The organism is Pantoea sp. WMus005, assembly GCF_013415305.1.
Classification (GTDB): Bacteria; Pseudomonadota; Gammaproteobacteria; order Enterobacterales; family Enterobacteriaceae; genus Pantoea; species Pantoea rara.
The window spans coordinates 115,343-172,132 of record NZ_JACBXU010000002.1 but is presented as its reverse complement, the minus strand read 5'-3'; the positions used below and the strand labels follow the sequence as shown (position 1 = coordinate 172,132).

Annotated in this window: 54 protein-coding genes and 1 tRNA gene (1 of these 55 running past the window's edge); 29 read left to right on the top strand and 26 right to left on the bottom strand. The window is 54.8% G+C overall.

The window, feature by feature from the left end:
- Both mlaF and HZZ01_RS11150 read right to left on the bottom strand, forming a co-directional pair.
- Positions 1–676 carry the 5' portion of a phospholipid ABC transporter ATP-binding protein MlaF gene (gene mlaF / locus HZZ01_RS11155; protein WP_179897359.1) on the bottom strand. Its footprint begins 140 nt before the window's first position, so 676 of the gene's 816 nt are visible here — the first part of the coding sequence; its start codon is at positions 674–676; its stop codon lies off the left edge, out of view.
- The gene (locus HZZ01_RS11150) at positions 648–905 is read right to left on the bottom strand and encodes a hypothetical protein (RefSeq protein ID WP_179897357.1); all 258 of its coding nucleotides are present in this window, start codon (positions 903–905) and stop codon (positions 648–650) included. Before HZZ01_RS11150 ends, mlaF begins: the two co-directional genes overlap by 29 nt.
- Here HZZ01_RS11150 and HZZ01_RS11145 point away from each other — a divergent pair.
- From HZZ01_RS11145 to npr, 11 genes are all read left to right on the top strand, one after another.
- Positions 904–1,884, top strand: a complete 981-nt coding sequence (locus HZZ01_RS11145; protein WP_090963890.1) for a calcium/sodium antiporter — start codon at positions 904–906, stop codon at positions 1,882–1,884. The genes HZZ01_RS11150 and HZZ01_RS11145 overlap by 2 nt on opposite strands.
- A gap of 16 nt (positions 1,885–1,900) precedes the next feature.
- Positions 1,901–2,884 (top strand): arabinose-5-phosphate isomerase KdsD, encoded by a 984-nt coding sequence (gene kdsD / locus HZZ01_RS11140; RefSeq protein WP_179897355.1) that lies wholly within the window; start codon positions 1,901–1,903, stop codon positions 2,882–2,884.
- Between the two features lie 13 nt (positions 2,885–2,897).
- Positions 2,898–3,464, top strand: a complete 567-nt coding sequence (kdsC, locus tag HZZ01_RS11135) for a 3-deoxy-manno-octulosonate-8-phosphatase KdsC (protein ID WP_179897353.1) — start codon at positions 2,898–2,900, stop codon at positions 3,462–3,464.
- Positions 3,461–4,033: an LPS export ABC transporter periplasmic protein LptC gene (gene lptC / locus HZZ01_RS11130; RefSeq protein ID WP_090963885.1), complete on the top strand. Its 573-nt coding sequence runs from the start codon at positions 3,461–3,463 to the stop codon at positions 4,031–4,033. The genes kdsC and lptC overlap by 4 nt, the downstream gene beginning before the upstream one ends.
- Positions 4,008–4,559, top strand: a complete 552-nt coding sequence (lptA, locus tag HZZ01_RS11125; RefSeq protein WP_179897350.1) for a lipopolysaccharide ABC transporter substrate-binding protein LptA — start codon at positions 4,008–4,010, stop codon at positions 4,557–4,559. The genes lptC and lptA overlap by 26 nt, the downstream gene beginning before the upstream one ends.
- Before the next feature lie 5 nt (positions 4,560–4,564).
- The gene (gene lptB, locus HZZ01_RS11120) at positions 4,565–5,290 is read left to right on the top strand and encodes an LPS export ABC transporter ATP-binding protein (RefSeq protein ID WP_090963883.1); all 726 of its coding nucleotides are present in this window, start codon (positions 4,565–4,567) and stop codon (positions 5,288–5,290) included.
- 48 nt (positions 5,291–5,338) lie between these two features.
- Positions 5,339–6,772 (top strand): RNA polymerase factor sigma-54, encoded by a 1,434-nt coding sequence (gene rpoN, locus HZZ01_RS11115; RefSeq protein WP_179897349.1) that lies wholly within the window; start codon positions 5,339–5,341, stop codon positions 6,770–6,772.
- A gap of 21 nt (positions 6,773–6,793) precedes the next feature.
- Positions 6,794–7,081: a ribosome hibernation promoting factor gene (hpf, locus tag HZZ01_RS11110; protein WP_090963879.1), complete on the top strand. Its 288-nt coding sequence runs from the start codon at positions 6,794–6,796 to the stop codon at positions 7,079–7,081.
- Positions 7,082–7,233: 152 nt separating this feature from the next.
- Complete coding sequence (gene ptsN / locus HZZ01_RS11105) at positions 7,234–7,713, top strand: PTS IIA-like nitrogen regulatory protein PtsN (protein ID WP_013359876.1); 480 nt, start codon at positions 7,234–7,236, stop codon at positions 7,711–7,713.
- 47 nt (positions 7,714–7,760) lie between these two features.
- On the top strand, positions 7,761–8,615 hold the full coding sequence (gene rapZ / locus HZZ01_RS11100; RefSeq protein WP_010251920.1) for an RNase adapter RapZ: 855 nt from the start codon (positions 7,761–7,763) through the stop codon (positions 8,613–8,615).
- Complete coding sequence (gene npr, locus HZZ01_RS11095; RefSeq protein ID WP_179897347.1) at positions 8,612–8,884, top strand: PTS phosphocarrier protein NPr; 273 nt, start codon at positions 8,612–8,614, stop codon at positions 8,882–8,884. The genes rapZ and npr overlap by 4 nt, the downstream gene beginning before the upstream one ends.
- A gap of 3 nt (positions 8,885–8,887) precedes the next feature.
- Here npr and mtgA read toward each other — a convergent pair whose 3' ends face one another.
- Together mtgA and arcB are read right to left on the bottom strand one after the other, a co-directional pair.
- The gene (mtgA, locus tag HZZ01_RS11090; protein WP_179897345.1) at positions 8,888–9,607 is read right to left on the bottom strand and encodes a monofunctional biosynthetic peptidoglycan transglycosylase; all 720 of its coding nucleotides are present in this window, start codon (positions 9,605–9,607) and stop codon (positions 8,888–8,890) included.
- Positions 9,608–10,494: 887 nt separating this feature from the next.
- Entirely contained in the window at positions 10,495–12,828 is a 2,334-nt protein-coding gene (gene arcB / locus HZZ01_RS11085) for an aerobic respiration two-component sensor histidine kinase ArcB (RefSeq protein ID WP_179897343.1), read from the bottom strand.
- Between the two features lie 898 nt (positions 12,829–13,726).
- Here arcB and HZZ01_RS11080 point away from each other — a divergent pair.
- Both HZZ01_RS11080 and HZZ01_RS11075 read left to right on the top strand, forming a co-directional pair.
- Positions 13,727–19,258, top strand: coding sequence for a glutamate synthase-related protein (locus tag HZZ01_RS11080; protein WP_179897341.1), 5,532 nt, complete (start codon positions 13,727–13,729; stop codon positions 19,256–19,258).
- Positions 19,259–19,443: 185 nt separating this feature from the next.
- On the top strand, positions 19,444–21,201 hold the full coding sequence (locus tag HZZ01_RS11075; protein ID WP_090963866.1) for a sulfite reductase subunit alpha: 1,758 nt from the start codon (positions 19,444–19,446) through the stop codon (positions 21,199–21,201).
- A 111-nt stretch (positions 21,202–21,312) separates the two neighbouring features.
- Here HZZ01_RS11075 and sspB read toward each other — a convergent pair whose 3' ends face one another.
- From sspB to zapE, 5 genes are all read right to left on the bottom strand, one after another.
- A complete protein-coding gene (sspB, locus tag HZZ01_RS11070; protein WP_136197752.1) occupies positions 21,313–21,798 on the bottom strand; it encodes a ClpXP protease specificity-enhancing factor in 486 nt (161 codons plus the stop codon).
- A gap of 3 nt (positions 21,799–21,801) precedes the next feature.
- Positions 21,802–22,443 (bottom strand): stringent starvation protein SspA, encoded by a 642-nt coding sequence (sspA, locus tag HZZ01_RS11065; RefSeq protein ID WP_003851135.1) that lies wholly within the window; start codon positions 22,441–22,443, stop codon positions 21,802–21,804.
- Positions 22,444–22,773: 330 nt separating this feature from the next.
- A complete protein-coding gene (gene rpsI / locus HZZ01_RS11060) occupies positions 22,774–23,166 on the bottom strand; it encodes a 30S ribosomal protein S9 (RefSeq protein ID WP_090963862.1) in 393 nt (130 codons plus the stop codon).
- Positions 23,167–23,181: 15 nt separating this feature from the next.
- Positions 23,182–23,610 (bottom strand): 50S ribosomal protein L13, encoded by a 429-nt coding sequence (gene rplM, locus HZZ01_RS11055; RefSeq protein ID WP_008925400.1) that lies wholly within the window; start codon positions 23,608–23,610, stop codon positions 23,182–23,184.
- A 227-nt stretch (positions 23,611–23,837) separates the two neighbouring features.
- Positions 23,838–24,965, bottom strand: coding sequence for a cell division protein ZapE (gene zapE / locus HZZ01_RS11050; protein WP_179897338.1), 1,128 nt, complete (start codon positions 24,963–24,965; stop codon positions 23,838–23,840).
- A gap of 178 nt (positions 24,966–25,143) precedes the next feature.
- Between zapE and zapG the strand changes: the two genes are divergently transcribed.
- The 3 genes from zapG (at position 25,144) to degS (ending at position 28,180) form a co-directional block, all read left to right on the top strand.
- Positions 25,144–25,545, top strand: coding sequence for a Z-ring associated protein ZapG (gene zapG / locus HZZ01_RS11045; RefSeq protein ID WP_003848291.1), 402 nt, complete (start codon positions 25,144–25,146; stop codon positions 25,543–25,545).
- Positions 25,546–25,655: 110 nt separating this feature from the next.
- On the top strand, positions 25,656–27,029 hold the full coding sequence (degQ, locus tag HZZ01_RS11040; RefSeq protein ID WP_179897336.1) for a serine endoprotease DegQ: 1,374 nt from the start codon (positions 25,656–25,658) through the stop codon (positions 27,027–27,029).
- An 89-nt stretch (positions 27,030–27,118) separates the two neighbouring features.
- Positions 27,119–28,180, top strand: a complete 1,062-nt coding sequence (gene degS, locus HZZ01_RS11035; protein WP_179897334.1) for an outer membrane-stress sensor serine endopeptidase DegS — start codon at positions 27,119–27,121, stop codon at positions 28,178–28,180.
- A 150-nt stretch (positions 28,181–28,330) separates the two neighbouring features.
- Here degS and epmA read toward each other — a convergent pair whose 3' ends face one another.
- Positions 28,331–29,308 carry an elongation factor P--(R)-beta-lysine ligase gene (gene epmA, locus HZZ01_RS11030; protein WP_179897332.1) on the bottom strand — a complete coding sequence of 326 codons (978 nt, stop codon included), beginning with the start codon at positions 29,306–29,308 and terminating at the stop codon, positions 28,331–28,333.
- Positions 29,309–29,443: 135 nt separating this feature from the next.
- On the opposite strand from epmA, the gene HZZ01_RS11025 reads away from it, so the two are divergent.
- Positions 29,444–29,968: a lipocalin family protein gene (locus HZZ01_RS11025; RefSeq protein WP_179897330.1), complete on the top strand. Its 525-nt coding sequence runs from the start codon at positions 29,444–29,446 to the stop codon at positions 29,966–29,968.
- Positions 29,969–30,023: 55 nt separating this feature from the next.
- Here HZZ01_RS11025 and HZZ01_RS11020 read toward each other — a convergent pair whose 3' ends face one another.
- The 3 genes from HZZ01_RS11020 to efp all read right to left on the bottom strand — a co-directional run bounded on the left by HZZ01_RS11020 (position 30,024) and on the right by efp (position 31,009).
- Positions 30,024–30,158 carry an entericidin A/B family lipoprotein gene (locus HZZ01_RS11020; RefSeq protein ID WP_003848302.1) on the bottom strand — a complete coding sequence of 45 codons (135 nt, stop codon included), beginning with the start codon at positions 30,156–30,158 and terminating at the stop codon, positions 30,024–30,026.
- A 102-nt stretch (positions 30,159–30,260) separates the two neighbouring features.
- Positions 30,261–30,392 (bottom strand): entericidin A/B family lipoprotein, encoded by a 132-nt coding sequence (locus HZZ01_RS11015; protein WP_003848306.1) that lies wholly within the window; start codon positions 30,390–30,392, stop codon positions 30,261–30,263.
- Positions 30,393–30,442: 50 nt separating this feature from the next.
- On the bottom strand, positions 30,443–31,009 hold the full coding sequence (gene efp, locus HZZ01_RS11010) for an elongation factor P (RefSeq protein ID WP_008925396.1): 567 nt from the start codon (positions 31,007–31,009) through the stop codon (positions 30,443–30,445).
- Between the two features lie 43 nt (positions 31,010–31,052).
- Between efp and epmB the strand changes: the two genes are divergently transcribed.
- The gene (gene epmB / locus HZZ01_RS11005) at positions 31,053–32,081 is read left to right on the top strand and encodes an EF-P beta-lysylation protein EpmB (protein WP_179897329.1); all 1,029 of its coding nucleotides are present in this window, start codon (positions 31,053–31,055) and stop codon (positions 32,079–32,081) included.
- A gap of 53 nt (positions 32,082–32,134) precedes the next feature.
- Here epmB and HZZ01_RS11000 read toward each other — a convergent pair whose 3' ends face one another.
- From HZZ01_RS11000 to HZZ01_RS10985, 4 genes are all read right to left on the bottom strand, one after another.
- Entirely contained in the window at positions 32,135–32,482 is a 348-nt protein-coding gene (locus tag HZZ01_RS11000; RefSeq protein WP_008925394.1) for a DUF4156 domain-containing protein, read from the bottom strand.
- 324 nt (positions 32,483–32,806) lie between these two features.
- On the bottom strand, positions 32,807–34,456 hold the full coding sequence (gene groL, locus HZZ01_RS10995) for a chaperonin GroEL (protein ID WP_090963845.1): 1,650 nt from the start codon (positions 34,454–34,456) through the stop codon (positions 32,807–32,809).
- Between the two features lie 49 nt (positions 34,457–34,505).
- Positions 34,506–34,799: a co-chaperone GroES gene (locus HZZ01_RS10990; protein WP_179897327.1), complete on the bottom strand. Its 294-nt coding sequence runs from the start codon at positions 34,797–34,799 to the stop codon at positions 34,506–34,508.
- A 229-nt stretch (positions 34,800–35,028) separates the two neighbouring features.
- Complete coding sequence (locus HZZ01_RS10985) at positions 35,029–35,490, bottom strand: FxsA family protein (protein ID WP_179897832.1); 462 nt, start codon at positions 35,488–35,490, stop codon at positions 35,029–35,031.
- 328 nt (positions 35,491–35,818) lie between these two features.
- Here HZZ01_RS10985 and aspA point away from each other — a divergent pair, with 328 nt between their 5' ends.
- The 6 genes from aspA to HZZ01_RS10955 all read left to right on the top strand — a co-directional run bounded on the left by aspA (position 35,819) and on the right by HZZ01_RS10955 (position 41,543).
- Entirely contained in the window at positions 35,819–37,255 is a 1,437-nt protein-coding gene (gene aspA, locus HZZ01_RS10980) for an aspartate ammonia-lyase (protein WP_033731988.1), read from the top strand.
- Between the two features lie 111 nt (positions 37,256–37,366).
- Entirely contained in the window at positions 37,367–38,668 is a 1,302-nt protein-coding gene (locus tag HZZ01_RS10975) for an anaerobic C4-dicarboxylate transporter (RefSeq protein ID WP_179897325.1), read from the top strand.
- A 64-nt stretch (positions 38,669–38,732) separates the two neighbouring features.
- Positions 38,733–39,047: a divalent cation tolerance protein CutA gene (cutA, locus tag HZZ01_RS10970; protein WP_179897323.1), complete on the top strand. Its 315-nt coding sequence runs from the start codon at positions 38,733–38,735 to the stop codon at positions 39,045–39,047.
- Positions 39,023–40,723 carry a protein-disulfide reductase DsbD gene (locus HZZ01_RS10965; protein ID WP_179897321.1) on the top strand — a complete coding sequence of 567 codons (1,701 nt, stop codon included), beginning with the start codon at positions 39,023–39,025 and terminating at the stop codon, positions 40,721–40,723. Before cutA ends, HZZ01_RS10965 begins: the two co-directional genes overlap by 25 nt.
- Positions 40,724–40,785: 62 nt before the next feature.
- Positions 40,786–41,361, top strand: coding sequence for a transcriptional regulator (locus HZZ01_RS10960; protein ID WP_179897319.1), 576 nt, complete (start codon positions 40,786–40,788; stop codon positions 41,359–41,361).
- A gap of 106 nt (positions 41,362–41,467) precedes the next feature.
- A tRNA-Phe gene (locus tag HZZ01_RS10955) sits at positions 41,468–41,543 on the top strand.
- A gap of 83 nt (positions 41,544–41,626) precedes the next feature.
- Here the strand turns inward: HZZ01_RS10955 and HZZ01_RS10950 are convergent.
- From HZZ01_RS10950 to HZZ01_RS10940, 3 genes are all read right to left on the bottom strand, one after another.
- Positions 41,627–42,796: a Gfo/Idh/MocA family protein gene (locus HZZ01_RS10950; protein ID WP_179897316.1), complete on the bottom strand. Its 1,170-nt coding sequence runs from the start codon at positions 42,794–42,796 to the stop codon at positions 41,627–41,629.
- Positions 42,797–42,806: 10 nt separating this feature from the next.
- Positions 42,807–43,724, bottom strand: a complete 918-nt coding sequence (locus HZZ01_RS10945) for a TIM barrel protein (RefSeq protein ID WP_179897314.1) — start codon at positions 43,722–43,724, stop codon at positions 42,807–42,809.
- Positions 43,725–43,875: 151 nt separating this feature from the next.
- On the bottom strand, positions 43,876–44,901 hold the full coding sequence (locus HZZ01_RS10940) for a LacI family DNA-binding transcriptional regulator (protein WP_179897831.1): 1,026 nt from the start codon (positions 44,899–44,901) through the stop codon (positions 43,876–43,878).
- A 328-nt stretch (positions 44,902–45,229) separates the two neighbouring features.
- Here HZZ01_RS10940 and HZZ01_RS10935 point away from each other — a divergent pair, with 328 nt between their 5' ends.
- From HZZ01_RS10935 to HZZ01_RS10920, 4 genes are all read left to right on the top strand, one after another.
- Positions 45,230–46,273 (top strand): Gfo/Idh/MocA family protein, encoded by a 1,044-nt coding sequence (locus tag HZZ01_RS10935; protein WP_179897312.1) that lies wholly within the window; start codon positions 45,230–45,232, stop codon positions 46,271–46,273.
- Between the two features lie 18 nt (positions 46,274–46,291).
- Complete coding sequence (locus HZZ01_RS10930) at positions 46,292–47,170, top strand: sugar phosphate isomerase/epimerase family protein (protein ID WP_003855643.1); 879 nt, start codon at positions 46,292–46,294, stop codon at positions 47,168–47,170.
- 218 nt (positions 47,171–47,388) lie between these two features.
- Positions 47,389–48,252 (top strand): glutathione-dependent disulfide-bond oxidoreductase, encoded by an 864-nt coding sequence (yghU, locus tag HZZ01_RS10925; RefSeq protein ID WP_136196127.1) that lies wholly within the window; start codon positions 47,389–47,391, stop codon positions 48,250–48,252.
- Positions 48,253–48,262: 10 nt separating this feature from the next.
- A complete protein-coding gene (locus tag HZZ01_RS10920; RefSeq protein ID WP_033734972.1) occupies positions 48,263–48,556 on the top strand; it encodes a DUF1330 domain-containing protein in 294 nt (97 codons plus the stop codon).
- Between the two features lie 30 nt (positions 48,557–48,586).
- Here HZZ01_RS10920 and HZZ01_RS10915 read toward each other — a convergent pair whose 3' ends face one another.
- Positions 48,587–49,681 carry a YncE family protein gene (locus HZZ01_RS10915; RefSeq protein ID WP_179897310.1) on the bottom strand — a complete coding sequence of 365 codons (1,095 nt, stop codon included), beginning with the start codon at positions 49,679–49,681 and terminating at the stop codon, positions 48,587–48,589.
- 199 nt (positions 49,682–49,880) lie between these two features.
- The gene (locus tag HZZ01_RS10910; protein ID WP_179897308.1) at positions 49,881–50,819 is read right to left on the bottom strand and encodes a LysR family transcriptional regulator; all 939 of its coding nucleotides are present in this window, start codon (positions 50,817–50,819) and stop codon (positions 49,881–49,883) included.
- 64 nt (positions 50,820–50,883) lie between these two features.
- Between HZZ01_RS10910 and HZZ01_RS10905 the strand changes: the two genes are divergently transcribed.
- Positions 50,884–51,954, top strand: a complete 1,071-nt coding sequence (locus HZZ01_RS10905) for a tartrate dehydrogenase (RefSeq protein ID WP_179897306.1) — start codon at positions 50,884–50,886, stop codon at positions 51,952–51,954.
- Between the two features lies 1 nt (position 51,955).
- Here HZZ01_RS10905 and HZZ01_RS10900 read toward each other — a convergent pair whose 3' ends face one another.
- The 4 genes from HZZ01_RS10900 to HZZ01_RS10885 all read right to left on the bottom strand — a co-directional run bounded on the left by HZZ01_RS10900 (position 51,956) and on the right by HZZ01_RS10885 (position 56,467).
- On the bottom strand, positions 51,956–53,287 hold the full coding sequence (locus HZZ01_RS10900; protein ID WP_179897829.1) for a glycoside hydrolase family 28 protein: 1,332 nt from the start codon (positions 53,285–53,287) through the stop codon (positions 51,956–51,958).
- A 103-nt stretch (positions 53,288–53,390) separates the two neighbouring features.
- Entirely contained in the window at positions 53,391–54,206 is an 816-nt protein-coding gene (locus HZZ01_RS10895; RefSeq protein WP_136196132.1) for a carbohydrate ABC transporter permease, read from the bottom strand.
- Entirely contained in the window at positions 54,206–55,078 is an 873-nt protein-coding gene (locus HZZ01_RS10890; protein WP_003855659.1) for a carbohydrate ABC transporter permease, read from the bottom strand. Before HZZ01_RS10890 ends, HZZ01_RS10895 begins: the two co-directional genes overlap by 1 nt.
- Positions 55,079–55,135: 57 nt before the next feature.
- A complete protein-coding gene (locus HZZ01_RS10885; protein WP_136196133.1) occupies positions 55,136–56,467 on the bottom strand; it encodes an extracellular solute-binding protein in 1,332 nt (443 codons plus the stop codon).
- Positions 56,468–56,790: the final 323 nt, after the last annotated feature.

Here is a 56,790-nt window from a genome sequence, read left to right as displayed (position 1 = left end):
GTGCGATAATTTTTTGTCCGGCCACGATATAGGCATAGTCCGCAATACTCAGTACTTCCGGTACGTCGTGCGAGACCACAATACAGGTCAGGCCCAGAGCATGGTTAAGTTCGTCGATTAATTTTACCAGCACGCCCATGGTAATGGGATCCTGTCCGACAAAGGGTTCATCGAACATGATCAGTTCCGGCTCAAGCGCAATCGCGCGCGCCAGGGCCACACGGCGTGCCATACCGCCCGACAGCTCAGCGGGTTTCAGTTGCGCCGCGCCGCGCAGTCCCACCGCTTCCAGCTTCATTAATACGGTGCTGTGCAGAATCGGTGCAGGCAGACGAGTGTGTTCACGCAGCGGCCAGGCGACATTTTCATAGACCGTTAAGTCAGTAAACAGGGCGCCAGACTGGAACAGCATGCTCATTTTCTTGCGCACTTCGTAAAGTTTAGCGCGCGACAATGACGGAATGTTTTCGCCACGAAAAAAGATTTCACCGCTGGTTGGCTGAAGTTGCCCCCCAATCAAGCGTAGCAGAGTGGTTTTTCCTATCCCCGACGGTCCCATTATCGCCGTCACTTTGCCTTTCGGTACGGTCAGCGAAATGTCGTCGAAGATGGTGCGATCTCCGCGCGAAAAACTCACGCCACGAACCTCAACCAGATTCGTATGCTGCTGGATCATTATTACCTCTTGTAAGGATCGGGCGTAAACATGGGGTACGATGGTAGCCTGTTCGGTCCTGATTCACGATAGCTTTACAGAAACTTACCGCTAAGATTTGGCGAAAATGGTCATTAAATTTACTTTTGCCGTTCAGACGGTCAAAATCAGCGCCTGTCTCGCCAAACAGAACCTCAAACCGGTCGGAAATGGCATCGCCGGCCTGGGTTTTTATGCAAGGATTTTTCATGTTCGTAGCTTCTGCACTGCTGATTATCGGTTTGCTTTTACTGGCATATGGTGCCGATCGTCTGGTGTTTAGCGCCTCTATATTGTGCCGATCATTTGGCATCCCGCCACTGATTATTGGCATGACCGTTGTCAGCATCGGCACCTCGTTGCCCGAAATGATCCTCTCCTTTTCTGCGGCGCAACATGGCCAGATGGATCTTGCTGTTGGCACTGCGCTCGGCTCGAATATTACCAACATTTTACTCATCCTGGGTGCCGCTGCGCTCATGCACCCGCTCAGCGTCCATTCTAATCTGATACGCCGTGAGCTGCCGTTGATGTTGCTGGTTACTCTGCTCAGCGGATTCATGCTGTTTGACAATCAGCTTAGTCGACTGGATGGAATTGGCCTGATCGCCATTGCCGCTATTTATCTGATGGTAGTGATTCGCATTGCGCGTAAAGCAGAACAGGACAACAACGACACCCTGACTCGCGAGCAACTGGCCGAGCTGCCTCGTGAAGAGAGCGGAAATACGGTGGCCTTTCTCTGGCTGGCCGTTGCGCTAATCATCCTGCCAATGTCGACCCGCATGGTAATCGACAATGCCACCGCCTTTGCCGACTATTTTGGCGTCAGCGAACTGGTGATGGGCCTGACGCTGATCGCCGTGGGCACCAGCCTGCCCGAGCTGGCAACGGTCATTGCCGGTGCGCTGAAAGGTGAAGATGATATCGCGATCGGCAATCTGATCGGCGCCAACATTTATAATATTGCCATCGTGCTGGGCCTGCCGGCGTTGATCCACCCCGGCAGCGTCGACTATCACGCTTTCGCTCGCGATTACTGGGTGATGCTGGGCGTCAGCGTGTTGTTTGCCCTGCTCTGCCTGCTCCGTCGCCGTCGCGTTGGCCGTACGGCAGGCTTATTTTTACTCTGTGGTTTCTTCGTCTGGGTGACGCTGCTGTGGATGCAGCCGGCATTCATGGACGGCTAACAAGGACAGACTCACTATGTCATATCAGCAACCAACAGCATTTGATTTCCAGCAGGCGGGAAAAACCGTACTGCGTATTGAACGTGAAGGACTGGAACAGCTCGATCAATACATCAACGATGATTTCGCCCGCGCCTGCGCCCTTATCTACGCCTGCCAGGGGAAAGTGGTGGTGATGGGCATGGGCAAGTCTGGCCATATTGGCAAAAAAATGGCGGCGACCTTTGCCAGTACCGGCACGCCCGCCTTTTTTGTGCATCCGGCTGAAGCCAGCCACGGCGATCTGGGCATGGTGAGCAAAAATGATGTGGTCATCGCTATCTCCAATAGCGGTGAGTCAAACGAAATACTCGCGCTGGTTCCGGTATTAAAACGTCAGCATATTACGCTGATCTGCATCACCGGACGGCCTGACAGTGCGATGGGCCGGGTTGCCGATGTGCATCTGTGTGTTCATGTTCCGCAGGAAGCCTGCCCGCTGGGTCTGGCACCGACCACCAGCACCACGGCCACGCTGGTGATGGGCGATGCGCTGGCAGTTTCGCTGCTGGAAGCGCGCGGATTTACGGCGGAGGACTTTGCCCTCTCCCACCCCGGCGGTGCGCTGGGCCGTAAACTACTGCTACATGTGGCTGATATCATGCACAGCGGCGAAGAACTGCCGCACGTCACGCGTGACGCCTCACTCCGCGATGCGCTGCTGGAGATCACCCGCAAAAATCTGGGGCTCACGGTAATCGTCGACGGTCTGATGAAAATTGAAGGTATCTTTACTGATGGTGACCTGCGCCGCATCTTTGATATGGGCATCGATTTCCAGCGCGCCACCATCGGGGAAGTGATGACGCCAGGTGGCATCCGCGTCCGGCCAAACATGCTGGCGGTTGAAGCTCTGAACCTGATGCAGACCAAAAACATCACCTCGATTCTGGTGGCCGATGACGACCGTCTGCTCGGTGTGGTACATATGCATGACATGCTGCGCGCTGGCGTAGTCTGAACAGGAAGAGAAAATGCAACAGGCAACTCCCCCGATTGAAACCTGCTACGGCCCGGTTAACGCTGACTTTATGGCGCGCGCCAGCAAGATTCGTTTGCTGATCTGCGACGTCGATGGCGTGATGTCCGACGGCGTGATCTACATGGGGAATAATGGCGAAGAGCTGAAAGCATTCAATGTGCGGGACGGTTACGGCGTACGCTGTTTGCTGACCTCCGATGTGGAAGTGGCTATTATTACCGGCCGCAATGCCCGTCTGATGGAAGATCGCTGCAAAACGCTCGGCATCCGTCATCTTTATCAGGGACAATCCGATAAGCTTTTGGCCTATCGTGAACTTCTGGATAAACTGTCTCTTTCTGACGATCAGGTCGCCTACATCGGTGACGACCTGATCGACTGGCCGGTTATGGCGAAAGTGGGATTAAGTGTGGCGGTGGCGGATGCACATCCAATCCTGTTGCCACGTGCGCATTATGTCACGCGGATCGCCGGTGGACGCGGTGCGGTGCGTGAGGTATGTGACCTGATCTTAATGGCGCAGAACAAATTTGAGGATGCCAAAGGGCAATCAGTATGAGTAAAAGCAGGCGTTGGATAACGCTGATTCTGACCTTGATTGCACTGGTTTTGATCGGCTGGAATCTTACTAATCAGGATGACGATGGTACGCCAGTCGGGACAGGCAGCCAGTCGCCGACCTATACCAGTGCGGATTCACACACTGTGGTTTATAACCCGCAGGGCGCGCTGTCATATAAACTGGTCTCTGACAAAGTGACCTATTTCTCGGATGATGAGCTGAGCTGGTTCGAAAATCCGGTAATGACCACTTATGATGAGAACAAAATCCCTACCTGGACGTTACGCGCGGATAAAGCAAAGCTCACCAAAGATCGTATGCTTTATCTTTATGGCCATGTTGAGCTGAATACGCTGACGCAGGATTCTCAGCTTGAGCGTATCAAGACGGATAACGCGCAGATCAATCTTGTCACTCAGGACGTTACCTCTGATGACCAGGTGACATTGTATGGCCGTAGTTTTAACTCTACCGGCATGAAAATGCGCGGCAATTTACGGACAAAAAACGCCGAGTTAATCGAGAAGGTCAAAACCTCATATGAAATTCAAAATGAACAAAAATAGCCTGAAGCTTTTACTGGCCAGCATATTGCTGGCAACCAGCGTTCCGGCGCTTGCCCTGACCGGTGACTCGGATAAGCCCGTCAATATTGACTCGCAGAATCAGGCGCTGGATTTGCAGGGCAATGTCGCGACCTTTACCGGCAATGTCATCGTGACGCAGGGTTCAATCAAAATCACGGCAGATAAAGTCGTGGTGACCCGTCCTGGCGGCGATAGCAAGAAAACCATCGTTGATGCTTACGGTAATCCCGCTACCTTCTATCAGATGCAGGACAGCGGTAAGCCGGTTCAGGGCCATGCCTCAAAACTGCACTACGAACTGGCTAATGACTTCGTTGAACTGACCGGCAATGCTTTCATTGAGCAGCAGGACAGCAACATCAAAGGCGATCGTATTACTTATCTGGTAAAAGAGCAGAAAATGCAGGCTTACAGCCAGGGCCAGAACAAGCGCGTCACCACCGTCCTGGTGCCGTCGCAACTTCAGGATAAAGGTTCGTCCAACAGCGGAAAGAAGAGTAACTGATAGCTATGGCCACATTAATCGCAGAAAACCTGGCGAAGGCATATAAAGGCCGTCGCGTGGTAGAAGATGTCAGTCTGCAGGTAAAGTCCGGTGAGATTGTCGGCCTGCTGGGCCCGAACGGAGCCGGTAAGACCACCACCTTTTACATGGTGGTGGGCATTGTCCCGCGTGACGCTGGCCGCATTGTCATTGATGATGAAGATATCAGTATCCTGCCGCTGCATGCGCGTGCACGTCGTGGCATCGGCTATCTGCCGCAGGAGGCGTCGATCTTCCGTCGCCTCAGCGTCTACGATAACCTGATGGCAGTACTGCAGATTCGTGATGATCTGACCGAAGAGCAACGCCAGGATCGCGCCCGTGAGCTGATGGAAGAGTTTCACATCGAACACCTGCGCGATAGCATGGGTCAGGCACTTTCGGGTGGTGAGCGACGTCGTGTTGAGATCGCACGCGCACTGGCCGCTAATCCTAAATTTATCCTGCTGGATGAGCCTTTTGCCGGTGTTGACCCGATCTCCGTTATCGACATCAAGAAAATCATTGAGCATCTGCGTGACAGCGGCCTCGGTGTGCTGATTACCGACCATAACGTGCGTGAAACCTTAGCGGTCTGCGAACGGGCTTATATCGTCAGCCAGGGACGCCTGATTGCGCATGGCACGCCCAATGAAATTCTTGCGGATGAGCAGGTTAAGCGGGTTTATTTGGGTGAAGAGTTCAGACTCTGATAAGGTGTCCTTAATACCGATGTTTACCTGGGAACTACCATCCTGTCTATGAAGCAAGGTCTACAACTCAGGTTCAGCCAACAGCTGGCAATGACTCCACAGTTGCAGCAGGCGATTCGTCTGCTGCAACTCTCTACGCTTGAACTCCAGCAGGAGTTACAGCTTGCACTCGAAAGCAATCCGCTACTTGAGCAGACTGACCTGCATGAAGAGATCGACGCCAGGGAATCGTCGGAACCTGAGGCGCTGGATACACGCGAAGCGCTTGAGCAGAAAGAGATGCCCGATGAGCTGCCGCTGGATGCTACCTGGGATGAGATGTACACCGCGGGCACGCCTTCCGGCACTGGCACCGATTATCAGGATGATGAGTTACCGGTTTATCAGGGCGAAACCACGCAGTCACTTCAGGACTATCTGATGTGGCAGGTCGGACTGACGCCTTTCAGTGACACCGATCGCGCTATTGCCACCTCTATCGTCGATGCTATCGATGACACCGGATATCTCACCGTTTCGCTTGAAGAGATCCTCGACAGTATCGGCAACGATGATCTTGAAGCGGATGAAGTTGAAGCCGTGCTTAAACGCATTCAGCGCTTTGATCCTATTGGTGTTGGCGCGCGCGATCTGCGTGACTGTCTGATGGTTCAGCTATCGCAATATGCGCCCGAAACACCGATGCTGACAGAAGCACGCTTGATCGTCAGCGAACATCTTGACCTGCTGGCCAATCACGATTTCCGCAGTCTGATGCGAGTGACGCGCCTCAAAGAGGATGTGTTGAAAGAGGCGATGCTGCTGATTCAGTCGCTGGATCCGCGTCCCGGTCAGTCGATTAATACCAGCGAGCCGGAATATGTCATTCCCGATGTGCTGGTGCGTAAAGTCGGCAGCCGCTGGACGGTTGAACTCAACGCCGACAGCCTGCCGCGCCTCAAGATTAATCAGCACTATGCGGCAATGAGCGGCGCAACGCGCAACGACAGCGACAGTCAGTTCATTCGCAGTAACCTGCAGGAAGCACGCTGGCTAATTAAGAGTCTGGAAAGCCGCAATGATACGCTGCTGAAGGTGACGCGCTGCATTGTTGAGCAACAGCAGGCGTTTTTCGAGCAAGGTGAAGAATTTATGCGTCCGATGGTGCTGGCGGATATTGCCCAGGCCGTTGAAATGCACGAGTCGACAATTTCCCGCGTGACCACGCAAAAGTACCTGCACAGCCCGCGTGGCATTTTTGAACTGAAGTACTTTTTCTCCAGTCACGTCAATACTGAAGGTGGCGGCGAAGCCTCCTCCACGGCGATTCGTGCCCTGGTGAAGAAATTAATTTCGGCGGAAAATCCAGCCAAACCCTTGAGCGACAGTAAACTGACCTCCATGTTATCTGATCAGGGGATTATGGTGGCACGGCGTACCGTCGCCAAATATCGTGAGTCTTTATCCATCCCGCCATCGAACCAGCGTAAGCAGCTGGTTTGAAAGAAATGAGAAGGAAGACCTATGCAGCTGAACCTGACCGGGCAACACGTTGAAATCACTGCGCCTCTGCGTGAATTCGTTAACGGTAAATTTGCCAAACTGGAACACTATTTTGAACATATCAATCAGGTCTATATTGTTCTGAAGGTTGAGAAAGTCACTCAGGTGGCGGACGCAACACTCCACGTGAATGGTGGCGAGCTGCACGCCACATCCGAAGCGGAAGATATGTATGCGGCAATTGATGGGCTGATCGATAAGCTTGCCCGTCAGCTGACCAAACACAAAGATAAACTGAAAAAACACTAACCTTCACGCTCGCGAAGCGCGCATGGCGCGCAGAGCCGACAGGATGGGGCGGATAATCCGCCCCGTTTTGTCATCTGAGCAAGCGCCGTTTGTCTCAGGCGTTAAGACGCGCTGGCGGTGAATGGCCTGGTGAACACGCAAGTGAAACGATAATGAACAACGATCTCACACTGGAATTGAGCACAGTGCTTTCGCCAGACTGCACCCGCAGCGGCGTACACTGCCAAAGCAAAAAACGTGCGCTGGAAATCATCAGCGAACTGGCCGCTAAGCAGCTCAACCTGCCGCACCAGACGCTTTTCGAAGCGATCCTGACCCGCGAACGCATGGGCAGTACCGGTATTGGTAACGGGATTGCTATCCCTCACGGCAAGCTGGAAGAGGATACGCTGCGCGCGGTTGGGGTATTTATCAGCCTCGAACAGCCGATTGCGTTTGATGCCGTTGATAACCAGCCGGTCGATCTGTTGTTTGCTTTACTGGTCCCGGCTGACCAGTGCAAAACACACCTGCACACCCTGTCACTGGTGGCGAAGCGTCTGGCAGATAAAACAGTCTGCCGTCGTCTGCGTGCTGCGCAGAGTGATGAAGAGCTCTACGCCATTATTACGGAAGTCCAGACAGAGCAGTAACGCGTCTTTACCGGCCGCGCGCCGGTTTTAAAACGGGAGAGAAGGTCATGGTGCTGATGATCGTTAGCGGTCGTTCAGGCTCGGGGAAATCAGTAGCGCTCCGTGCGCTGGAAGATATGGGGTTCTACTGCGTTGATAACCTGCCGGTCGTGCTGCTGCCTGAGTTAGCTAACTCGCTGGCTGAGCGCAATATTTCGGCAGCGGTGAGTATTGACGTGCGTAACATGCCTGAATCCCCGGAAATTTTTGAAACCGCACTGAATAATCTGCCTGACACATTTTCACCTCAGTTGCTGTTCCTCGATGCCGATCGTAACACCCTGATTCGTCGTTACAGCGATACACGCCGTCTGCATCCCCTCTCCAGCAAAAACCTGTCGCTGGAGAGCGCAATTGATGAAGAGAGCGATTTGCTTGAGCCGCTGCGTTCACGTGCCGATCTGATCATTGATACCTCAGAGATGTCGGTGCATGAGCTGGCCGAGATGCTGCGTACCCGCCTGCTCGGCAAGCGTGAACGTGAACTGACCATGGTGTTTGAATCCTTTGGCTTTAAACATGGCATCCCGATTGATGCTGACTATGTGTTTGACGTACGCTTTCTGCCTAACCCCCACTGGGATCCGAAACTACGCCCGATGACCGGCCTCGATCGCCCTGTGGCGGCCTTCCTTGATCGCCACACTGAAGTGCATAACTTTATCTACCAGACACGCAGCTACCTTGAACTCTGGCTGCCGATGCTGGAAACCAATAACCGTAGCTATCTTACTGTGGCGATTGGCTGCACCGGCGGCAAGCACCGCTCAGTCTATATCGCTGAACAGCTGGCGGATTACTTCCGTTCGCGCGGTAAGAATGTTCAGTCACGCCATCGCACGCTGGAAAAGCGCAAATCATGACCGTCCGACAAACCGTAGAAATCAAAAATAAGCTGGGCATGCACGCTCGTCCGGCGATGAAGTTGTTTGAGCTGGTGCAGAGCTTTGATGCCGAAGTCTTACTGCGCAATGAAGCGGGCACGGAAGCCGAAGCCAGCAGCGTGATTGCGCTGCTGATGCTCGACTCAGCCAAGGGCCGGCATATTGAGATTGAAGCCAGCGGCCCGGAGGAAATTCCGGCGCTGGCAGCGGTCATTGAGCTATTTGAAGCGGGCTTCGATGAAGATTAAGGCTTAGTCGAGCTTATTACGCTGCAGGAAGCCCTCGCCGCCCAGCTGGCGCATCTGACGCAGTATCCACTGCTGCCGCTCTCTGACATAACCTGATGGCGCAGCAGCACGATAACGAATCGGATTAGGCAGTACTGCCGCCAGCAACGCAGCATCGGCTGCGGTCAGCCGGCTGGCTGGCTTATGGAAGTAGCGCTGTGAAGCCGCCTCAACGCCGAAGATGCCCGGGCCAAACTCTGCAATATTGAGATAGACGGTCAGAATGCGTCGCTTTGTCCAGACCGTCTCAATCCCTACCGTCAGACCCGCCTCCAGACCTTTACGGACCCAGCTGCGGCCATCCCAGAGAAACAGATTCTTCGCCGTCTGTTGTGACAGCGTGGACGCCCCGCGCATCCGGCTATCGTTGTTATCCAGTACAGATTCAATCGCCGCCACATCAAAGCCCCAGTGAGTAGGAAACTTTTGATCTTCTGAGGCGATAACCGCCAGTCCCATCCAGGGCGAAATATCGTCATGGCCGACCCAGTCTGAATGGGCGATATAACTAAAATCACCGCGTAACCAGGCGCCGATCTGTCGTTCAGCCATCACCGCTGAGAAGGGCACAGGTAAAAATGAAAAGAGTAAAATTCCCGCCAGCCATACGCCCAGCCAGACCAACAGTACGCGACCAACAATACGTCTGATACGCTGTCCGACGCTTCCTTTATACTTGTTCATGCAATCTTCCCATGCTTGTTTCAGACGTTAATTAATCACTCATGTAATCACTGCCAGAAAAGCGGCCTTTTTACGATTATCGCTGAAAACGACGGGGGGGTTTCCAGACTTTATTCAATCATTTTGCATCAAAATGCTGCAACAGTTCGAAATAGTTCAAGGACTTCCGAAAAAAAGGAATCGGTTCCATTGGTTTATCCTGTTTAGCTTGTTTCCAGATAAACAGTTAATAATAGGTAATAAGCGACTTAACAAATCATTCGATATGCTTAACTGTTATTTTTTTATTAATTCAGGCCTGTCCAAAGATTAATCAAAATTGCCCCTGTAATGTATAAATAAACGGCGCTTAACGCACTGACCTGTGGCTGGTATGGCACGCTTTCCTTCCAGCAGGAACGTTCATGTCATAAGGAGACAAGGACAAACTTTTAGATTCTTTTTTATCATTCCAAATCGTTTTGGATAATTCGTATCATCTCAGGCCTCACACTTGCAATATCAGCGATTTAGCCACGCTGAAGAGGTCAGTGTTAACGATAGCTCAATTTACTGCGGCTCAGTCATCGCTTCGCTGAAGAGCAGCCTTAAAAGTACACGAAAACAGGCAAATCTGATTAAAATAGCAGCAATACGGCATAGAAATTGATTCCTTGCTTGACTGTGTTGCCAAATTAATGTTTTCTGTATTTAAACGCTGCTCAATATCACAAATTTTAATGAATCTTGTCACATGAGAAGATGAATTTGCTAAGGTAATGACAGTGTTATCCAATACCCTGCGGCTGCATTAATTATTCATATCACAGCGGCCGCAATGATTTCCCTGGTGTTGGCGCAGTATTCGCGCACCCCGGCCTCGGCTGGGGTCATTTTTTTCTGGGATATCACTTATCCTGCTCTGACACCCAGTCGCGTAATACCTGCACATCATGTCGCCACTCATGCTTCAGCTCATCAATCCATTCAACGACATTGTCCCACCATGCCGGTAACTCCGGACTCTGAATCTGTTTCGCCAGCATCTGTAAACGCTGCAGCCCGACCGAACCCGCCGCCCCTTTGATTTTGTGCCCCTCTTCAGCAATGCCTTTTTGATCGCGCGCCATCAGATTCGATTCCAGCACAGCAAGATAGTCCGGCATCATCTTTTCGAACATCGTCAGGCTTTGGGTAATCAGACCCGGACCTACTAGTTCGATGTACTGCTCCAGCATTGCGACATCCAGCAGCATCCGGGTTTTATCATCGCTCACATCTGAGTTCTCTTCTTCCGGCTCTGCCTGATAATCCCAGTACTTTTTGATCATTGCGGTCAGTGCCGGTACCGCCAGCGGTTTACTCAGCACGTCATCCATTCCCGCGTCGAAATACTCTTTTTTGTCTTTAAGCACATTCGCGGTGAGCGCAACCAGTGGGGGCAGATGGGCACCCTGATACTGCTGCCGAATCGCCCGTGAGACATCCAGTCCGGTCATATCAGGCAGCTGGATATCCAGCAGCACCAGATCAAACTCCAGCGGATCAAACATCGCCAGCGCCTCACTGCCGGTCATGGCAACCTCGACGCTGCAGCCCAGCTTCTCCAGTACCGAGCGTGCCACAATCACGTTAAGCTCAATATCTTCCACCAGCAGCACATGCAGCGCAGGGAGTGGCAGGCTGTCGTCCACCCCTTCATCTTCCACTTCTTCAGCGATGCGCGGCGCTTTAATCTCCACGGTGAAGCATGAGCCCTGTCCTGGTGCGCTGTGTACGCGGATATCTCCGCCCATTGCCTGCGCCAGACGGCGTGATACCGCCAGCCCGATGCCGGTCCCGGTCGCCGGTTTGCCGCCATGCTGGTCTTTGACCTGATAGTACATCGCAAAGATCTTATCCTGCTCGTCCTGACGGATACCCATGCCAGAGTCCTGTACCTCAAAGCGCAGCGTTTCGTCCTGCTCATACGTCACGCGCACCACGATTTCGCCCTGCTGGGTGAACTTCACGGCGTTACCAATCAGGTTCCACAGAATCTGGCGCAGGCGTGTCCCATCAGTGGAAATCAGGTGCGGGAGCGGCAGTTGCGGCGCGAGCACAAACTTCAGCCCTTTTGGCTGGGCCAGCAGACCGGAAAGGTTTTCCAGATCGGCAAGGAAGCCGGTGAAATCGAGCGGCTGATTATCCAGCTGCACTTTACGGCGTTCGATTTTGTCCACCTCAATCACATCATTAAAGATGTTGCCCAGCGTGATAGCGGAGACGTGGATGGTTTTCAGGTATTTCAGCTGTTCCTGATTGAGATCGGTATCCAGCAAAATACGACTCAGGCCGACAATGCCATTAAGCGGCGTACGAAGCTCGTGGCTGATTGTAGAGATGAAGGTGGTCTTCTCCCGGCTGGCGTTCTCTAACGCGTCCTGATAGCGCTTACGTTCCGTTATATCGCGGCCAAAGCCCATCAGCCCGCTGCGCTTACCGACGCGGTCGTAATAAGGCACTTTACGGATCTCGAAACAGGCTTTGCGCCCGTCAGGATATTGCAGCCATTGTTCATAGGTCAGGGAGACGTTATGGCGGAATACCTTCTCGTCCGTTTCCAGCACCTTTGTTGCCGCTTCTTCATCATAGATATCGCGCGGTGTCAGGCCAATAAGCTGCTTTTCGCTTTTGCCTGTCAGCAGTTCCATCGCCCGGTTACAGCCGGAAAACTGTTTGTCGATGTTGCGATAGAAAACCAGGTCTGGCGAAGCATCAAGGAATGAGCGCAGGAAGGAGGATTGCTGCTCCAGCTCAATCTGTGCCTGCTCGCGGCGGGTTACCTCTTCACGCAGCTTGTCCATCACCTGTTCGCGTGCCAGCTCCGCCTTTTTACGATCGCTGATCTCCTGATTCAGCTGCGTGATGGTCTCTTTCATCTGCTGATTGAGTTCCAGATCGCGGGTACGCATCTCTTCCAGCTTATCCACCAGCCGTGCCAGCCGTTGCCGGGACTCTTCCAGCTGATCGACCACCACCGACAGAAAATAGACCGCCCAGGGCGTAATCAGTAGCCCAAAGAAGACCGAACGCACCATGTCAATGCTCTCGACATGGCCCCGCAGTACCATCGTAACCGCCATCTGGACGATCATTGCCAGGACTACCAGCGCAGACGCCAGTAACAGTGAGAACCTCACCAGTCCAAGCTTGACCATTAAATCAACGTAGTACTGCGCCAACAGACGAATTTGTTTCATAACAACTCCCTGGAAGAGAAACAGCCTCATAATAGCGCAGTTACCCTGCTAACGTCGCAGCACGTCGCAGCACGTCGCAGGGAGATGCAGGATCAAATGCCCTGTTATGGTGCATCCGCAGAACCGATCGGCGACGTTAAGGACAAAGCGGTTAAAACCCTTGACTGACTGTGCCAAATGAATAATCTGTAAGGCCGACAGCAAATCGCCGATTTCTCTGTACGGCCTTTTTTCAATATCCTGGCAACGTCCTGTTGCACATGCACATCCCTTTATATGCATACCCATTCATCTTAAGTGATGTTTTAAGCACGACTATGCTGATTAATTTTTCTTATAACCAACCGCTGTTTCATTCAAATAGCCGGACATAAGAAAAACAGATACATGCTATGCATCAATGGTGCTGAACAGCATTTAATGCTGTCTAACACCCCATCACCAGCATGGTGCAGAGATCTGATGCCTGCACTACAGTGAGTCAGTTCACATTTATCGGCCGATCGCCAGGCACCAGAGTGGTACATTTTAAACCAAAAAATTCATTTAATTCATAAAGTTAATCAGATAAAACGGCTGATAACCCTGTCTGACCACCCTATTTGACCTGATTACGCTTTCCCGATAAGTTGGAAATCCGCTGAAAGCTTTCCAGACGGGCCATTGTCTCGGCATATCTATGCAACAAGAAGACTCCCGCGTGGTTTAAGTCATCTCCTTTTAGAGACCGGAAATCAGAGAGCAGCTCAATTAAGGACGTTTTACCGATGTCTGGAGAGAAATGCTCAGGGCTATGACGCGCGCTCGACAGAGCATGGCAATGAAAATGATAGCGCCCCAGTGCGCCCAGACCCTGAATCAGTGCAGGTAATGTCAAAGCAGTATAAGGAGACCCTCAATGTCCACTAAAAAACCTCAATCCTATGGCTTGTATGATCCGACAGCAGGCAGTGACAGCTGTGGTGTAGGTTTCATTACGCGCAAGGACGGCGAGCAGACCCACGAGATTCTGCAGATGGCGCACAGCGCCCTGTGTACGGTGCCTCATCGCGGCGGTATGTCAGCGGAAGGCGTCGGGGATGGCGCAGGAGTCAATGTTGATCTTTCACTGCACTTCTTCCGAAAAATTACCGGCCAGCCGCTGGAAGCGGGCCGTTTTGGCGTCGGCAACTTCTTTGTGCCGAAAGATGCCGAACTGCGTGCTAACGCCGAACGTCTGGTAGATGAGACTCTCAGCAGCTTTGGTCTGCCGGTGATCATGAAACGTGACATGCCGCTCGATAGCAGCGTGACGCGCCCGGCAGCCATACAATTCCAGTTACCGATTCTGCAGTGGATTTTCACTGCACCACAGGACGTGGCCGACCAGAACGACTTCGAACAACGCATCTACCGCGCCCTGTTAACCATTGAAGCCCTTGCCTTTACCGAAAGCGAATTTGGCGGTCTCTATCCTCTGTCGCTGTCATCGCGCACGCAGGTGTTTAAAGCCCGTCTGAACTCCAATGAAGTAATCCCTTACTTCAAAGATCTGACCGATCCGGATCATCAGGTGCGCGGGCTGTTCTTCCATACCCGCTTCTCCACCAATACCGATCCGCATACCACCATGGCGCAACCGTTCCGCCTGATGGCGCATAACGGTGAGCTGAATACTGACCGTAAAAACCGCATCGCAGAGTCCGCGCTGGCCCTGGCTCGTGGGAAGAAAATCGTGCGGCCGAAAGGCCAGTCCGACAGCTCGCGTCTGGATCAGAGCATCCATAGCCGTCTGATGGAAGATAACCTCGATCTGATCACCGCGGTTGTCTCGATGATGCCGCCGGCCTGGGAAAACGACAGTTCGCTGCCGACAGAAGTGCGCGACATGCTGGAGTATTTCTCACTGTATGAAGAGAAGAATGACGGCCCGGCAGCCTTAATCTTCGGCAACGGCGAAGTGATTGGCGCCCGTCTTGACCGTCTTGGCCTGCGTCCACTGCGTTCAGTCGAAACGGCGGAGTACATCGGTGCGATGTCAGAAGCCGGCCAGATCGCTTTCCCACCTGAAAGCGTGCTGCGTCGTGGCCGTATCGAAGCGGGTGGCATGCTCTATTTCGATCATCGTGAAAAGCGCAGCTACACCACGCTGCAGGCGCTGGAAAAACTGGCAGCAGAGAAAGATTACCCGGCGTTGCTGCGTGAAGCCCGCGTTGGTCTTAACGATCTGCCGGAGATTCCGGCAGAACAACAGGGTTCACCGCTGCGCTATCGCGGTGATCTGAAAACCTATCAGCGCTTTGTTGCTTACTACTACAACCAGGAAAGCTTCAAGTTCATGATGGACCCGATGCTGAACACCGGTGCAGAGAAGATCTCTGCGATGGGTTACGGTAACGCCATCAACGGCTTGTCCGACCATGAAGGCGGCATGGCGCACTATTTCTCTCAGCGCTTTGCTCAGGTCACCAACCCGCCGCTGGATTCTATCCGTGAAGTGGATGGCATGACGCTGCGTGTCGCGCTGGGTGCGAAACCGCATCTGGGCCGCAGTAAAGGCCGTCAGATTGTGGTGCCGACACCGATTCTCAGCCACCTTGATATGCTGCGTTTACGCGAGCAGACCATCGCCCCTTATGCGCGCTTTGAGATGCTCTATGAGCCGGTGATTGGCAAAGATCTGCTGAGCACCACCGCGAACGCAACAGCGCTGGAAAAAGCGATTGATGACCTGGCGCAGCAGGTGGTGGATTTTGCCCGTACGCAGGGTGGCATTGCCGTACTTACCGATCGCCACATCTCTTCTAAGCACGCTGCGATCCCGATGCTGCTGGTGGTTTCCGCCATCAACCAACGCCTGATACAGGAAGGCCTGCGTCTTGATGTTTCTCTGGTTGTAGAAAGCGGCCAGAGCATCTCATCACACCACATTGCCGCCACACTCGGCTTTGGTGCTTCCGCTATCTATCCTCTGGGCGTACAGATGCGCGCAGAAGAGAAATTTGGTGAAGGTGAAGAAGGCAACAAAGCTTTTAAACGCTATGCCAAAGCGGCTGAAAAAGCCCTGATGAAAACCATGGGTAAAGTGGGCCTCTGCACCGTTGAGAGCTACAGCAGCGGTGAATTCTTTGAGCCGAATTTCCTCAACACCGATGACCCGGTGCTGAAAAAGTATTTCCCGAATATCAGAACGCCGGTTGGCGGTGCAGGCTTCGCCGCTATCGCACAGATGGCTGTTGACTGGCACCAGAGCGCACTGAAGATTCAGGGCGAATCTGAAGTGCCATTGCTGGGCCTGTTTAAAGAGCGTGCAGAAGGCGCGGGTCACTCGTACGGTACCATCGCTGTGCGTACGTTCATCGACATGACCGAAGAGCCGATTCGCTTTGCCGATAAGGCGCGTGAAGAGGACAACTTCATCCGCCTGATGACGCTGGCAAAACTGGATAATGCCTTCGGCATCAAGCCAGAGACCTTTAAAGACAGCAGCTTCGAGCGCATCCCGGATGACGTGATCAACAATTTTGCGATTACTGCCGATTATCGTCAGTTCTCAAGCCTGATGTACGAAGAGCGTAAACGTCGTCCGGCTGCCCTGCGCGACATCCTGACCTTCCCGGCTGACCTGACCCACATCGACAGCGAAGCGGAGTTCCGCCGCAAGTTGGGACGCTACTCGCTGACCAATAACGGGTTTGCTATTCGTGGCATGGAGTGTGAGGCGGTGGATGGCAGCCTGAATCACTTTATGCTGCGTCTGACAGATGCGATTGAAGGTCTGAAGCCTGAGAGTGAGCGCCTGCAGAACCTGTCCCGCGCCCTGAAATTCCGCTTTGGCGACGATATTGAGAGCAGCGAAGTGGTCACGGGCGGTCTTAAAGTGACCGCATATGGTAAAGCGGCAGATTATCTGTCACGTATCTTCACCACCCTCCCCTCACTGCCGCTGAGCGAAGTGCAACCAGCCTGTGAAATTACCCGTACTTTTGCTTCCGGGGCGATGAGCCACGGTGCGCTGGTCGCGCCTGCTCATGAAGCGGTCGCACACGGCACAAATATGGTCGGCGGCATGAGTAACTGCGGTGAGGGCGGCGAACATTACTCCCGTCATGGCACCATCCGTGCCTCCCGTATCAAACAGCTGGCTTCCGGTCGTTTCGGCGTCTGGGCTGCTTATCTGGCAGACCCGATGCTGGAAGAGCTGGAGATTAAAATTGGTCAGGGTGCGAAGCCTGGCGAAGGCGGACAGTTGCCGGCAGCCAAAGTCACTGTCGAGATTGCGGCTGCACGTGGCGGTACGCCTGGCGTTGAGCTGGTCTCTCCGCCGCCGCACCATGACACCTACTCCATCGAAGATCTGGCGCAGTTAATCCACGACTGTAAAGCAGCGCGGGTGCGCGTGATCGTCAAACTGGTCTCGTCTGAAGGCATCGGTACCATCGCGGTTGGTGTGGCTAAAGCCGGTGCAGATGTGATTAACGTGGCGGGTAACACCGGCGGTACAGGCGCTGCGTCGGTCACCAGCCTGAAATATACCGGACGTGTGGCCGAGATTGGCATCGCTGAAGTCCATCAGGCACTGTGCGCCAACGGCCTGCGCGAGAAAGTCCTGCTGCGCTGCTCTGGCGCTCAGCAGACCGGTAGCGACGTGGTGAAATCTGCCCTGTTGGGCGGCGACAGCTTCGAGTTCGGCACTACCGCGCTGATGATGCTGAAATGCGTGATGGCGAAGAACTGTAACGTGAAGTGCCCGGCTGGCTTAACCACCAACGCCGAAGCCTTTGATGGCGATCCACGTCAGCTGGCGCAGTACTTCCTCAACGTGGCGCATGAAGTGCGTGAGATTCTGGCACGTATGGGCCTGCGTTCCCTGCGTGAAGCGCGCGGTCGCTCTGACCTGCTGCACCTGATGGATCACCCGCTGGAAGTGGGCAAACTCGACTTACGCGCCATGCTCACCGTGGTGCCTGAGTTGAAAATCGACAAGCCTGTTTATCTGGAAAAAGATTTTGAACTGGATGATGGCTGGATTGAGCAGCTGAAGCTGTCGCTGGTGGAGCAGGGAAATCCTGACGTCGCCCTGGGCAATAGCATTGTCCTGAACAACCGAAACAAAAGCGTTGGCGGTCAGCTCGCAATCGATATTGAGCGGATGCTGAACCACGAGCTGAGCGCGGAGCAGTTGCAGGCGATGCCAGCAGTAATGACCGACGATCGTGGTCGCAGTTATCTGGCCCCTGAGAGCGTAAAAATTTCCACTACCGGCTCTGCTGGTCAGTCATTTGGCGCATTCTGTAACGATGGCATGCAGCTGACTCATTACGGCACCTGTAACGACGGTGTTGGCAAAGGACAGTGTGGCGGTGAAGTGATCGTGATGTCGCCTGGCGGCGGCGCGCAGGATGCCGATGGCAACGTGCTGATTGGTAACTTTGCGCTGTTCGGCGCGACCGGCGGACGTCTGTTCGTACAGGGGCAGGCCGGTGATCGTTTTGCGGTGCGTAACTCAGGTGCAACCGCCGTTGTCGAAGGCGTCGGTGACTTCTGCTGTGAATATATGACTAATGGCGCCATCCTTAACCTGGGCACCTTTGGTAAAGGATTTGGCAACGGCATGAGCGGCGGCTTTGCCTACCAGTACGACCCGTATGGATCGCTGGCCAGCCACGCTGCCGGTGATTCCGTGCGGTTCGGCTCCATCGCCGATCAGGATGAAATGGCGCAGGTGCATAAGCAGGCTGTGCTGACCATGCTGAACTGGCATCTGGAGGCAACGAAATCGCCACGGGCCGCCTGGCTGCTGGAGAACTGGGAAACAGAGTGTCACCACTTTGTTTACGTGATGCCGCGTTCGCTGCTGCTCTATCAGGATGGCGGCGAAATTCTGAAAGCCAAGAGCCGCAAAGATCTGCTCGAAGAGCTGTCAACGGCGCTGGCAGGCCATCAGGTTGCCAAGTTTAAAGCTGCGTGGCGTCAGGGTAAAACCATCGCCAACGGTGCCGTACCGGCCTATGGCGCGACCGATACGCAGGAGATGTTTGTCCTGCTGAACAACTACACCGTGCTGAGCTTTGCCCAGCAACTGGCACTGGCAAAATTGCCGAAAGGCACGCCGGTTGAAGATGCTGCGGTGGAAAAAGCGGTGCGTAATCTGCTGATGACTGAAGACTTTTCGCTGGTCAGTAAGCTACAGCGTCATGCCCGTTCCGCCATCGAGAGTTACAGCGATGATGAACTGGCGAGTCTGATCGGTACCAAACGCATGTCAGATTACAAAGCGGCGCTGACGCAACGTAACATCCGCTCCATGGACAGCCTGGCAACCTACGGCTGGATCATGTATCAGGATGCCTGTAACCGGGAAGTGCTGGGCCATCTGCCTGACTTTGAAGAGCTGTTTGCACGTGCGGCATTGCCGGAAATCGCCGCTGCGGTGGGTAAACTCTCCTGACAGTGATACTGCTCAGGCTGAACTGAATATTATTAATTGATCATTGCCCGGATTAATCGTTGTACCGGACAGATGCAGAACCGCTCTCCCCTGCTGCAAAAACTGCGGCGTGGGAAAGCGGAACGGCTTTCACACCGGACAATGCCACTGATATCGGGCGAGAACGGGATTGAGTAAAAGTACCCATGAAAATTCCTTATATTCCAGAAGATGCACCTTTTAATGGCGATCAGAAGTACTGGCTGGCTGGCTTTCTTGCGGGGCTTCACTCCCGTTTGCTGGTACTGGAAGACAAACAGCAACCCGCCGCAGGTACGGGCGCAGCCGCCACTACGCAACTTCATATTCTTTACGGCTCACAGACCGGCAATGCCGAAGCACTGGCGCAGACCGCAGCGAAATCTGCCCGGGCCAAAGGGCTGGTGCCCGTGGTTCAGGCGCTGGGCGATGTCGATGTCGACGTATTTGCCACCATGCGCCATGTGCTGATCGTTACCTCGACCTATGGCGAAGGTGAAATGCCGGACAACGCGCAGCTGTTCTGGGATGCGATCTCTGCCAGTACCGCTCCGCGTCTGGAGCAGATGCATTTTGCCGTGCTGGCGATCGGTGATACCGGCTACGATGGCTTCTGTCAGGCGGGCAAGTTCATTGATATGCGCCTTGAGCAGCTGGGTGCGAAACGTGTGGTTGATCGTATCGATTGTGATATCGACTATGAAGAGCCTTCCAGCGAATGGCTGAACAGCTCAATGCCACAGTTTGCTGCCAGCGCCGGCAGCAGCGGCACCGTGCTGGAGAGCGCGCCTGAAGCGCCAGTCATTCCGGGTAGCAATAAATCGAATCCCTATGCCGCCGCGCTGATCACCAACAAGCGTTTATCAGGCGAACAGTCAGCCAAAGATATTCGTCATTTCGAATTCGACCTGTCTGACAGTGGCCTGAAGTATGAAGCGGGCGATGCGCTGGGCGTGATTCCGGTCAACGAACCCTCACTGGTGAGCCTGCTGCTGACGCAGCTTAATGCTGATTACCAGACGCCGGTGCCTGGCTTTGACCGCAGCCTCGGCGACCTGCTGACCTATCAGTTTGAGATTTCTGAGCCGTCGCGCAAATTGATTGAATGGGTCGGACAGAACACCACCAACCAGGAATTGCGTCATGTGTTACAGCATGATGATAAAGATGCGCTGGGCGTGTGGCTGTGGGGCAAAGATACCCTCGACCTGCTGCAGCTTGAGCTGACGCGCACGCTGGCAGTGCCTGAGTTTGTCGCTCTGCTGCGTCCGCTGCAGCATCGTGCTTACTCCATTTCATCCAGTTCTAAGGCCCATCCTAACCAGGTGCATCTGACTGTTGCCTCAGTGCGTTATCACAGTGGCGGCCGTAATCGCGGTGGCGTCTGCTCGACCTACCTGGCCGAGCGTGTGCGTCGTGGCGAGAAGCCCGCCATCTTTATCTCACCTAATAAATCGTTCCGCGTGCCGGCTAATAACAGCGCACCGCTAATCATGGTGGGGCCGGGCACCGGTATCGCGCCATTCCGTGCCTTCCTGCAGGAGCGCCAGGCAACTGGCGCGCAGGGGAAAAACTGGCTCTTCTTCGGCGATCAGCATCAGGAACATGACTTCATCTATCAGGATGAGTTACTTGCCTGGCGGGATAACGGCTTGCTGACGCGTCTGGATCTTGCATTTTCACGCGATCAGGAGAAGAAAATCTACGTACAGAGCCGGATGCTGGAACAGGGCGCTGAGCTTTACGCCTGGCTGCAGGAAGGCGCTTACTTCTACGTCTGTGGCGATGCCTCACGTATGGCGAAGGATGTGGATAACGCGTTGTATGAAGTGGTTCGCCAGTTTGGTGGTCTCTCCACCGAGCGCGCTGCGGACTACGTCGATCAGCTGAAGAAAGAGAAACGCTACCTGCGCGACGTCTATTAACCGCGAAGGTCTGCTGAAAAAATCCGGCTTGCGCAGGCAGCCGGATTTTTTTATGGATGACAGGCAAAAAAATACCCGTCGCATGGACGGGTATTCACTGTTACATCACGGCTATTTCACTACGCGCAGTGAAGGTCGTCCACCACGTGGCGGTGGATCGTCATCAGGCGGCGTCTCGTCATCGCTGGCATCGTCAGGACGATCACCATCAATCACCGACATCATGGTCTCTTCCTGACCCTCTGACGTCTCCTGCATACCCAGCTCGTAAGCCGGTTCCGGTTCAAACATTGTCCCGGCACCATTTTCACGTGCATAGATTGCCAGAATCGCCGCCATCGGCACGTTAACCTGGCGCGGAACGCCACCAAAACGGGCGTTGAACGACACCTGATCATTTGCCAGATCGAGGTTACCGACAGCACGTGGCGCAATGTTCAGAACAATCTGGCCATCACGCGCATACTCCAGCGGCACCTGCACACCCGGCAGATTAATATCGACCACCAGATGCGGCGTCAGCTGATTGTCGAGCAACCAGTCATAGAAGGCGCGCAGCAGATAGGGACGACGTGCAGTAAGTTGCGACATTTCCATACGTTAAGCCCGGGCTTGCAGGCGCATTTCACGTTCAGCTTCAGTTAATGAAGCGAGGAAAGAGTCACGCTCAAATACGCGATTCATATAGCCTTTCAGCTCTTTTGAACCTGAGCCAATTAAATCGATGCCCATTGACGGCAAACGCCATAACAGCGGAGCCAAATAGCAATCGACCAGACTGAACTCTTCGCTCATGAAGTAAGGCGTACGACCAAACAGTGGGGCGATAGCCAGGAGCTCTTCACGCAGTTGCTTGCGTGCTGCTTCAGCTTCCTGACCCGTGCTGTTCTCGACTTTCCTCATCAGGCTGTACCAGTCCTGCTCGATACGATGCATCATCAGACGACTATCACCACGGGCAACCGGGTAAACGGGCATCAGTGGCGGATGCGGGAAGCGCTCATCCAAATATTCCATGATGATGCGTGATTCATACAGCGTCAGCTCACGATCTACCAGCGTCGGTACCGTGCGATACGGATTGAGGTCAATCAGATCCTGCGGCAGGTTATCCATTTCGACCTGCTCGATCTCTACGCTGACACCCTTCTCCGCCAGGACAATACGCACCTGATGGCTGAAAATGTCAGTAGGACCAGAAAACAGCGTCATTACCGAACGTTTGTTGGCAGCGACAGCCATGAAAACCTCCAAGTTTGTTCACAAAAAGATACTGCGAATAGCCAACCACACGGCGATTCACCAGCTTATCGAACTCGCACGCAACCTGGTTAGCCGCGCCGTAGATACTGACGCCCCGACAGTGGGAAGGCGCATAACGCACCGGCCTGCGGGCGCAAAGTGACACAGAGTTTACCAGATTTTAGGCTGCTTGTGGGCGTGGAATGAATCTTTGCAGGTAAAATGAGCGTGACGTTACGGTTTTCGCGAGGAGTCGTGGCGAGGCCGAAAATAAAAAACCCGCCGAAGCGGGTTTTTTGAGCCAATTGTCGCAGCCGGAGCTGCAAACAATTAACGCTTGGAGAACTGAGGACGACGACGTGCTTTACGCAGGCCGACTTTCTTACGTTCAACCTGACGCGCATCACGCGTTACGAAGCCAGCTTTACGCAGCTCGCCACGCAGTGATTCGTCGTATTCCATCAGCGCGCGGGTGATACCGTGACGGATCGCACCAGCCTGACCAGAAATACCGCCACCAGAAACAGTGACGTAGAGATCGAATTTACCAACCATATCCAGCAGCTCAAGCGGCTGACGAACTACCATGCGGGCAGTTTCGCGACCGAAGTACTGTTCCAGAGAACGTTGGTTAATAACGATATTACCGCTACCCGGCTTCATGAATACGCGAGCGGTAGAGCTTTTGCGGCGACCAGTGCCGTAGTTTTGAGTTTCAGCCATTGCCTTTAATCCCGATTAAATGTCAAGAACTTGCGGTTGCTGTGCCGCATGGGTGTGCTCGTTGCCTGCGTAAACTTTCAGTTTACGATACATTGCACGACCCAGCGGGCCCTTCGGCAGCATGCCTTTAACCGCGATCTCAATCACACGCTCAGGACGGCGAGCAATCATCTCTTCAAAGGTCGCCTGTTTGATACCACCGATGTGGCCAGTGTGGTGATAGTAGATCTTGTCAGTACGCTTGTTGCCGGTTACAGCAACTTTTTCAGCGTTCAGAACGATGATGTAATCACCCGTATCAACGTGCGGAGTGTATTCCGCTTTATGCTTACCACGCAGACGGCGCGCCAGTTCAGTCGCCAGGCGACCCAAAGTTTTGCCCGTTGCGTCAACTACAAACCAGTCACGTTGGACGGTTTCTGGTTTAGCTGTAAAAGTTTTCATCGAAAAGCTTACCCAAATTAAGTTACACGTTGGTGAAATCCCAAACGCTTAAGTAAACGAATGAGGCTCACACGACCATTTTGACCAGCAAGCCACCCCTTCGGATAGAGTTACTGGAACACAGAGGATTTGGGAAAAAAATCTTCTGCTGTAACGTGGGGTCGCAAGATTATAGAGAAGTCGGTTACAAAAATCGAACCCTATTTCGGTATTTATCCGGTTTATTCTCACGGCAGGTGCGGCAAACGCAGATACTCTTCGCTCTGCATCTCCTGAAGACGGGATAAACAGCGCTGGTATTCGAATTTCAGCCGCGTGCCCTGATAAATCTCGGTCAGTGACGTCTCCGCCGCGACCACCAGCTTCACATGACGTTCGTAGAACTCATCCACCAGCGCCAGGAAACGGCGCGCCTGGTCTTCGGTTTTGTAAATCATCACCGGCACGTCATACAGCAGCACGCTGTGAAAACGGCGCGACAGCGCAATATAATCATGCTGGCTGCGCCCTTCACCGCACAGCGTCGTGAAGTTAATCGCCAGCACGCCTTCGCTGACCCCCAGCGTCGGCATCTGGCGGTGATTAATCTCCAGGACCGGCGCCTCTTCGGGCTGGCTTCCCGACAACGCCTTAAACATTCGCGTCATTTCAGCGTGCGTTTCCGGGTTCAGCGGATAGTTCCACAAGTGTGCGGAAGTCAGCGTGCGTAACCGGTAGTCGATACCGGCTTCGACGTTCATCACATCACAGTGCCGTTTTATCTGCTCTATGGCAGGCAGGAAACGCGCACGCTGCAAACCATTACGATAGAGATCGTCAGGTGGAATGTTTGAGGTGGCCACTAAAGCGATGCCGCGTTCAAACAGCGCTTCCATCAGCGTGCCCAGCAGCATCGCATCGGTGATATCGGAGACAAAAAACTCATCAAAACAAAGGATATCGGTTTCGGCTTTGAATTTGTCCGCAATAATCAGTAACGGATCGCTTTGACCCTGAAGCTGCGTCAGCTCTTCATGCACCCGCAGCATAAAGCGGTGAAAGTGCAGACGCAGTTTGCGATTGCCAGGAATAGACTGAAAAAAGAGATCCATGACCCAGGTCTTACCGCGACCGACACCGCCCCACATATAGAGCCCACGTACCGGTTGTGGCGTTTCATTTTTCTCTTTACCGATCAATTTTGACAGGCGACCAAGCAGGCCGGATGTGGCAGGCGCGGCAGATTGTTGCCGGGCAACCAGCGCCTGCTGTAGCGCGTCTAATCGGGTAATTGCTTCACGTTGTACGTCATCGGGCCTGAATTCGCCCTGCGACAGCGCCTGCTCATAGCGTGCAAGCGGAGTTGAGGTTTGCATTTTTGTTTCAAAGTCCCTGAATGGTGTCTGATTCATACCACGGTTGCTGAAAAAAAGGCCGTTCTACACTAAGCCATGCTGCTCCGGAGTTCCACATCCATAAGATTAACGGGTATAGTGACTATTATTGAAATGGTGCAATGCCCTACGGAACAATGGAAATAACACGGGAGTCATTATGACCTGGGAATACGGGCTAATTGGTTTAGTGGTAGGTATTATTGTCGGCGCAGTAGCCATGCGTTTTGGCAACAAGAAGCTGCGCGAGCAGCGCAGCATGCAGTACGAGCTGGAAAAATCGAAAGCGGAGCTGGCTGATTATCGCGAAGAGCTGACCAACCACTTCGCGCAGAGCGCGGAGCTGCTGGATAACATGGCACGTGATTATCGTCAGCTTTATCAGCACATGGCAAAAGGATCCAATGACCTGCTGCCAAATCTGCCTGGACAGAAAAATCCGTTTGCCTACCAGTTGACTGAAGCTGAAGCGGACAACGATCAGGTCCCGGTGCAGATGCCGCGCGACTATTCTGAAGGCGCATCGGGTTTACTGCGTGGCGAGCGCCCTGCCCGCGACTAATCATTTTGGGGCGTAGCCTGTCTGCGCCCACTGATTTTGCGAACCCTGACCGCAAACGACTGTCACATTGATTAATTCCTCCCACCTTTTGCAGCGAGAGCGTTGTAGCAATGAAAAAACAAGCACGCCTGTTTAGCGCATTAGCCCTGAGTATTGGGATGAGTCTTGCCGCCGCGCCAGACGCGATGGCAACGCTGCCAGCACAAATTGCCGGCCAGCCGCTGCCGAGTCTGGCACCGATGCTGGAGAAAGTGTTACCCGCCGTGGTCAGTGTTCACGTTGAAGGCACTGATTCGGGTGCGCAGGCTCAGGATATTCCTGAACCGCTGAAACGCTTTTTCGGCCAGATGCCCGGCGGAAACAGTCAGCCACAGCCGTTTGAAGGCCTGGGTTCTGGCGTCATCATTGATGCCGCTAAAGGCTACGTGCTGACCAACAATCACGTGGTCAACGGTGCAGATAAAATCAACGTACAGCTTGGCGACGGCAGCGAATATGAAGCCAAACTGATCGGCCATGATGAGCAGACCGATATCGCGCTGATTCAGATTCAGGGCGCAAAAAACCTTACGCAGGTAAAAGTCGCGGACTCTGATCAGCTGAAAGTCGGTGATTTCGCGGTAGCGATCGGTAACCCGTTTGGTCTGGGACAGACTGCCACTTCCGGGATTATCTCTGCGCTGGGCCGCAGCGGACTGAACCTGGAGGGGCTGGAAAACTTTATTCAGACCGATGCTGCCATCAACCGCGGTAACTCAGGCGGCGCGCTGGTCAACCTTAACGGCGAGCTGATCGGTATTAATACCGCTATTCTCGCCTCAAGCGGCGGTAACATCGGCATCGGCTTTGCTATCCCTAGTGATATGGCGATGAACCTCGCGCAGCAGCTGATCAAATATGGTGAAGTGAAGCGCGGTCAGCTCGGCATCAAAGGTACCGAAATGACGGCCGACATGGCTAAAGCGTTCAATGTCGATGCACAGCGCGGTGCCTTTGTTTCTGAAGTCTTACCGCAATCTGCCGCGCAGAAAGCGGGCGTGAAGTCAGGCGATATCATTACTTCAATCAACGATAAGCCAATTACCAGCTTCGCAGAGCTGCGCGTAAAAGTGGGCACCACGCCACCAGGCGAGCAGGTTAAGCTTGGCCTGCTGCGTGAAGGTAAGCCATTAACGGTTACCGTTACGCTGGAGCAGAGTTCGCAGACTACTGCCAGCGCACAGCTGATGTCACCTGCACTTCAGGGCGCAACCCTGAGTGATGGACAGACGAAGACAGGTGATAAAGGCGTGAAAGTCGATACCCTCGAAAAAGGCACACCGGCTGAACAGGTTGGCCTGCAGAAAGATGATGTGATTATCGGCGTTAACCGCAGCCGTGTTCAGAACATTGCTGAACTGCGTAAAATCCTGGAAGGGAAACCGCCGGTACTGGCACTGAATGTGGTACGCGGCGATGAAACTATCTATCTGTTGCTGAGATAAACCTCGCATTACGGCGGACACAAGCGCGTGTGTGTCCGCCGCTCTCATGCTATTCTCCCCTGCGATCTCCCCTGGCGTGATTTAACACCATGTTTCTTAAACTTTTGCGTGCCGTGGTGCTGGGCCTGATTGTGGCGGGTATTTTGCTCGCAGCACTGCCTGCACTGCGTATGGGCAGCGACGCCCTCTATAACCACGAAAACATTACCGACGAAACGCCCTTTAGCTTCAATCAAGGGGTGCGCCGCGCCGTGCCTGCCGTTGTGAATGTTTACAATCGTAGCGCCCACGGCAACAACAATCGTGGCATCACGACCCTGGGTTCCGGGGTGATCATGAATGTAAAAGGCTACATCCTCACTAACAAACATGTGATCAACAATGCTGATCAAATTATCGTGGCGCTGCAGGATGGCCGCTTCTTTGAAGCGACACTGGTGGGTTCCGATGGAATGACCGATCTGGCGGTTCTCAAGATTACGGCCTCTGGCCTGCCCGTGATTCCGATTAATCCAAACCGGCAGCCGCATATTGGTGATGTGGTGATGGCGATCGGCAACCCCTATAACCTCGGTCAGACGGTGACACAGGGTATTATCAGCGCCACGGGCCGCATAGGCCTGAGTTCATCAGGCCGACAGAATTTTCTGCAGACCGATGCCTCAATCAACCAGGGTAACTCCGGCGGCGCGCTGATTAACTCGCTCGGCGAGTTGATGGGCATTAACACCCTGACTTTTGATAAAAGTAATGATGGTGAAACGCCGGAAGGGATTGGTTTCGCCATTCCAACCGTCTTAGCGTCAAAAATCATGGATAAGCTGATTCGTGATGGTCGGGTGATCCGCGGCTATATTGGCATTACCGGGCGTGAGTTGCCGCCGCTGCACGGACAGGGCAGCAATCTGGATCGGGTTCAGGGCATCATTGTCAGCGTGGTCACGCCAGATGGACCTGCGGATAAAGCCGGGATTCAGGCCAACGATGTTCTGCTCAGCGTAAACGGCAAGCCGGCCATCTCCGCGCAGGAGACGATGGATCAGGTGGCAGAAATTCGTCCGGGTTCAGTCATTGATGTGCAGGTGCTGCGAAACGATCAGAAACTCACGCTGCCGGTGACCATTCAGGAGTTTCCGGACAATAGTAACTAACTAAAACCCGAGCCAGGTCAGGGATGGCCCAGCTGATCGCAAAGAAGGCCGCCATCCATGGCTGTCGGCCTCGCCATCATGGCTCGGACGCTTTGCTCTTCATCCGGGCCAACCCTTTCCACGCTTCCGTCATCGTTTGTTAATAACCAATTAGCAACGATCAACCGGAAACGCGATCACCTCACTCAATGACTCCGCTTTCAATGCCAGCATGATCAGGCGATCAATACCCAGCGCGACCCCGGAACAGGCTGGCATACCATGCGCCAGCGCATCCAGCAGATAAGTATCAATAGGATGTACAGGCAGATTACGCGCCGCACGGCGACGGTTATCCTGCTCAAAGCGCTGACGCTGCTCGCGGCTGTCGGTCAGTTCACGGAAACCGTTCGCCAGCTCAATGCCCTTGTAATAGACCTCGAAGCGTTCTGCCACGCGGTGATCTTCCGTACTGATCTCTGCCAGTGCAGCCTGGCTGGCCGGGAAATGGTAAACAAAGCAGGGTTTATCCTGACCAATCTTCGGTTCTACGCCCAGCATAAATAGCAGCATCAGTAAGGTATCGCGATCCTCTTCTGCCCGCGCCAGCTCGCCTTCACCCAGCTTCTCAGCCGCTTCACGCAACTGCGCTTTATCCGCAGATAGCGGGTCAAGCTCGAGATGGCGGATAAATGCCTGCTGATAGGAGAGCGACTCCGCGCTATCACACTCAAGCACCTGCTGCATCAGATCGTCGACTTCGTTCATCAGACGGTACATGTCGTAATGCGGCCGGTACCACTCCAGCATGGTGAATTCCGGGTTATGATGGCGTCCCGCTTCTTCATTGCGGAAGCTACGCGCCATCTGGTAGATCGGTCCACTGCCGGCCGCCAGCAGACGTTTCATATGATATTCCGGGCTGGTCATCAGCCAGAGATCGCGCCCCTGCGAAGCGCCAGGTCCGACAAAACGCGTCTGAAATGGCACCAGATGGATATCGGTAATGGTCGCCTGACTCATCGCCGGCGTATCCACTTCCAGCACGCCGCGATCGGCAAAGAAACGACGCACTTCTGCTAAAATAGCGGCGCGTTTTAACAAATTGGCGATGGATGCGCTTGGTTGCCAGCTTGCCGTTTCGCTCATGGTGATGACTCCTGATACAAATTAGGTGGGGAAGTCTACCTGCAATGCCTGCGGCAAACAATCTCGTGCCCATGCTGCCAAAAACAGCGTTTCGGCTTCTATACTTAAGCGGTTAAATCAAAAAGGAATCCCACTATGTCTCCATGGAAAACAGTTGCTGCCAGCCTGAGTGCTTTTCTCTCAGTAGCCTGTAGCACCACCCCGCCAAAGAACGTCACGGTCATTGATCACTTTGACAGCCAGCGCTATCTCGGTCAGTGGTATGAGATTGCCCGCCTTAATCATCCTTTTGAGCGCGGCCTTGAACAGGTGACGGCAAACTACAGCCCGCGTGAAGATGGCGGTCTGAAAGTGATCAATCGTGGCTATAACGTCAAAAAGCAGCGCTGGCAGGAGAGCGTCGGTAAAGCCTATTTCACCGGTGAACCACAGCGAGCCTCCCTGAAAGTCTCTTTCTTTGGCCCCTTCTACGGCGGTTATAACGTTATCACCCTGGACCCCGATTATCGTTACGCCATGGTGTGTGGCCCGAATCGCCACTATCTCTGGATATTGTCACGGACACCTCAGCTGGAGCCGGGCGTAAAAGAGAAACTGATTGAGCAGGCGCGTCGGGATGGTTTTCCGGTTGAAGAGTTAATCTGGGTAAAACAGAAATAGTGCAGAATCTGACAAGCCGGTACGAAAAGCATTTCGTACCGGTTGGAATAACAGGTTACTTCGTGCTGTTCTGAATCGCCTGGCCACCCGCTTCAACATCTTCGCCCACGCCACGCGTTGTATTACACGCCGTCAGCAGAGAAGAGAGCACCAGTACAGAGAAGATTGCGGCAATACTTTTCTTTAACATAACAATGTCCTTTTTGATGGATGTAAAGTACAGCGCTTTAAGCATAGCCGGATTTCAGGCACTTGCTGCTGGCGGGACCCTAAAAAGGACAACCCGTTACGGTCATTTTGCCGCACGCGAAATAGCACCACCTAAGTGGGAGACATCTTCGCCAAAACCGTGGAATGTGTTGCAGGCGCTTAGCGCAGAAGAGACCAGCAACGCGAACGCGATTAATTTTGCCAGCTTGATCATTTTTTCTCTCAGACAAGAAAAAGGCGCACCCGGAGATGCGCCTGCGAATCTTATTTCACGCGTGACACGTATTCGCCAGAGCGGGTGTCAACTTTGACCACTTCGCCCTCCTGCACGAACAATGGCACTTTTACCACGGCGCCGGTAGACAGCTTGGCTGGCTTACCGCCAGTACCCGCAGTATCACCTTTCAGACCTGGATCGGTTTCGATAACTTCAGCTTCAATAAAGTTCGGCGGCTGAACGGCGATTGGGCGACCGTTCCACAGCGTAACGATACATTCAGCGTTATCCTGCAGCCATTTCGCTGCATCGTTTACCGTCTTCTCTTCGACCTGGAACTGCTCAAAACTTTCCGGGTGCATGAAGTGATAGAACTCACCGTCGTTGTACAGGTAGTTCAGGTTGGTATCTACTACGTCTGCGCCTTCGGCGGAGTCGGTAGATTTAAAAGTTTTCTCAACGCGAGAACCCGTCAGCAGGCGACGCATTTTGACGCGTGCGAATGCCTGACCTTTACCCGGTTTAACAAACTCACTGGATTCGATGGCATACGGCTCGCCTTCGAACATGATTTTAAGACCGGGACGGAAATCGTTGCTAGAATAAGTCGCCATGAAGGCCCTCTACGAAAATTGACACTGGTACTAAGCCAAAAAAATGGCACACATTGTAACCCTAAAAACACCTTCCAGAGAAGATTGGTTGCAGCAACTTGCGAATGTTGTCACTGAACCTGATGAATTACTGCGGATTTTAGCCCTGGATCAGCACACCGAGCTGGCAGAAGGTGCGGATGCGCGGCGTCTTTTCGCCTTGCGTGTCCCGCATGCGTTCATCCGCCGGATGAAAAAAGGCGATGCGAACGACCCACTGCTGCTTCAGGTTCTGACCCGCCGCCAGGAATTCACTGATGCGCCAGGTTATAGCACCGATCCGCTCGATGAACAAAGTAACGTTGTGCCTGGATTGCTGCATAAATACCGAAACCGGGCATTATTACTGGTAAAAGGCGGCTGCGCGGTCAACTGTCGCTACTGCTTCCGTCGTCATTTCCCCTATCAGGATAATCCCGGCAACAAGCGTAGCTGGCAGGCGGCACTGGACTATATCGCCGATCATCCTGAGCTGGATGAGATCATTTTCTCCGGCGGCGATCCGCTGATGGCGAAAGATCATGAGCTCGCCTGGCTGATCGCCGCGCTGGAAAAGATCCCGCACCTGAAACGCCTGCGCATCCACAGCCGTTTGCCGGTGGTGATACCCGCACGCATTACCGATCAATTCTGTCAGATGCTCAGTGAAACCCGCCTGCAGGTGCTGATGGTCACGCACATCAACCATGCGCAGGAGATTGATGATGAGCTGCGCGAGGCGATGATCAGCCTGAAGCGTGCCGGTGTGACTCTGCTTAATCAGAGCGTTTTATTGCACGGTATCAATGACAATGCGCAGACGCTGGCGACGCTTAGCAACGCCCTGTTCGATGCAGGGATTCTGCCCTATTATCTGCACGTGCTGGATAAGGTACAGGGTGCCGCGCATTTCTTTGTCTCAGATGACGAAGCACGCCAGCTGGTTCGGTCCCTGCTGTCACAGGTCTCAGGCTATCTGGTGCCGAAGCTGGCACGGGAAATTGGCGGCGAGCCGAGCAAAACGCCGTTAGATTTACAGTTACGTCAGGAATAAAAACGGCCAGCGAAAGGCTGGCCGGTTGAATACGGTAAAGTGCCCGATTCACATTATGGGCACTTATAAACCTGGCCGGTCATTTTGCTGTCGAGTGGCGCGAACGCGGATAACAGGTTCTGCGTCGGGCTGGTGGCACCATAAATCACGTTGCCGCCCATCTCTGCTGCGCGATTGCGCAGGTCATTAGCTGCACCACGCAGTGCACTGGTTTCGCCGCCTGCACCGCTCAGCCAGTTGCTCTGTGAGCCGGTGATATTGCCCAGAAGCTGACAGTTATTGCCAGGCTGCTGATCGGTAAACGTCACGCGCTGTCCTGCTGAAGAGAGTTGCGTAGAGCTGCTGCAGCCCGCCAGCAATAACGCGCCAGCCGTCAGTCCGAGCAAGAGGTTAATCCGCATTGTAATCCCCATTTATTATCATCAGAGTCGGGTGGCAGCGTAGCAGAAAAAGATCTCTTTTTTCTGAACATTCATTGCCTTAATCCCGTTATATCACCTCAATATTTCATACTGTATTCAGGCTGGCAGATTGGCGCGTCCCCATAAACTTACAGCAGCAAGTCAATCCGGCGGGGCGACAACAGTCAGCGAGCAGACAGCGGGAGATATCAAGAGGAAAGACGAACGATTGCGCCACTACTTATACTATTTTCCCACCCAAAAGAAAAACCCCCGACCGTTTCCGATCGGGGGTTCTGTGATGACTTAAGCAGTCAACGGCAATTACATCATGCCGCCCATACCGCCCATGCCACCCATACCGCCAGCGCCGCCGCCTAAATCAGGTGCGTCGCCTTTAGGCATGTCAGTAACCATACATTCGGTGGTGATCATCAGACCTGCAACAGAGGCCGCGTACTGCAGAGCAGAACGGGTCACTTTGGTTGGGTCCAGGATACCGAAGTCGATCATGTTGCCGTACTCTTCAGTCTGCGCGTTGTAACCGTAGTTACCATCGCCCGCTTTCACGTTATTAGCGACAACAGATGGCTCTTCACCGGCGTTAGACACGATCTGACGCAGTGGAGATTCCATCGCGCGCAGCGCAACTTTGATACCGACGTTCTGATCTTCGTTCTGACCACGCAGATCAACCAGCTGTGCTGCAACGCGAACCAGCGCCACGCCACCACCGGCAACCACACCTTCTTCTACAGCAGCACGGGTTGCGTGCAGCGCATCTTCAACGCGGGCTTTCTTCTCTTTCATTTCAACTTCAGTTGCTGCGCCTACTTTCAGAACGGCTACGCCGCCTGCCAGTTTCGCGACGCGCTCCTGCAGTTTTTCTTTGTCGTAGTCAGACGTTGCTTCTTCGATCTGCTGACGAATCTGGGTTACACGGCCCTGGATTGTCGCTTCTTCACCCACACCGTCGATGATGGTGGTGGTGTCTTTGTTGATCACAACGCGTTTAGCCTGGCCCAGATCTTCCAGAGCCGCTTTTTCCAGTTCCATACCGATCTCTTCAGAGATAACGGTACCACCGGTCAGGATAGCGATATCCTGCAGCATCGCTTTACGACGGTCGCCGAAGCCTGGTGCTTTCACAGCAGCCACTTTCACGATGCCACGCATGGTGTTCACTACCAGTGTTGCCAGCGCTTCGCCTTCAACGTCTTCCGCGATGATCAGCAGTGGTTTGCCTGCTTTCGCAACGGCTTCCAGCACTGGCAGCATTTCACGGATGTTAGAAATTTTCTTGTCAGCCAGCAGGATGAACGGAGATTCCAGTTCAATTGCGCCGGTTTCTGGCTTGTTGATGAAGTAAGGGGACAGGTAGCCGCGATCAAACTGCATACCTTCAACCACATCCAGCTCGTCCTGCAGGCCGGTGCCTTCTTCAACGGTGATCACGCCTTCTTTACCTACTTTCTCCATCGCCTGAGCAATCAGCTGGCCCACGGTTTCATCGGAGTTAGCAGAGATAGTACCAACCTGCGCAATCGCTTTAGAGTCAGAGCAAGGTACAGACAGCGCTTTCAGTTTCTCAACCGCAGCGATCACTGCCTGATCGATACCGCGCTTCAGGTCCATTGGGTTCATACCCGCTGCGACCGCTTTCAGGCCTTCGGTGATGATAGACTGTGCCAGTACGGTTGCAGTGGTGGTACCGTCGCCCGCAGCGTCGTTCGCTTTAGAGGCCACTTCTTTCACCATCTGCGCGCCCATGTTCTCGAACTTGTCTTCCAGCTCGATTTCACGTGCCACAGAAACACCATCTTTAGTGATGGTCGGTGCACCAAAAGATTTATCCAGAACTACGTTACGGCCTTTCGGGCCCAGGGTAACTTTTACTGCATCTGCCAGTACGTTCACGCCACGCAGCATTTTTACGCGTGCGTCATTACCGAATTTTACGTCTTTAGCTGCCATCTTTAAATATCCCTTAAATTCGTTTCGTTCAGTGAATTACGCGTAAAAATTACGCTTCAACAACGGCCAGAATGTCGCTCTCAGAGATGATCAACACCTCTTCGTTGTCGATTTTCTCGGTTTTAGCGCCGTAACCTTCACTGAAGATCACGACATCACCAACCTTCACGTCCAGCGGCTTAACGTCGCCACTCTCAAGGATGCGGCCATTGCCAACAGCCAGAACTTCACCACGGGTGGATTTACCGGCTGCAGAACCGGTCAGCACGATGCCGCCAGCTGATTTAGCTTCAACTTCTTTACGCTTGACGATAACGCGATCGTGCAATGGACGAATTTTCATGTGATAGCTCTCCTTTGAGAAGTCCAATCATTCAGTTTTGGGGTTGATCACCGGTCTGCATGGCTTCCGGCCTCGTGACCAGAGAGATAGGGCCGCCACCACCCGCTTTCAAGGGGGCAGACAACAAATTTTTTTACCCTGATGTGATAACTGGTGGCTTTTTAAACAGATGACGGGACAAATAAAAAACGCAACCCGAAGATTGCGCTTTTAAAGGCTATTGATGCGGTTAACGATCCTGGCGATCGTCATGGTTCTCAAGGCGATCGCTGTCTTTACGCTCGAACTCGCCATCCATGGTATAGCCGCTGTCAGGGCCAGCGCCGGGTCCGCGCCAGACGCGCAGATGAGGCATCAGCTTCAGCGTCAGATGCTTCTGTACCGGTGGTAGCAGCAGCAGCAAGCCCAGCAGGTCAGTGAAGAAACCAGGCAACAGCAGCAGGAAGCCCGCGATGATCAGTGACACGCTTTTGATCATCTCAGTGGCCGGGCTTTCGTTACGTGCCAGCTTCTCCTGCATCAGCATAAAGTTTTTCATGCCCTGATTTTTGACCAGCGACACCCCGATGCACGACGTGAAGACCACCAGCAGCATGGTAAGCAGCACGCCCATGACGTGTGCCACCTGAATGAAGAGTGAAATCTCAATCCAGGCCAGAATAAAAAAGACTAATAACGGTATCCAGCGCACCGTACTCTCCTGTAAGTAGGGGCTGAACGGCAGCGTGCCGGTCAGCAGAAAGCGTTCATCCTGAGGATGATAAGAAAAGAGATGGGCACCCGCGCCGCCATTTTCAACCGATCCTGTCAAATTTATCCGGCGGGGTTAATTTTGTAACCAACTTCACATATCGTTAACCATACTGCAGCATTAAGTGATCTGCATGCGTGCTTTTCTTAAGCATCAGAATATGATCGCACACGCCCCTATGAAGACGGATAATATGTCGGCACGGGTACACCACGACAAAATAAACACATCCTTTGTGATGGTTAGCGGCAACAACAAGAAGGTTATCATGGCGAACAACATTCGTATCGAAGAAGACCTGTTAGGTATGCGCGAAGTTCCGGCGGATGCCTATTATGGCGTTCATACTCTGCGTGCGATTGAGAATTTTTATATCAGCAACAGCAAAATCAGCGACATACCTGAATTTGTCCGCGGAATGGTGATGGTAAAAAAAGCGGCGGCGATGGCCAACAAAGAGCTGCAGACCATCCCGCGCAACATTGCCGATACCATCATCAAGGCCTGTGACGAAGTGCTGAACAACGGCCGCTGTATGGACCAGTTCCCCGTAGATGTCTATCAGGGCGGTGCCGGAACCTCCGTGAACATGAACACCAATGAAGTGCTGGCGAACATCGGCCTGGAGTTGATGGGCCATCAGAAAGGGGAATATCAGTACCTGAACCCCAATGATCATGTAAACAAATGCCAGTCTACCAATGACGCCTACCCAACCGGCTTTCGCATCGCGGTTTACAGCTCGCTGTTGAAACTGCTTGATGGCATCAGCCAGCTGGCCGAAGGTTTCCAGCACAAAGCCGATGAATTCCAGACCATCCTGAAAATGGGCCGTACCCAGTTGCAGGATGCTGTGCCAATGACACTCGGTCAGGAGTTTCACGCCTTCAGCGTGCTTCTGAACGAAGAGACCAAAAGTATTCTGCGCACCGCTGAACTGCTGCTGGAAGTGAACCTGGGCGCGACCGCCATCGGCACCCGACTCAATACGCCGGAAGGCTATCAGCATCTGGCGGTACAGCGTCTGGCGGAAGTCAGCAACCTGCCGGTGGTGCCCGCGGAAGACCTGATTGAAGCCACTTCTGACTGTGGCGCCTATGTGATGGTCCATTCATCGCTGAAACGTCTGGCCGTGAAGCTCTCCAAAATCTGTAACGACCTGCGCCTGCTCTCTTCCGGCCCACGCGCCGGACTGAACGAAATCAACCTGCCAGAGCTGCAGGCGGGCTCCTCTATCATGCCGGCCAAGGTTAACCCGGTGGTGCCGGAAGTCGTCAACCAGGTCTGCTTCAAAGTCATTGGCAACGACATCACCGTCACCATGGCCTCTGAGGCAGGTCAGTTACAGCTCAACGTGATGGAGCCGGTGATTGGCCAGGCACTGTTTGAATCGATCAGCATCCTGACTAACGCCTGCTACAACCTGCTGGAGAAGTGCGTCAACGGTATTACCGCCAACCGTGCGGTGTGCGAAGCCTACGTCTTCAACTCGATTGGTATCGTGACTTACCTCAACCCTTACATCGGCCACCATAACGGCGACATCGTCGGCAAAATCTGTGCGGAAACCGGTAAAAGCGTGCGTGAAGTCGTGCTGGAGCGTGGCCTGCTAACGGAAAGTGAGCTGGACGATATCTTCTCGGTACAGAATCTGATGTACCCGGTCTATAAAGCCAAACGTTATACCGATGAAAACGAACAGTAAGGCTTAACCGACGCTGGTTAACCAAAGGCACACCGCGATCAACACGGTGTGCCTTTTTTTTTGTTAAACAACACACCCAGGTTTACCCGGTTTAATTTTCAGGAGTGATTCATGTTTGTGGTTGAGCTGCTTATCGTTTTGATGGCGATCTGGTTGGGCGCACGTCTTGGCGGAATTGGTATCGGGTTCGCCGGCGGGATGGGCGTGCTGGTGCTGACGCTGGGATTTGGCCTGGCACCCGGCGCTATCCCGTTCGATGTGATTGAAATCATCATGGCGGTAATCGCCGCGATAGCCGCCATGCAGGTGGCGGGCGGCATGGATTATCTGGTCAGCCTGGCAGAAAAACTGCTGCGCCGTCATCCGCGCCATGTCACGCTACTGGCCCCCCTGGTCACCTACCTGATGACGCTGCTGGCCGGAACCGGACACACTGCGTTCTCCACGCTGCCGGTGATTGCAGAAGTGGCGAAAGAGCAAGGCGTCCGCCCTTCCCGCCCGCTGTCGATTGCAGTGGTGGCTTCTCAGATCGCCATTACCGCTTCTCCGATTTCAGCCGCGGTAGTCTTCTTCGCCACCCTGCTTGAACCGCGCGGCATCAGCTATATCACGCTGCTGGCGATTGCCATTCCCTCAACCATGGTGGGTCTTTTTCTGGCGGCACTGGTGACGAACTTTCTGGGCAAAGAGCTGAAGGATGATGAGGTCTATCAGGCGCGCCTCGCCAAAGGTGAAGTCACGCTGCGCGGCGCCAGCGTCTTCCAGGCAAAACCGGGCGCGAAAAAATCAGTGATGCTATTTCTGACAGGTATCGTGGCCGTAGTGCTCTATGCCACCGCGACCAGCGCCAGCGTTGGCCTGATCGCCAATCCGCCGCTGCCACGCAATGAAGCGATTGTGGTGTTTATGCTCACCATCGCCACACTGATCAGCCTGACCTGCAAGCTCGACACCAGCGACATCCTCAGCGCCAGCACCTTTAAATCCGGCATGAGCGCCTGTATCTGCGTAATGGGCGTCGCCTGGCTGGGCGATACCTTTGTGAAGGCGCATCTGGCGGAGATCCAGATGCTGGCAGGTGATGCGCTGAAAACGTATCCGTGGATGCTGGCGCTGGTACTCTTCTTCGCCTCAATGCTGCTCTACTCGCAGGCCGCGACCACCAAAGCGCTGATGCCTGCCGCGCTGCTGCTGGGCGTGACGCCGCTGACGGCTATCGCTTCTTTCGCGGCGGTTTCGGCGCTGTTTGTGTTGCCGACCTACCCCACCCTGCTGGCCGCCGTTGAGATGGATGACACTGGCTCAACCCGTATTGGCAAGTTTGTCTTTAACCACGCCTTTATTATTCCCGGGGTAATCGCGATTGCACTGTCGGTGCTCTCTGGCTTCGTGTTTGGCGGATTGCTGTTGTAGCGCCGTCATCGTGTTACTGATGGAGCGTGCTATCATCGGCGCTCTTTGAAACAGGAGTCACAGGATGAATGCGGTCGTTATCCTCTGCACTGCGCCCGATCAGGCCACGGCAGAGCACCTTGCTGGCTTAGCGCTGGAAGCCAGACTGGCGGCCTGTGTCACACTGCTGCCTGGCGCCACCTCCTGGTATCTCTGGCAGGGAAAAATGGAGCAGAGCAGCGAAGTCCAGATGCTGCTGAAGTGCGACAGCGATCATCAGCAGGCGCTGTGTAATCTGCTCAAAGACGCTCACCCTTACGACGTACCCGAACTGCTGGCGCTGCCGGTTCAATATGGAGACAGTGAATACTTGTCATGGCTGCACGCATCTCTCGCTTAATTACGCTTCTGCTGACGCTGTTTGTCTGCCTGCAGGCGCACGCCTCACTCTTTTCAAACCCGGCGACCAGCCGCTTTGTGCCCGTCGATCAGGCGTTTACGTTTGACTTTGACCAGCAGGGCGCGCAGCTCAACCTGCACTGGAAAGTGAAATCAGGTTACTACCTCTATCGTCAGCAGATCCACATTACGCCGCAAAACGCGGCTATCGCGCCGCTGACGCTGCCCGCCGGACAGCCGCATGAGGATGAATTCTTTGGGAAAAGTGAGATCTATCCGCAGGACCTGATGCTACCGGTAACCCTGAAACAGGCAGCCAGGGGTGCCACACTTAGCGTGACTTATCAGGGCTGTGCCGCTGCCGGATTCTGTTATCCGCCGGAAACACGCAGCGTGCCAGTGAGTGCAGTAGCAGCCAGCAGCGCACCCGCGCCGGTCAGTGCTCAGCCCGCGCCCGCCAGTCCGCTGCCATTTTCCCCGCTCTGGGCACTGCTGATCGGCATCGGCGTGGCATTTACGCCCTGCGTGCTGCCGATGTATCCGCTTATCTCCGGCATTATCCTTGGCGGACAGCGGCATTATTCCCTCGGGCGACTGTTCGCACTGGCGATGGTCTATGTCCAGGGGATGGCGCTGACCTACACGCTATTAGGGATGGTGGTCGCGGCAGCGGGATTACGCTTCCAGGCCGCGTTGCAGCACCCATACGTGCTGTTCACGCTCTCCCTGCTGTTTATCGTGCTGGCCCTGTCGATGTTCGGCCTGTTTACGCTGCAACTGCCCTCGAGCCTGCAAACCCGTCTGACCCTGTGGAGCAATCGCCAGCAGGGGGGATCGCTGCCCGGCGTTTTCCTGATGGGCGCACTGGCGGGATTGATCTGCTCACCCTGTACTACCGCTCCACTCAGCGCCATTCTGCTTTACATCGCACAAAGCGGAAATCTGTGGGCCGGTGCCGGGACGCTGTGGCTCTATGCGGTCGGCATGGGCTTACCGCTGATCGCTGTGACCCTGTTTGGTAACCGGCTGCTGCCAAAAAGCGGCCCGTGGATGCAAACCGTCAAAGAGGGCTTTGGTTTTGTCATCCTGGCGCTGCCGGTGTTCCTGCTGGAGCGGGTGGTGGGCGACGCGTGGGGATTACGGCTCTGGAGCCTGCTCGGCGTGGCGTTCTTCGGCTGGGCGTTCAGCGTCAGTCTGCGCGCCAGCAGCGGTAAGTGGCGCGTAGTGCAGGTTATTATGCTGGCCGCAGCGCTGATCAGCGCGCGTCCATTACAGGACTGGGCATTTGGCGGCCCGTCCACGCAGCATGCTGTGGCCCCGCTGCCGTTCCAGTCCCTCCAGACGCCGCAACAACTCGATAGCGCGCTGCAGCAGGCCCGGGGCCGCATCACGATGGTCGATCTCTACGCGGACTGGTGCGTCGCCTGCAAAGAGTTTGAAAAATATACCTTTAGTGATAGCGCCGTGCGCGATAGCCTGAGCAGGGTTCAGTTGCTACAGGCTAACGTCACCGCCAACAGCGCCAGCGACAACGCGCTGTTGCAGCATCTTCAGGTGCTGGGCTTACCAACCATTTTGTTCTTTGATGCGCAGGGCCGTGAAATCCCCGGATCGCGCATCACCGGGTTTCTCAATGCCGCCGATTTCCGGGCGCATTTGCAGAAACTTACCCCATAAACAACACTGGACAGGTCATTGCCCGGCGAAATTGCCGGGCCTGCATACCAGAGGAGAGTCACTTGCAGCGTGAACAGATACTCGAGCATGCATTGAATGTGCTTGAACAGAACGGCCTCGCCGCCACCCTCTCATTGGAAACCCTGGCGGGTTCCGACTTAAGTCAGGAGCAGCTTCAGCTGTTCTGGCCCGACCGTGATGCCCTGCTCTACGATGCACTGCGCTATCACGGGCAGCAGATTGAAACCTGGCGACGTCAGATTCTGCTGGATGAGTCCCTGTCGCCGGATCAGAAGCTGATGGCACGCTATGAAGTCCTGAGTGAGCAGGTCAGCAAAGGACGCTTTCCAGGCTGCCTGTTTATCGCCGCCTGCAGCTTCTACCCGCAGCCCGATCAGCCCATCCATCAACTGGCCGAGCAGCAGAAAAGCGGCTCGTGGCAGTTCACCCATGACATTCTGGTGGAGCAGGGTCTGGATAACCCCAGCATGGTGACCGATCAGATGGAGCTGATCCTTGAAGGCTGCCTGAGCAGGCTGCTGGTGAAGCGCAATGTGCAGGATGTCGCCACCGCTCAGCGGCTGGCGGAGGATGTCTACAGCATCGCGCTGTGCCGAAAAAATGGCGCGCTGGCCTGAGTTTTACCCGCTTTGACTGAAAATCAGGCAATCAGTCACGTTTCCAGGGGTTTTTTAGTGAAAGCCGTTGACGACCTGCGGCCTTTACGGTTTAATGCGCCCCGTTGCCCGAATAGCTCAGTCGGTAGAGCAGGGGATTGAAAATCCCCGTGTCCCTGGTTCGATTCCGGGTTCGGGCACCAAAATTTAAAGAAACCCGCCTCTGGCGGGTTTTTTGCGTTCTGCGTCTGACGTTTTCATTAATATCAATGCCAGTCGCCCTGCCTTATCCTTCCACCCACACCGCCCCGGCATCTGCTGATTTCACGCACTGCGCCACCCAGCGCACGCCCATTAAGCCGGCATGCACATCGGGATACCAGAAGCCCTGCAGGAAGTCGGTGTCACGGCGATCGGTGGCATCCATTGCCAGCGCGAAGCGACGATAGAGATTCGACCAGGCTTCAAATAGTCCTTCTGTGTGTCCCCCACCAATGCGGTCCTCTTCCAGCGCGCGCGGGCTGAGGTAGCCCATGCCGCGCTCCAGAATCCGCACCGGTTCGCCCTGCACTTCGTATCGTAGCTGGTTCGGCTGCTCATCCCACCACTCCAGGCTGGCTTTCGACCCGACCACCCGAATCTTCTGCCCATGCATCGATCCCGCATTCACCGCCGACGCCCAGAGCGTGCCGACCGCACCGTTGTCATACTCCATCATCACGAAGGCGTTATCCTCCAGCGGTGCACGCGAGGCAACAAAGCTCTGGCGTGAACAGAGCAAACGTTTCACTTTTAACTGCGGCAACATCGTTTCGGCAATAAACAGTGGATGCGTCGCCAGATCGCCTAACACGTAACTCGGGCCAACAAAGCGCGGATCGACCCGCCAGCGGGTGCTCTCACTCTGTAACTCTACCGCCTCATTATGGAAGCCGTGGGCAAACTGCATATTCACGATGCGGATCTCACCCAGCGCCCCTTCAGCAATCATCTCTCTGGCCTGATGAACCAGCTGATGCCCGGCATAGCCATACGTGACGCCAACAATCTTCTGCTTCTCCCGGCTCAGCTGCTCCAGCTCATCGGCTTCTTCGACCGTAAAACAGAGCGGCTTCTCGCACACCACATGTAGCCCGGCATTCAGCGCCGCCCGACAAATAGAGAAATGCGTATTATTAGGCGTGGCGATCGACACCGCTTCAATGCCATCTTCGCGCGCGGCTTCTCCGGCGAACAGGCTGGCATAATCGGTGTAACAGCGCTCAGGAGCCACACCCAGCGACTGACCAAACTCGCGCCCGCGTGCGGCATCAAGATCAAACGCGCCCGCCAGCAACACAAAGTTGCCGTCACGCTGTGCCGCCGAGCGATGGATATATCCAATCTGGCTGGTGCCGCCGCCGCCGATCATGCCCCAGCGCAGTGAGCGATTAGCCGCTTTTTTACCGTTAATCATGCTGTTGTCCTCAGAATCCTGTTGATCGGAGATAGTCCAGGCTGGCTTTTACGTCCCGCAGACTGGTGTCGGCATGGCGCGGATCACGCTCCTGTTCGATGGTGATCCAGCCCTGATAATGACGCTCAGTCAGTAGCGTGCGCACCGCCGGATAGTCGATTGCGCCCTGCCCGAGCGGACACATCACGCCCTGCGCGCAGGCGGTGAAAAAGTCGAGTCCATGAGAGAGTGCGTCACGCCAGACCGGCTGGTTAACGTCTTTGAAATGAAGGTAATCAATGCGCGACCAGTACTGTTCCAGCGACGCCACCGGATCCATGCCGGCGTAATAGAGATGGCCCGTATCCAGGCATAAACCGGCAACCTCATGCGGAATGTCAGAGACCAGCTGCGCCAGCTCATCGGCAAACTCTATGCAGCCACCCGCATGCGGATGGATCACTGGCCGCACGCCGTACTTCTGCCAGGCGATCTCACTCAGAATGGTGATGTGCTGCATCATGCGCTGCCAGTCATCTGCAGAAAGCCGTGGTGCCTGTTTTGACTGACCCGCATATTTCGCCCGCTCCGGATTGCCGAAGTCGATGATCACCAGATAAGGCGCGCTGGCTCCAGGTGTTCTGGCGGCGGTCGGCACGCTGGCCAGTGTGCGACACAGATTGTGGGTCAGCGTCACCAGCGCCGGAAAATGCGCCTCACTGACTAAATCATCAAAAATCGTCCCCGCCACCAGCGAAAGCTGGTGGGCATTAAGCTGCCGGGTCAGTTCATCGGCATCCGTTGGCAGATAATTCCAGGGGCCGAGTTCGATGCTGGGATAGCCAGCCTGTGCGGCCTCGATCAGGACTTTTTGAAACGGCGGCAGCCAGGGATTCGCGGGATCATCCACGCCCCAGCTACAGGGCGCATTAGCAATATGAAAGGTCATGATATCTGCCTGTGCAGTAAGAACTGCTGGCAGTATCAAATAAAAATTTCACCTCAGACAACAATGAAAGTTTCATTTTTTGATAGAGATCGCGTTTAAAAATTGCGATAAATGATAGTTTTTTATCAAATAGAAGCTAACCTGCTATTTTTTACAGGTTTTCACGTGTCACGATTTCAAAGGGTACCGTTACCTGCGCAAAATGGTCAGGCTGTTCCGAACGGGTGTTGAGGCAGGTATTGATGACCACCTCAGCCATAGTATCAAGGCGATGGCGCAGCATCAGCGTAATAGTGCCGTCAATCAGCGCCAGTTCATCACCCGGCAGCGGACCGTGGCACAGCAGATCGATTTGCCTGCGTCCGCTCTCACGCAGCGCCTGAACCACACCCTCTATGCCGCCGCAGGGCGCATAAATCATCACCAGATCGTTATGGGCCTCCAGCAATTGCCGGGTCGCCTGATAGCCCCCTTCGCCCGACTCGTAAGTCTTTAACGGTTCAAGTACCCGCTGGCTGATGCCCGACTCGCGCAGGTAAGAACGAAAACTGATCTCGCTGCTCTCCTGACAGGTGAAACGATGGTCGCCCAGCAGCACTCCGACGCATCCCGGCTCACGCAGCAAATGCTGTGCCATCCAGGCGGCAGTGCGCCCCGCTTTCTGATTATCAATGCCGATAAAACCCGCATGTTCACAGGGCGAGAAATCCGAGAACAGCGCGAAAACCCGTACGCCCAGTCGTGACACATCCTGAATGGCGTGACGGATCAGCGGGTGATCCAGCGCCACCAGCGCAATCACATCACTGCGTTGTGCCAGCTGACGCAGCGAGTGCGCCACCGCCTCAACCTCATGAATATCATGCCAGCAGAATTCCGGTTCACGGCCCTGTGGCTGCTGCACCTTAAGCTGCTGTTTCAGCGCCTCGCCCAGTTGGTGATAAAACGAATAGCGGGCAGGCAGCAGGATAAAGCTCACACGCAGGGTTGCCGCAGCGAGGGTCGGTGTGGTCTGGCTGTGTGCCTGCGTCAGTCGATAGCCAAGCTCACGGGCCGCCGCCAGCACCTTCTGCTCGGTTATACTGCGAACCGGCGCACGGCGGTTCAGCACCCTATCCACCGTCGCTACACCCACACCCGCCGCCTGCGCGATGGCGGTCATCGTCACTTTAGACATCATTCTTCTCCCTGCTTCGGCTTTCTCTGGTGCCAGCTGAAGGCTGACCTCTGAATTCTGTTTCTATAACATCAGCACTCTATCGCGACGAAGAAATTTCCTCTCATTTTTTTGATAGAAAATCAGTGCTAACCTTGATCGTCCTCGCAAAATGAAACATTCATTTCTTTCTGCATTCTCTTCAAAACATCTATTTGCTAAAACGGGTAAAAATCCCACACCGATTCGGTTGATGGGATCACATCATTAAAAGGTTAGAGCGACGACGGCGGGCTTTCTATAGTGGAGTCCTGAGCACCACCTGCCCGTACGTAAAAAAGGAAAAGCCATGTTCCCTTCAACGCTTCCGGCTCCACGCATAACGGATGCCAGCCAGGTTCCGCGACTGCGCTGGGGCATTATCGGGCCGGGCTGGATCGCTGACCATTTTGCCCATGCGCTGCGCCAGCACACACGACAGCAGATCACCGCTGTTGCCGCCCGCGATCCGGCAAAAGCGCAGACCTTTGCTGACAAATGGGCAATCGGCCATGCCACAGGCAGTCTCGATGAATTGCTGGCGCGGGAGGATGTTGATGCGGTCTATATCGCTACGCCTCACAACCACCATTTTCCCGACGGTCTGCGTGCGATTGCCGCCGGAAAGCATCTGCTGATTGAAAAGCCGCTGGCGCTGAATGCGCCGCAGGCAACGCAACTTAAACAGGCCGCCGCTGCCGCGAACCTGCTCTGTATGGAGGCGATGTGGTGTAACTTTGCGCCGAAGTATGACGTCATCCGTCAGTTGCTGGAGGATGGCGTACCCGGTGAGGTCCATACCCTGATTGCCGATCATGGTGAGTTTTTCACGCCGGATCATCGCATTTTCAATGCCGATCTGGCGGGCGGCCCCATGCTTGACCTCGGCAGTTATCTGGTCGCGCTGAGTGTGTTTGTGGGCGGCGGTGCGCCTGAAACGATCGTCGCCCGTGGTCAGCCCGTCCCGAATGGCCGCGTTAATGGTCAGACGTCGATGCTGTTTACCCATCGGCACGGCATGCAGTCGGTACTGAATACCACGCTGTTCAGCAACACGCCAGGCGGTGCGGTGATCGCCGGTCGCGACGCCACGCTGGAGCTGACGGGCCAGTTCTATGCGCCCGGTAATTTCACCCTGACCTCCAGCGACCGGCGTCACCGCCTGCAATGGCAGGAACCCACTAACCGCTATGAACAGCTCAGCCATGAAATTAACCACTTCGCCTGGTGTATCGGCCAGAGTCTGATCGATTCGCCTGTCCATCCACTTGACCAGGCGATTATCACCCTGGCTGCGATGGACAACGTCAGGCAGCAGATTGGCGTGACCTTCAATGAAGAACAGCAACCTTAATGTGCCCGGAGCAGAAAGATGAAAATCGCTTTTGATGTGGATGTGATTAAAGATTTAGGCATCACCCGTATGGTTCATCAGGTGGCTGACTGGGGATACAAATATATCGAACAGTCGCCGCATCCGCAGATCAACCCGTTTTATAAACATCCTAAAGCCAGCCGTGAAATTATCACCGAGTACAAAAATGCGTTAAGCGCCACCGGGCTGGAGATCTCCTCGTTTATTGTGGTTTATCGCTGGTCCGGTCCGGATGAGTTGCGCCGTCAGGCAGCGGTGAAGAACTGGAAGCGGATGATTGAGATTGCGGTTGAGATGGGTGTGCAGGTGATTAACACCGAACTCTCCGGCACACCTAATGAACCGGAAATCTGTGAAGAGATGTTCTATCGCTCAATGGAAGAGTTGTTGCCGATCATCGAACGTGAAGGCATCCGCGTCGAAATTCAGGCGCATCCGTGGGATTTCTGCGAAGAGAACAACGAAACCGTAGATATCGTGAAGTCGTTCCGCAGCGATAACGTAAAGTATATCTACAGCGCGCCACACACCTTCTTCTATGACAAAGGCAAAGGGGATGTGAAACCGATGCTGGAATATGCCGGTGACGATCTGTCGCACATGCTGATCGCCGACACCATGAACCATACAAAACATTGTCGCTACATCGTTAACCCGCCAGGCGTGGATGCCACCATCCACCAGCATGTTGGCGTGGGCGAAGGCGAAGTGGACTTCGATACCCTGTTCAAAACGCTGCGCGACACCGGTTTTGCTACCCGCACCCATAAAGTCGGTGGTGAGCCGATTATTGCAGCATCCCTGTTTGGCTATCCGGAAAAAATGAAGGTTCAGGCAATTGAAACCCGCGAACTGATTGAGCGCGAACTGCTGTAAACCGACCTGCCGTGCAGTCATGGCTGGCTGCACGGGAATTTCTGCTCAGGACAACAAACACGCCGCCTGACACACTTTTATTCACTTTTCTCCGATGCCGCAGCCCGCCTGACATTAGCGCGCTACAGCACGCCCCTGCGCAGCCAGCAGAGTTAAACCGCCTTCGCAGCACCTGCTACACTCCAGACCAATATCACACCATAAGGCGAACTTTCATTATGTCGGAAAATGCATATCAGCCCGCAAAAGTCTGGACCTGGGACCCTGAAGCCAAAGGTAACGGCGCTAAAACTAATCGTCCGTTCGCTGGTCCCACCCATGAAAAAGCGTTGCCGGTCGGCAAACACCCTTTACAGCTCTATTCACTCGGCACGCCTAACGGCCAGAAAGTCACTATCCTGCTGGAAGAGCTGCTGGCGCTTAACGTCAACGATGCTGAATATGATGCCTGGCTGATACGCATCGGCGAAGGCGATCAGTTCTCCAGCGGTTTTGTGGATGTGAACCCGAACTCAAAAATTCCGGCGCTGAGTGACCACTCCGCAACGCCACCTATTCGGGTATTCGAATCGGGCAATATTCTGCTCTATCTGGCGGAAAAGTATGGCTACTTCCTGCCGAAAGATATCGCTGGCCGCACTGAAACGCTGAACTGGCTGTTCTGGCTGCAGGGTTCTGCGCCATACCTCGGCGGCGGCTTTGGTCATTTCTATCACTATGCGCCAGAAAAAATTGAGTACGCCATCAACCGCTTCACGCTGGAAGCGAAGCGTCAGCTCGACGTGCTGGATCGTCGGCTGGCCGATAACCGCTATCTGGCCGGCGATGATTACACCATCGCTGACATCGCCACCTGGCCGTGGTACGGCAACATGGTGCTGAATGATCAGTATGGCAGTGCCGAATTCCTGGATGTGCAGTCCTATAAAAATGTAGTGCGCTGGGCGAAAGAGATCGCACAGCGTCCTGCCGTTATTCGTGGCCGCAAGGTCAACCGCGTCATGGGCGACCCGGCCGATCAGCTGCATGAGCGTCATGATGCTGCTGACTTCGATACCGAAACCCAGGATAAAAAAGCGTAAGGAGAGTGCTGTGAGTGCATACGTTGTATTTATTCGTGATAACACCCTGAACCAGGACGAAATGGCGATCTACGCCGAGAAAGCGGGCCAGGCACGTGGCGATCATCAGATCAATCCTCTCGCCTTTTATGGTGAACTGGAAACACTGGAAGGTCAGGAAGCGGAAGGTGTGGTGATTCTGGAATTCGCGAGTCGCGAAGCCGCACACGCCTGGTATGACAGCCCGGAATATCAGGCTGCCAAAGCGCACCGCCTGAAAGGTGCGAACTATCGCGTGGTGCTGGTAGAGGGCGTGGCTAAGTAAGCATTCAGGCGGCAGCGATGCCGCCTGTTTTTATTGCAGCGTAATACGCGCCACACCATCCAGAAGCTGATGGCTGTGGTCATCATTGAAGCCCTGCTTCAGCGTAACGTACAGTGTCTGCCCGTCCGGTGCGACCAGCAGGCTCTCTGGACGCCCCTCAAACGACCAGCTGTTTTTCACTTCATAAGTGGTTCCATCCAGCTGCAGCACCTTCTTCGCCTCACGCTGGCTGATATAAATCTCATTACGCTTGCCGTTAAACTTAATCCCCATCGAATCAGCCGGATCCAGACGCTGAATTACCTTGCCGCTGCGCTCATCAAATACCAGGGTATTTTTCGTTCTGGCGTTATCCGTGACAAACAGGCGTCCCGTCGCGGGATCTTCAGCCATGTTCAGGAACTGAGTGTCCTGCCCGTCGCCTGACGTCAGTCGCTGTTCGATTTTGTGATTACGCGGATTGATCACCAGGATTTCACCGCTGCCGTTCGCCGCATAAATCCGGTCACTGACCGGCGAGAAGATAATGCCTGTGACATCCTTCCCGGCATTTTTAATCCGGGCTTTCAGCGTCAGGGTTTTCGCATCAACCACCCAGATCATACCCGGTTCGCCCGCGCCGCCGACATAAAGCAGCCCGTCATGCAAAAAGATCTCTCGCGTGCTCACCGGTAAGCCGTTCTCATTTTTATCGTCGAACAACAGACGTTTCAGCACCTTACCGTTCTCTGGATCGATCATAGAGATACCGCCATCCAGCGAGTTGGTGGCGTAGAGCGCGCTGCCGGCCGGGTCGCTAATCAGCCCGACGTTTTTCAGGTCGAAATGCCCGGTCCCGGTGCTCTGCAGCGTGGTGCCATCAAGACGGTAGATCATCCCACCACTGATATCCTTACCCTCCGGCGCACTGGCAACATAGAGCGCATTTTTGGCGGGCAGATATGCCATCTCATACAACCCGTCACCCAGCTCGCGCTGAATCAGATTATCGGGACTGGAGGGCTGCATCACCACTGGCGCATTGCCATCCACTTTGGTGGCAGGTGTGTGGCATGCCGTCAGGCTAAAGGTGGTGATCATCGCCAGTGCGAGCGCCGCTTTACGCGGGCAGAACAACGCTTTCATACTTAACTCCCCTATCGACCTGCTCTCCCGGCTGGCCACAACGCAGAGGGCAGGCAGGAAAGAAATGAATGAGAATCATACGCATCAGAAAAAAGGCTGTAAACGCAGCGGCAGCCTGAACCGACCGAATCAGCTTAATGCGGTATGTTAACTGTCCACAGACGCTTTTTCACGCCCGCCAGTCAATATAAAATAATGATTAATCAACAGATTGCAGGTTCGCCTGCAGAAACGCCACAAACGCATTGATGCGAGCCGGAAGCTGGCGCTGCGCTTGCCAGACCGCAAAAATATCCCCATCGGGAGCCTGCCAGTCGGGTAGCACCGGCAACAGTTCGCCCGTCACCAGGCTGTGCTGCGCGTCCCACCACGAGCGCAGCAGAATGCCATGTCCATCCATTGCCAGCCGCATCGCCACCTCACCATCGTTGGTGATCAGGCTGCCGCGCACTTTCTGGCTGATGCTCTGCTCGCCGCTGGTCAGTCGCCACAGCGTAAAATCACTGTCGTGCTGACGCAGTAAAATGCAGTTGTGCTGCGCCAGATCGCGCACCGTAGCGGGCAAACCGTGGCGCGCAGCATAGGCGGGTGAGCAGCAGAGGATGCGCGGATTGGTTCGCAATTTACGCGCCACCAGCCGCGAGTCGGGCGGTTCGCCGACGCGGATATCGATATCCATATGCGCATCAAGAAAATTAAGTGGCTGGCTACTGAGTTGCAGCGACAGCGAGAGCTGCGGATGCAGTGCGGCAAAGGCCGAAACACAGGGCGCGATATGCCGACGGCCAAAACCAAATGAGGCGTTGATATTCAGCGTGCCGCGTAACTGCGCGGTTTCACCGCTCACTGCCTCTTCCAGCGCCGCCAGTTGATCCAGCAACGGACGCGCGCCCGCCAGATAACGGCGGCCTTCCGGGGTCAGCTCCAGCCGCCGCGTGGTGCGGCGCAGCAGTTGCACGCCAAGACGCTGCTCCAGCTGGCTCAGACGTTTGCTAACCGCCGCCAGCGACAGGCCCAGTTCGCGCGCCGCCGCGGTCAGACTGTCCAGCGCGGCCAGGCGAACAAAGAAGGCCAGATCATCGGTGGAAGTGCGGGATTCTCTACTTTGATTCAACAATGGATTGCCTTTCAGCCTCATTATTTCCCCGGAATCGACAGTTATACTGCGTACACAATTCGAACATCAACCGGAAAGGTGCCCTGTGACTGATAAAATCCACCGTGTTGCCGTCATCCCTGGCGACGGCATTGGCAAAGAAGTGATGCCGGAAGGCGTCCGCGTGATGAATGCGGCCGCTGAAAAATTTAACATTCCGCTGCGCTGGGAGTGGTTCGATTACGCCAGCGCCGACTACTGGCAGCAGCATGGCAAAATGTTGCCTGATGACTGGTTCCCGCAGCTGAAAGCCTTCGATGCGATCTACTTTGGCGCGGTCGGCTGGCCCGATGTGGTGCCCGACCACGTTTCACTGTGGGGCTCACTGCTGCAGTTCCGCCGGGAGTTCGACCAGTATGTTAATCTGCGTCCGGTGCGACTGATGCCAGGCGTGAAAGCCCCGCTGGCGAACCGTCAGCCCGGCGATATCGACTTTTATGTGGTGCGCGAAAACACCGAGGGTGAATACTCCAGCGTCGGCGGCACCATGTTCCCCGGTACCGAACGTGAAGTGGTGATTCAGGAGACGGTAATGACGCGAACCGGCGTCGATCGCATCCTGAAGTTTGCTTATCAGCTGGCGCAGAGCCGACCGAAGAAGCACCTGACCTCCGCCACCAAATCCAACGGTATCGCCATCACCATGCCTTACTGGGATAGCCGCGTCGAAGCGATGTCCAGCCAGTTCCCTGAGGTTCGCGTCGATAAGTATCATATCGATATTCTCACCGCCAACTTCGTACTGCATCCGGACTGGTTTGATGTGGTGGTGGCCAGCAACCTGTTTGGCGATATCCTCTCCGATCTCGGCCCGGCCTGTACCGGCACTATCGGCATTGCACCTTCCGCCAACATCAACCCGGAAGGCCTGTTCCCCAGCCTGTTTGAGCCGGTTCACGGTTCTGCGCCTGATATCGCGGGCAAAGGCATCGCCAATCCCATCGGGCAGATCTGGTGCGGGGCGATGATGCTGGAGCACCTCGGCTACAAAGCGGCGGGTGATGCGGTGTTAGAGGCGATTGAACGCACGCTGGCGGCAGGAGAGCATCTGACGCGCGATCTCGGCGGCAGCGCCAGCACCGAACAGCTCGGCGCAGCCATCGCCGCCGCATTGTGATTTAGTCAGGCAACTGCACCAGGCATTCCGGGTGCCAGCCTGGTGGTAACGGCTCCGGCCGTGTGATCACCAGGTTGTGCAGTTGCAGGTTTTCTACCCCACGCGCAAACAGGCCCGGCAGCCCGCCGGGATAGCGCTCTACGCCAAAGGCTTCGCCGGTTTTCGGATCAAGCTTGTAGGCATTATCCAGTCCCATGCCGGTCGGGGAGTCCGGGTTACAGGGCGGCCGCACGTCGTAATGGCTCTGTGTCATCGGCGATACAGTCTGCCGCATCTGAAGCTGGCTGATGACCACATCGCGTATCCAGCCCGATTCTGCCGCATGCAGGTTAACCGCCCCTTCTGCTACGCCTGTCATGTTGCTGAACTGCACCTGCTCAACGATGCCAGGCGTGATGGCAGGATCGCGGCGGCGCACCGAAATATGCAGCGGATCGGCTTTGCCCCAGTGACAGGGCGGCGCGTGGTGACAGGCAAAAGTCAGGTTACTGAACAGCAGACGGCGTATCGCACCGCCGTCACGCGACAGAATGCCGATACCCCGGTTGGAATCAAAAATAGTGCAGCCGGTTACCGTGACATCTTCCACATCATCCCAGGTTTCGGTGCCGATTTTAAAGGCGCAGCTGTAACTGCGCAGCAGACAGTTGGTGATCATAATCTGCCGCGCCGGACGCCGCAGCGCGGCCGGTTTGTGGGTGGTTTTAATGCAGATAGCGTCATCGGCGGCACTGAGGTAACTGTTGCTGACAAACACCGCCTCGCATCCGTCAATATCCAGCGCATCGGTATTCGGCATGGTCATGGCGTTGTCGATAGTGAGATGGTCGATATGCACATGGCGACAGCTCACCAGATGCACCGTCCACATCGGCGCCTGTACGATGGTAAAGGCGGTCAGCGTCACCTGCTCGCAATCTTCAAACACAATAATGCGCGGCCGGTCAGGGCGCGGCAGGCGATAACCCTGTTCATCCCGCTCAGCGGCAAACCAGGCTTCGCCCTCACCATCGATGCGGCCAGTGCCGCTGAGGGTGATATTGCGCTGACCCAGCGCATAGAGCAGCACGTTGTGGGACTTCTCTGCACAGCTAAGTGCCTGCACCGCCTGGTAGTCAGCCAGTCGCGGACTGGCGATCAGCACCGCACCCGCTTCAAGGTGCAGTTCAAAATCAGACGGCAGATTCAGGCAACCGCTGCGATAACGCCCGGCAGGCAAGGTCAGACGACCTCCGCCGGCCGCCGCAATCTGATCCATGGCGCGTTGCAGCACGGCCGTGTCCGGAGTTTCGCCATCGGCGACAGGATGAAAATCAGCAAGGGAAAGGTGCATCATGCGTCTCCCGCAGGATTGAGGAGGAGGAATTGCAGCACGACACGGCGCGGGAAACCTTTGTCTGGTAGCCAGTACGCCGTTTCGTGCGGGATATCACAGATTACTTCACGGCCCCTTCGGTGACGCCGCTGATAAACTTGCGCTGGAAAATCAGGAACACCACGATCAGCGGCATAATCACAATCATCGCCCCCGCCATCAACACCGGAATGTCGATGGTGTTTTTGTTCTGGAAAAACATCATGCCAATCGGCAGCGTGCGCAGCTCATCCTTGTTGACCAGAATCAGCGGGATCAGGAATTCGTTCCAGGTCCAGATAAACAGCAGCAGCCCCAGCGTCGACAGGGTCGGCCAGATCGCGGGCACCAGAATGCCCCACAGAATTTTGACCCGTGACGCGCCATCCATCACCGCCGCTTCTACCAGCTCTTTCGGCACCTGCTGAAACGCGCTGGCAATCATCAGCGTGGTAAAGGGCAGCGACAGGGCGATTTGCGGCAGAATCAGAGCCAGATAGGTGTTGGTCAGCCCCATCCAGCGCAGCTCGTGATAGAGCGGAATGATAAAGGCTTCACTCGGCAGCACCATCCCCAGCGCCAGCATCGCCCCAATGACTTTTTTACCGGGGATCTTCAGCCAGGCGAAACCAAACCCGGCCAGAATGCCGAGCAGCACGCTGAATAGCACGACCGGGATCACCACCAGCACCGAGTTGAGGAAGTAAACGTTGAAGTGTCCCTGCTGCCATGCGGTCACATAATTTTTGACATTCAGCGAGGCGGGCAGCGTGAAGATGCCCTGAAACAGCTCCATCTGGGTTTTAAACGAGGTCATCAGCGCCATCAGAAACGGCAGAATCGTCATCAACGCCACGATCCAGATCAGCGCGCGTGAAATCACCGGCGTGCTTCGCATCAGTAACGCTCCTTTAAGGCCAGATGGATCAGATAGTTAATCCCTAAAACAATGATCATGCTGAACACCGCCACCGAGGAGGCGTAGCCAAAGTAGTGCAGGTCAAAGCCCTGCTTATACATAAAGATGTTAGTGACCATGGTTGATGTGCCCGGCCCGCCCTGCGTCATCACATAGACCAGGTCAAAGGCTTTCAGGCTGGCGATCACCGTCAGCAGCAGGGCGATCCGCAGCTCGGGCCGCAGGCCAGGCAGCGTAATGCGCATAAACTTCTGGCGACGCGACGAGCCATCCAGATCGGCAGCTTCCAGCAATGAAGGATCCATGCGCTGCAGGCCCGCCATAAACAGCACCAGACAGAAGCCGAAGAAGTACCAGGTGGCGACCAGACCGACAGCGGGCAGCGCCCAGGTGAAATCACCCAGCCAGGAGAGCGCCAGCTGGGGCAATCCGATCGCGCGTAATATCTGATCGATGGGGCCAAACGCTGGATTATAGAGCCAGCGCCACACCACGCCCAGCACTGCCATTGGCATGATGTAGGGCAGGAAGAAGAGAATGCGCAGCACACTGCGTTCGTTATTGTTGCGCGTGTCATACAGAAAGCTGCAGAGCAGCAGGCCGACGCCAATCGGCAACAGGGTATAGAACAGCATCAGGATGGCGTTATTGCCCAGTGCAATCCAGAACACCGGATCGCTGAACATCCGCATGTAGTTGCTGATGCCACTAAACACCGGCAGCGAGGTGCCGTCCCATTCGGTAAAACTGATGCCCAGCGAGGCCAGCAGCGGGAACAGCAGAAACACCGCATAGACCAGCACCGCAGGCAGAACATAGAGAAAATTACGCCAGCTGCTTAAATTCAACATAACCCTACTCGTGGTTCAGAACGATGCTCAGGCCCGGCTGTTCGCCGGGCCTCCGGCTTAATGCTTCAGAGTCTTCAGGTAACGCTGATAGTTGTTATCAAAATTCACCACCATCTGATCGGCGGTCTGACGACCCGCCAGTAGCAGCTGGACGTTCTGATTCAGTTCGGCATTCATGGTGGGTGTTGCCCAGTCCACGTAGTGGCCTAAACCGTCATAGTCATTGAGCGTCAGCCAGACCTGATAGGCCTCCGCCAGCAACGGATTGTCCGCTGGCATTTTGGCCGCTTTGTTGGTGCTGGCCGGCAGGAAGCCCACTTTCAGCCAGCGGTTCGCCATGGCATCAGAGACCATATAGTTGATGAACTTCGCTGCACCCTCCTGCTGATCTTTGCCTTTGGCAGTGCTGGTAATCGAGAACGCCAGATCGGTGCCGCCGACCATCAGCGGCTGCTTCACGCCTTCACCAGCAGGCATCGCGGCGAAGTGAATATCTTTGTTGTCTTTAAACTGGCCGAGATACCAGGTGCCGCTGACCAGGAACGCAGCCTGGCCATTCTGGAACAGCGTCGCCGCATCGTCGTGACCAATGCCCTGGAAGCCAGGGAAGAAGTACCCTTTGTCGGTCCAGCTCTTCATCATCGTGGCGGCATTGACCAGCTTGCTGTCTTTGAAGGTGCCGCCCACATCGTAAATCAGATTATCCAGCGTCTTGCGGTCGTGGCTTTCAATCTGCGCCTGCCACAGGGTGCTGAGCAACTGCTGGCCCATGTTGCCATCCAGCAGGCCGAGCATCATCGGCGCGGTGCCCTGCTGTTTCAGCTTCGCCATGGCGCTTTCCAGCTCAGCCAGGGTTTTCGGCACTGCAATGCCCGCTTTATCCAGCACCGCTTTGTTGTAATAGAGCCCGACCATTTCACCCAGGCTGGCGATGCCGTAAAGTTTGCCGCTGCCAAACTCGCCGCTGTCTGACCAGCGGTTACGTTTCAGAATTGAGTCGGGGAAGCGGGTCGTCCAGCCGTCGCTGGCGGCGTAGCTATCGAGCGGCAGCAGCAGCTTATCTTTAACCAGCGAACCCATATCGCCGCCGCCCTGGTTGACCTGCGCGATCTGCGGGCCATCTCCGGCGGTCAGCGCCAGCTTCAGCGGAATGCGGGTGTCCTCAAAGGAGTGAACCGAGCGGTTAATCACGATGCCGGGATTCTGCTGTGAGAACTCTTTAATCCCTTCATCCACCGCAGCAGTCTGCTCCGGGTAGTTGTAAATATCCCACTCATTCAGAGTGACGGCGGCGTGGGCGGCATGAGAGACGCTGCCCGCCAGCAGGCCCGCTGCCAGCAGCCGACCCACATTGCGAATTCGGAAAGAACGAACGGAAGAAACAGACATTATGCTTACCTTCTTCAGACCAGGGTCGGCATCCTTTCATCTCACCGCCTGACATCCTGCAGGCTGCAGCCGCACACAAACGCACTCACTCATACTTACTTTAATAGAAAAATAAAGTCAAACAGCCTGCAGCGGGAATTGCAACGCTGTGAGCACGCGCAAATAAACAGCGGCATGGCACGAAATTCAGCACGGCGCGCTGGCTTTTACACCATTAACCGTGGCGGCGCGTCGCCAGCCGCTTTTTCTGCAGCAGGAGATGCCAGCCTGATAATCGCAAAATAACATCCTGATAAAACATATGAAAATCCTATCACGCTCAC

Excerpts from the sequence above, each read along its gene's own strand:
- HZZ01_RS11145 (WP_090963890.1), top strand. The coding sequence starts at position 904 with ATGTTCGTAGCTTCTGCACTGCTGATTATCGGTTTGCTTTTACTGGCA.
- HZZ01_RS11150 (WP_179897357.1), bottom strand. The coding sequence starts at position 905 with ATGAAAAATCCTTGCATAAAAACCCAGGCCGGCGATGCCATTTCCGAC.
- kdsD (WP_179897355.1), top strand. The coding sequence starts at position 1,901 with ATGTCATATCAGCAACCAACAGCATTTGATTTCCAGCAGGCGGGAAAA.
- kdsC (WP_179897353.1), top strand. The coding sequence starts at position 2,898 with ATGCAACAGGCAACTCCCCCGATTGAAACCTGCTACGGCCCGGTTAAC.
- lptC (WP_090963885.1), top strand. The coding sequence starts at position 3,461 with ATGAGTAAAAGCAGGCGTTGGATAACGCTGATTCTGACCTTGATTGCA.
- lptA (WP_179897350.1), top strand. The coding sequence starts at position 4,008 with ATGAAATTCAAAATGAACAAAAATAGCCTGAAGCTTTTACTGGCCAGC.
- lptB (WP_090963883.1), top strand. The coding sequence starts at position 4,565 with ATGGCCACATTAATCGCAGAAAACCTGGCGAAGGCATATAAAGGCCGT.
- rpoN (WP_179897349.1), top strand. The coding sequence starts at position 5,339 with ATGAAGCAAGGTCTACAACTCAGGTTCAGCCAACAGCTGGCAATGACT.
- hpf (WP_090963879.1), top strand. The coding sequence starts at position 6,794 with ATGCAGCTGAACCTGACCGGGCAACACGTTGAAATCACTGCGCCTCTG.
- ptsN (WP_013359876.1), top strand. The coding sequence starts at position 7,234 with ATGAACAACGATCTCACACTGGAATTGAGCACAGTGCTTTCGCCAGAC.
- rapZ (WP_010251920.1), top strand. The coding sequence starts at position 7,761 with ATGGTGCTGATGATCGTTAGCGGTCGTTCAGGCTCGGGGAAATCAGTA.
- npr (WP_179897347.1), top strand. The coding sequence starts at position 8,612 with ATGACCGTCCGACAAACCGTAGAAATCAAAAATAAGCTGGGCATGCAC.
- mtgA (WP_179897345.1), bottom strand. The coding sequence starts at position 9,607 with ATGAACAAGTATAAAGGAAGCGTCGGACAGCGTATCAGACGTATTGTT.
- arcB (WP_179897343.1), bottom strand. The coding sequence starts at position 12,828 with ATGAAACAAATTCGTCTGTTGGCGCAGTACTACGTTGATTTAATGGTC.
- HZZ01_RS11080 (WP_179897341.1), top strand. The coding sequence starts at position 13,727 with ATGTCCACTAAAAAACCTCAATCCTATGGCTTGTATGATCCGACAGCA.
- HZZ01_RS11075 (WP_090963866.1), top strand. The coding sequence starts at position 19,444 with ATGAAAATTCCTTATATTCCAGAAGATGCACCTTTTAATGGCGATCAG.
- sspB (WP_136197752.1), bottom strand. The coding sequence starts at position 21,798 with ATGGAAATGTCGCAACTTACTGCACGTCGTCCCTATCTGCTGCGCGCC.
- sspA (WP_003851135.1), bottom strand. The coding sequence starts at position 22,443 with ATGGCTGTCGCTGCCAACAAACGTTCGGTAATGACGCTGTTTTCTGGT.
- rpsI (WP_090963862.1), bottom strand. The coding sequence starts at position 23,166 with ATGGCTGAAACTCAAAACTACGGCACTGGTCGCCGCAAAAGCTCTACC.
- rplM (WP_008925400.1), bottom strand. The coding sequence starts at position 23,610 with ATGAAAACTTTTACAGCTAAACCAGAAACCGTCCAACGTGACTGGTTT.
- zapE (WP_179897338.1), bottom strand. The coding sequence starts at position 24,965 with ATGCAAACCTCAACTCCGCTTGCACGCTATGAGCAGGCGCTGTCGCAG.
- zapG (WP_003848291.1), top strand. The coding sequence starts at position 25,144 with ATGACCTGGGAATACGGGCTAATTGGTTTAGTGGTAGGTATTATTGTC.
- degQ (WP_179897336.1), top strand. The coding sequence starts at position 25,656 with ATGAAAAAACAAGCACGCCTGTTTAGCGCATTAGCCCTGAGTATTGGG.
- degS (WP_179897334.1), top strand. The coding sequence starts at position 27,119 with ATGTTTCTTAAACTTTTGCGTGCCGTGGTGCTGGGCCTGATTGTGGCG.
- epmA (WP_179897332.1), bottom strand. The coding sequence starts at position 29,308 with ATGAGCGAAACGGCAAGCTGGCAACCAAGCGCATCCATCGCCAATTTG.
- HZZ01_RS11025 (WP_179897330.1), top strand. The coding sequence starts at position 29,444 with ATGTCTCCATGGAAAACAGTTGCTGCCAGCCTGAGTGCTTTTCTCTCA.
- HZZ01_RS11020 (WP_003848302.1), bottom strand. The coding sequence starts at position 30,158 with ATGTTAAAGAAAAGTATTGCCGCAATCTTCTCTGTACTGGTGCTCTCT.
- HZZ01_RS11015 (WP_003848306.1), bottom strand. The coding sequence starts at position 30,392 with ATGATCAAGCTGGCAAAATTAATCGCGTTCGCGTTGCTGGTCTCTTCT.
- efp (WP_008925396.1), bottom strand. The coding sequence starts at position 31,009 with ATGGCGACTTATTCTAGCAACGATTTCCGTCCCGGTCTTAAAATCATG.
- epmB (WP_179897329.1), top strand. The coding sequence starts at position 31,053 with ATGGCACACATTGTAACCCTAAAAACACCTTCCAGAGAAGATTGGTTG.
- HZZ01_RS11000 (WP_008925394.1), bottom strand. The coding sequence starts at position 32,482 with ATGCGGATTAACCTCTTGCTCGGACTGACGGCTGGCGCGTTATTGCTG.
- groL (WP_090963845.1), bottom strand. The coding sequence starts at position 34,456 with ATGGCAGCTAAAGACGTAAAATTCGGTAATGACGCACGCGTAAAAATG.
- HZZ01_RS10990 (WP_179897327.1), bottom strand. The coding sequence starts at position 34,799 with ATGAAAATTCGTCCATTGCACGATCGCGTTATCGTCAAGCGTAAAGAA.
- aspA (WP_033731988.1), top strand. The coding sequence starts at position 35,819 with ATGGCGAACAACATTCGTATCGAAGAAGACCTGTTAGGTATGCGCGAA.
- HZZ01_RS10975 (WP_179897325.1), top strand. The coding sequence starts at position 37,367 with ATGTTTGTGGTTGAGCTGCTTATCGTTTTGATGGCGATCTGGTTGGGC.
- cutA (WP_179897323.1), top strand. The coding sequence starts at position 38,733 with ATGAATGCGGTCGTTATCCTCTGCACTGCGCCCGATCAGGCCACGGCA.
- HZZ01_RS10965 (WP_179897321.1), top strand. The coding sequence starts at position 39,023 with ATGGCTGCACGCATCTCTCGCTTAATTACGCTTCTGCTGACGCTGTTT.
- HZZ01_RS10950 (WP_179897316.1), bottom strand. The coding sequence starts at position 42,796 with ATGATTAACGGTAAAAAAGCGGCTAATCGCTCACTGCGCTGGGGCATG.
- HZZ01_RS10945 (WP_179897314.1), bottom strand. The coding sequence starts at position 43,724 with ATGACCTTTCATATTGCTAATGCGCCCTGTAGCTGGGGCGTGGATGAT.
- HZZ01_RS10940 (WP_179897831.1), bottom strand. The coding sequence starts at position 44,901 with ATGTCTAAAGTGACGATGACCGCCATCGCGCAGGCGGCGGGTGTGGGT.
- HZZ01_RS10935 (WP_179897312.1), top strand. The coding sequence starts at position 45,230 with ATGTTCCCTTCAACGCTTCCGGCTCCACGCATAACGGATGCCAGCCAG.
- HZZ01_RS10930 (WP_003855643.1), top strand. The coding sequence starts at position 46,292 with ATGAAAATCGCTTTTGATGTGGATGTGATTAAAGATTTAGGCATCACC.
- yghU (WP_136196127.1), top strand. The coding sequence starts at position 47,389 with ATGTCGGAAAATGCATATCAGCCCGCAAAAGTCTGGACCTGGGACCCT.
- HZZ01_RS10915 (WP_179897310.1), bottom strand. The coding sequence starts at position 49,681 with ATGAAAGCGTTGTTCTGCCCGCGTAAAGCGGCGCTCGCACTGGCGATG.
- HZZ01_RS10910 (WP_179897308.1), bottom strand. The coding sequence starts at position 50,819 with ATGAGGCTGAAAGGCAATCCATTGTTGAATCAAAGTAGAGAATCCCGC.
- HZZ01_RS10900 (WP_179897829.1), bottom strand. The coding sequence starts at position 53,287 with ATGCACCTTTCCCTTGCTGATTTTCATCCTGTCGCCGATGGCGAAACT.
- HZZ01_RS10895 (WP_136196132.1), bottom strand. The coding sequence starts at position 54,206 with ATGCGAAGCACGCCGGTGATTTCACGCGCGCTGATCTGGATCGTGGCG.
- HZZ01_RS10890 (WP_003855659.1), bottom strand. The coding sequence starts at position 55,078 with ATGTTGAATTTAAGCAGCTGGCGTAATTTTCTCTATGTTCTGCCTGCG.
- HZZ01_RS10885 (WP_136196133.1), bottom strand. The coding sequence starts at position 56,467 with ATGTCTGTTTCTTCCGTTCGTTCTTTCCGAATTCGCAATGTGGGTCGG.